This window comes from Pseudomonas sp. P867, assembly GCF_019891455.1.
GTDB classification, from domain to species: domain Bacteria; phylum Pseudomonadota; class Gammaproteobacteria; order Pseudomonadales; family Pseudomonadaceae; genus Aquipseudomonas; species Aquipseudomonas synxantha_A.
Genome location: NZ_JAFLXB010000008.1, coordinates 230,687 through 288,357, shown reverse-complemented (window position 1 = coordinate 288,357; position 57,671 = coordinate 230,687). Strand labels below are relative to the sequence as shown.

Annotated in this window: 54 protein-coding genes and 1 pseudogene (2 of these 55 running past the window's edge); 22 read left to right on the top strand and 33 right to left on the bottom strand. The window is 59.4% G+C overall.

Features of this window, described 5'->3' with window-relative positions; translation table 11 throughout:
* Both J1G33_RS17130 and J1G33_RS17125 read right to left on the bottom strand, forming a co-directional pair.
* On the bottom strand, position 1 holds a 1-nt sliver of the coding sequence (locus J1G33_RS17130; RefSeq protein WP_078820806.1) for an aminotransferase class V-fold PLP-dependent enzyme. It extends 1,160 nt beyond the left edge of the window; a 1-nt sliver of its 1,161-nt coding sequence is all that appears in the window; only part of the start codon is in view: it crosses the left edge, with 1 base visible at position 1; its stop codon lies beyond the left edge, outside the window.
* A gap of 233 nt (positions 2-234) precedes the next feature.
* Positions 235-504, bottom strand: a complete 270-nt coding sequence (locus J1G33_RS17125) for a hypothetical protein (RefSeq protein WP_032876941.1) — start codon at positions 502-504, stop codon at positions 235-237.
* 421 nt (positions 505-925) lie between these two features.
* Between J1G33_RS17125 and J1G33_RS17120 the strand changes: the two genes are divergently transcribed.
* Entirely contained in the window at positions 926-2,029 is a 1,104-nt protein-coding gene (locus J1G33_RS17120; protein WP_032876943.1) for a sigma-54 dependent transcriptional regulator, read from the top strand.
* Here J1G33_RS17120 and J1G33_RS17115 read toward each other — a convergent pair.
* The gene (locus J1G33_RS17115) at positions 2,018-2,383 is read right to left on the bottom strand and encodes an antibiotic biosynthesis monooxygenase (RefSeq protein ID WP_005786757.1); all 366 of its coding nucleotides are present in this window, start codon (positions 2,381-2,383) and stop codon (positions 2,018-2,020) included. The genes J1G33_RS17120 and J1G33_RS17115 overlap by 12 nt on opposite strands.
* A 100-nt stretch (positions 2,384-2,483) precedes the next feature.
* On the opposite strand from J1G33_RS17115, the gene soxR reads away from it, so the two are divergent.
* Entirely contained in the window at positions 2,484-2,939 is a 456-nt protein-coding gene (soxR, locus tag J1G33_RS17110) for a redox-sensitive transcriptional activator SoxR (protein WP_078820804.1), read from the top strand.
* A gap of 74 nt (positions 2,940-3,013) precedes the next feature.
* Positions 3,014-3,472, top strand: coding sequence for a VOC family protein (locus J1G33_RS17105; protein ID WP_078820803.1), 459 nt, complete (start codon positions 3,014-3,016; stop codon positions 3,470-3,472).
* 119 nt (positions 3,473-3,591) lie between these two features.
* Here J1G33_RS17105 and J1G33_RS17100 read toward each other — a convergent pair whose 3' ends face one another.
* Genes J1G33_RS17100 through J1G33_RS17085 form a run of 4 tightly spaced genes read right to left on the bottom strand, consistent with a single transcriptional unit; the run spans position 3,592 to position 8,042 of the window.
* The gene (locus J1G33_RS17100; protein ID WP_032876951.1) at positions 3,592-4,824 is read right to left on the bottom strand and encodes an MFS transporter; all 1,233 of its coding nucleotides are present in this window, start codon (positions 4,822-4,824) and stop codon (positions 3,592-3,594) included.
* Positions 4,821-5,537, bottom strand: coding sequence for a 2OG-Fe dioxygenase family protein (locus J1G33_RS17095; RefSeq protein ID WP_032876954.1), 717 nt, complete (start codon positions 5,535-5,537; stop codon positions 4,821-4,823). Before J1G33_RS17095 ends, J1G33_RS17100 begins: the two co-directional genes overlap by 4 nt.
* A 4-nt stretch (positions 5,538-5,541) precedes the next feature.
* A complete protein-coding gene (locus tag J1G33_RS17090; protein WP_148852232.1) occupies positions 5,542-6,909 on the bottom strand; it encodes an ATP-grasp domain-containing protein in 1,368 nt (455 codons plus the stop codon).
* Positions 6,906-8,042, bottom strand: a complete 1,137-nt coding sequence (locus J1G33_RS17085) for a radical SAM protein (protein ID WP_228309651.1) — start codon at positions 8,040-8,042, stop codon at positions 6,906-6,908. The genes J1G33_RS17090 and J1G33_RS17085 overlap by 4 nt, the downstream gene beginning before the upstream one ends.
* A gap of 782 nt (positions 8,043-8,824) precedes the next feature.
* Between J1G33_RS17085 and J1G33_RS17080 the strand changes: the two genes are divergently transcribed.
* From J1G33_RS17080 to J1G33_RS17045, 8 genes are read left to right on the top strand one after another with little or no spacing between them, the layout of a single operon-like run.
* Positions 8,825-10,027 carry a PepSY domain-containing protein gene (locus tag J1G33_RS17080; protein ID WP_032876963.1) on the top strand — a complete coding sequence of 401 codons (1,203 nt, stop codon included), beginning with the start codon at positions 8,825-8,827 and terminating at the stop codon, positions 10,025-10,027.
* A complete protein-coding gene (locus J1G33_RS17075; protein WP_032876967.1) occupies positions 10,024-10,560 on the top strand; it encodes a hypothetical protein in 537 nt (178 codons plus the stop codon). The genes J1G33_RS17080 and J1G33_RS17075 overlap by 4 nt, the downstream gene beginning before the upstream one ends.
* Positions 10,557-10,880: a hypothetical protein gene (locus J1G33_RS17070; RefSeq protein WP_005786738.1), complete on the top strand. Its 324-nt coding sequence runs from the start codon at positions 10,557-10,559 to the stop codon at positions 10,878-10,880. Before J1G33_RS17075 ends, J1G33_RS17070 begins: the two co-directional genes overlap by 4 nt.
* Positions 10,877-11,437 carry a DUF6162 family protein gene (locus J1G33_RS17065; RefSeq protein WP_148852234.1) on the top strand — a complete coding sequence of 187 codons (561 nt, stop codon included), beginning with the start codon at positions 10,877-10,879 and terminating at the stop codon, positions 11,435-11,437. The genes J1G33_RS17070 and J1G33_RS17065 overlap by 4 nt, the downstream gene beginning before the upstream one ends.
* 19 nt (positions 11,438-11,456) lie before the next feature.
* Positions 11,457-12,377, top strand: a complete 921-nt coding sequence (locus J1G33_RS17060) for a metal ABC transporter substrate-binding protein (protein WP_032876974.1) — start codon at positions 11,457-11,459, stop codon at positions 12,375-12,377.
* The gene (locus J1G33_RS17055) at positions 12,374-13,120 is read left to right on the top strand and encodes a metal ABC transporter ATP-binding protein (protein ID WP_005786733.1); all 747 of its coding nucleotides are present in this window, start codon (positions 12,374-12,376) and stop codon (positions 13,118-13,120) included. The genes J1G33_RS17060 and J1G33_RS17055 overlap by 4 nt, the downstream gene beginning before the upstream one ends.
* Complete coding sequence (locus tag J1G33_RS17050) at positions 13,117-14,016, top strand: metal ABC transporter permease (RefSeq protein WP_005786732.1); 900 nt, start codon at positions 13,117-13,119, stop codon at positions 14,014-14,016. The genes J1G33_RS17055 and J1G33_RS17050 overlap by 4 nt, the downstream gene beginning before the upstream one ends.
* The gene (locus J1G33_RS17045; RefSeq protein WP_223018446.1) at positions 14,016-14,978 is read left to right on the top strand and encodes a zinc ABC transporter substrate-binding protein; all 963 of its coding nucleotides are present in this window, start codon (positions 14,016-14,018) and stop codon (positions 14,976-14,978) included. Before J1G33_RS17050 ends, J1G33_RS17045 begins: the two co-directional genes overlap by 1 nt.
* Here J1G33_RS17045 and J1G33_RS17040 read toward each other — a convergent pair.
* Positions 14,959-15,684, bottom strand: a complete 726-nt coding sequence (locus J1G33_RS17040) for a UTRA domain-containing protein (RefSeq protein WP_223018445.1) — start codon at positions 15,682-15,684, stop codon at positions 14,959-14,961. The genes J1G33_RS17045 and J1G33_RS17040 overlap by 20 nt on opposite strands.
* A gap of 351 nt (positions 15,685-16,035) precedes the next feature.
* Between J1G33_RS17040 and J1G33_RS17035 the strand changes: the two genes are divergently transcribed.
* The 8 genes and pseudogenes from J1G33_RS17035 to J1G33_RS17000 form a co-directional block, all read left to right on the top strand.
* Positions 16,036-17,112 carry an ABC transporter substrate-binding protein gene (locus J1G33_RS17035; protein ID WP_005786727.1) on the top strand — a complete coding sequence of 359 codons (1,077 nt, stop codon included), beginning with the start codon at positions 16,036-16,038 and terminating at the stop codon, positions 17,110-17,112.
* A gap of 179 nt (positions 17,113-17,291) precedes the next feature.
* Positions 17,292-18,098 (top strand): alkaline phosphatase family protein, encoded by an 807-nt coding sequence (locus tag J1G33_RS17030; protein ID WP_032876984.1) that lies wholly within the window; start codon positions 17,292-17,294, stop codon positions 18,096-18,098.
* Positions 18,099-18,103: 5 nt separating this feature from the next.
* Positions 18,104-18,940, top strand: coding sequence for an ABC transporter permease subunit (locus tag J1G33_RS17025; RefSeq protein ID WP_164699551.1), 837 nt, complete (start codon positions 18,104-18,106; stop codon positions 18,938-18,940).
* Positions 18,927-19,727 (top strand): ABC transporter permease, encoded by an 801-nt coding sequence (locus tag J1G33_RS17020; protein WP_032876990.1) that lies wholly within the window; start codon positions 18,927-18,929, stop codon positions 19,725-19,727. Before J1G33_RS17025 ends, J1G33_RS17020 begins: the two co-directional genes overlap by 14 nt.
* Positions 19,724-20,713 carry an ABC transporter ATP-binding protein gene (locus tag J1G33_RS17015; protein ID WP_032876992.1) on the top strand — a complete coding sequence of 330 codons (990 nt, stop codon included), beginning with the start codon at positions 19,724-19,726 and terminating at the stop codon, positions 20,711-20,713. The genes J1G33_RS17020 and J1G33_RS17015 overlap by 4 nt, the downstream gene beginning before the upstream one ends.
* Positions 20,714-20,746: 33 nt before the next feature.
* Positions 20,747-21,400: an HAD family hydrolase gene (locus tag J1G33_RS17010; protein ID WP_032876994.1), complete on the top strand. Its 654-nt coding sequence runs from the start codon at positions 20,747-20,749 to the stop codon at positions 21,398-21,400.
* A gap of 360 nt (positions 21,401-21,760) precedes the next feature.
* Entirely contained in the window at positions 21,761-23,842 is a 2,082-nt protein-coding gene (locus tag J1G33_RS17005; RefSeq protein ID WP_228309648.1) for a carboxy terminal-processing peptidase, read from the top strand.
* A gap of 180 nt (positions 23,843-24,022) precedes the next feature.
* A pseudogene (locus J1G33_RS17000) lies at positions 24,023-25,063 on the top strand (GGDEF domain-containing protein); the annotation flags it as partial.
* Here J1G33_RS17000 and J1G33_RS16995 read toward each other — a convergent pair.
* From J1G33_RS16995 to J1G33_RS16980, 4 genes are all read right to left on the bottom strand, one after another.
* A complete protein-coding gene (locus J1G33_RS16995; protein WP_005786715.1) occupies positions 25,060-25,431 on the bottom strand; it encodes a hypothetical protein in 372 nt (123 codons plus the stop codon). The pseudogene J1G33_RS17000 and the gene J1G33_RS16995 sit on opposite strands and share 4 nt — an antisense overlap.
* Entirely contained in the window at positions 25,428-25,766 is a 339-nt protein-coding gene (locus J1G33_RS16990; protein WP_005786712.1) for a helix-turn-helix transcriptional regulator, read from the bottom strand. Before J1G33_RS16990 ends, J1G33_RS16995 begins: the two co-directional genes overlap by 4 nt.
* A gap of 97 nt (positions 25,767-25,863) precedes the next feature.
* Entirely contained in the window at positions 25,864-26,319 is a 456-nt protein-coding gene (locus J1G33_RS16985) for a DUF1232 domain-containing protein (RefSeq protein WP_005786711.1), read from the bottom strand.
* A 291-nt stretch (positions 26,320-26,610) separates the two neighbouring features.
* Complete coding sequence (locus J1G33_RS16980; RefSeq protein ID WP_005786709.1) at positions 26,611-27,351, bottom strand: FKBP-type peptidyl-prolyl cis-trans isomerase; 741 nt, start codon at positions 27,349-27,351, stop codon at positions 26,611-26,613.
* A 247-nt stretch (positions 27,352-27,598) separates the two neighbouring features.
* On the opposite strand from J1G33_RS16980, the gene J1G33_RS16975 reads away from it, so the two are divergent.
* Both J1G33_RS16975 and J1G33_RS16970 read left to right on the top strand, forming a co-directional pair.
* Positions 27,599-29,407 carry a di-heme-cytochrome C peroxidase gene (locus tag J1G33_RS16975; protein ID WP_223018444.1) on the top strand — a complete coding sequence of 603 codons (1,809 nt, stop codon included), beginning with the start codon at positions 27,599-27,601 and terminating at the stop codon, positions 29,405-29,407.
* Positions 29,404-30,570, top strand: a complete 1,167-nt coding sequence (locus J1G33_RS16970) for a catalase family protein (protein ID WP_223018443.1) — start codon at positions 29,404-29,406, stop codon at positions 30,568-30,570. The genes J1G33_RS16975 and J1G33_RS16970 overlap by 4 nt, the downstream gene beginning before the upstream one ends.
* 270 nt (positions 30,571-30,840) lie before the next feature.
* Here the strand turns inward: J1G33_RS16970 and J1G33_RS16965 are convergent, their stop codons facing one another.
* The gene (locus J1G33_RS16965) at positions 30,841-31,032 is read right to left on the bottom strand and encodes a hypothetical protein (protein WP_050549313.1); all 192 of its coding nucleotides are present in this window, start codon (positions 31,030-31,032) and stop codon (positions 30,841-30,843) included.
* A 189-nt stretch (positions 31,033-31,221) separates the two neighbouring features.
* Here J1G33_RS16965 and J1G33_RS16960 point away from each other — a divergent pair, with 189 nt between their 5' ends.
* Entirely contained in the window at positions 31,222-31,797 is a 576-nt protein-coding gene (locus tag J1G33_RS16960; RefSeq protein ID WP_050549314.1) for an acyl-homoserine-lactone synthase, read from the top strand.
* On the opposite strand, the gene J1G33_RS16955 is transcribed toward J1G33_RS16960, so the two are convergent.
* The 20 genes from J1G33_RS16955 to J1G33_RS16860 all read right to left on the bottom strand — a co-directional run.
* Positions 31,790-33,328, bottom strand: a complete 1,539-nt coding sequence (locus J1G33_RS16955) for an amidase (RefSeq protein ID WP_078820789.1) — start codon at positions 33,326-33,328, stop codon at positions 31,790-31,792. The genes J1G33_RS16960 and J1G33_RS16955 overlap by 8 nt on opposite strands.
* 37 nt (positions 33,329-33,365) lie before the next feature.
* Positions 33,366-34,070 carry a LuxR family transcriptional regulator gene (locus tag J1G33_RS16950; protein WP_050549315.1) on the bottom strand — a complete coding sequence of 235 codons (705 nt, stop codon included), beginning with the start codon at positions 34,068-34,070 and terminating at the stop codon, positions 33,366-33,368.
* A gap of 191 nt (positions 34,071-34,261) precedes the next feature.
* Positions 34,262-35,653, bottom strand: a complete 1,392-nt coding sequence (locus tag J1G33_RS16945; protein WP_032877002.1) for an aromatic ring-hydroxylating dioxygenase subunit alpha — start codon at positions 35,651-35,653, stop codon at positions 34,262-34,264.
* Between the two features lie 39 nt (positions 35,654-35,692).
* A complete protein-coding gene (locus J1G33_RS16940) occupies positions 35,693-37,681 on the bottom strand; it encodes an alpha/beta fold hydrolase (protein ID WP_223018442.1) in 1,989 nt (662 codons plus the stop codon).
* Between the two features lie 34 nt (positions 37,682-37,715).
* Complete coding sequence (locus tag J1G33_RS16935) at positions 37,716-39,293, bottom strand: class I adenylate-forming enzyme family protein (RefSeq protein WP_223018441.1); 1,578 nt, start codon at positions 39,291-39,293, stop codon at positions 37,716-37,718.
* A gap of 69 nt (positions 39,294-39,362) precedes the next feature.
* Positions 39,363-39,746 carry a Rieske (2Fe-2S) protein gene (locus tag J1G33_RS16930; RefSeq protein WP_050549317.1) on the bottom strand — a complete coding sequence of 128 codons (384 nt, stop codon included), beginning with the start codon at positions 39,744-39,746 and terminating at the stop codon, positions 39,363-39,365.
* Positions 39,736-39,978, bottom strand: coding sequence for a hypothetical protein (locus tag J1G33_RS16925; RefSeq protein WP_032877005.1), 243 nt, complete (start codon positions 39,976-39,978; stop codon positions 39,736-39,738). Before J1G33_RS16925 ends, J1G33_RS16930 begins: the two co-directional genes overlap by 11 nt.
* A 144-nt stretch (positions 39,979-40,122) precedes the next feature.
* Entirely contained in the window at positions 40,123-42,360 is a 2,238-nt protein-coding gene (locus J1G33_RS16920; RefSeq protein ID WP_223018440.1) for a polyketide synthase, read from the bottom strand.
* Positions 42,357-42,677 carry an acyl carrier protein gene (locus tag J1G33_RS16915; RefSeq protein WP_032877008.1) on the bottom strand — a complete coding sequence of 107 codons (321 nt, stop codon included), beginning with the start codon at positions 42,675-42,677 and terminating at the stop codon, positions 42,357-42,359. The genes J1G33_RS16920 and J1G33_RS16915 overlap by 4 nt, the downstream gene beginning before the upstream one ends.
* Entirely contained in the window at positions 42,671-43,444 is a 774-nt protein-coding gene (locus J1G33_RS16910; RefSeq protein WP_078820783.1) for an SDR family oxidoreductase, read from the bottom strand. The genes J1G33_RS16915 and J1G33_RS16910 overlap by 7 nt, the downstream gene beginning before the upstream one ends.
* Positions 43,441-44,796, bottom strand: coding sequence for a fatty acid--CoA ligase family protein (locus J1G33_RS16905; RefSeq protein WP_223018439.1), 1,356 nt, complete (start codon positions 44,794-44,796; stop codon positions 43,441-43,443). Before J1G33_RS16905 ends, J1G33_RS16910 begins: the two co-directional genes overlap by 4 nt.
* Before the next feature lie 47 nt (positions 44,797-44,843).
* Positions 44,844-45,773: a VOC family protein gene (locus J1G33_RS16900; protein ID WP_032877010.1), complete on the bottom strand. Its 930-nt coding sequence runs from the start codon at positions 45,771-45,773 to the stop codon at positions 44,844-44,846.
* Complete coding sequence (locus tag J1G33_RS16895) at positions 45,770-47,134, bottom strand: cytochrome P450 (RefSeq protein WP_032877012.1); 1,365 nt, start codon at positions 47,132-47,134, stop codon at positions 45,770-45,772. The genes J1G33_RS16900 and J1G33_RS16895 overlap by 4 nt, the downstream gene beginning before the upstream one ends.
* Before the next feature lie 125 nt (positions 47,135-47,259).
* Positions 47,260-48,111, bottom strand: a complete 852-nt coding sequence (locus J1G33_RS16890) for a 4'-phosphopantetheinyl transferase superfamily protein (protein ID WP_223018438.1) — start codon at positions 48,109-48,111, stop codon at positions 47,260-47,262.
* Positions 48,112-48,171: 60 nt separating this feature from the next.
* Complete coding sequence (ileS, locus tag J1G33_RS16885; RefSeq protein ID WP_032877014.1) at positions 48,172-51,264, bottom strand: isoleucine--tRNA ligase; 3,093 nt, start codon at positions 51,262-51,264, stop codon at positions 48,172-48,174.
* A gap of 82 nt (positions 51,265-51,346) precedes the next feature.
* Positions 51,347-52,285, bottom strand: coding sequence for an alpha/beta hydrolase (locus tag J1G33_RS16880; RefSeq protein ID WP_103735466.1), 939 nt, complete (start codon positions 52,283-52,285; stop codon positions 51,347-51,349).
* Between the two features lie 45 nt (positions 52,286-52,330).
* Positions 52,331-55,906 carry a beta-ketoacyl synthase N-terminal-like domain-containing protein gene (locus J1G33_RS16875; protein WP_148852244.1) on the bottom strand — a complete coding sequence of 1,192 codons (3,576 nt, stop codon included), beginning with the start codon at positions 55,904-55,906 and terminating at the stop codon, positions 52,331-52,333.
* A gap of 11 nt (positions 55,907-55,917) precedes the next feature.
* Positions 55,918-56,661, bottom strand: a complete 744-nt coding sequence (locus J1G33_RS16870) for a polyketide synthase (RefSeq protein ID WP_223018437.1) — start codon at positions 56,659-56,661, stop codon at positions 55,918-55,920.
* Positions 56,662-56,714: 53 nt separating this feature from the next.
* Positions 56,715-57,482: an enoyl-CoA hydratase/isomerase gene (locus J1G33_RS16865; RefSeq protein ID WP_032877018.1), complete on the bottom strand. Its 768-nt coding sequence runs from the start codon at positions 57,480-57,482 to the stop codon at positions 56,715-56,717.
* Positions 57,479-57,671: the 3' end of a hydroxymethylglutaryl-CoA synthase gene (locus J1G33_RS16860; protein ID WP_032877019.1), read on the bottom strand. It continues 1,073 nt past the right edge of the window; only the last 193 of its 1,266 coding nucleotides appear in the window; its start codon lies beyond the right edge, outside the window — the gene reads right to left on this strand; its stop codon occupies positions 57,479-57,481. The genes J1G33_RS16865 and J1G33_RS16860 overlap by 4 nt, the downstream gene beginning before the upstream one ends.

The following is a 57,671-nucleotide window of genomic DNA, read 5'->3' as shown; positions in this document are numbered from 1 at the left end:
TGACGTTAGAACTCGCAGAGCGTGCTCCCGAAAGCAGCGTCTCGGGGGGGCATCGACCGGAACAGAGGTCGTCAGGTTTAACCGATCGAATGCCATTAAAGAAGGTAACTTTATTTAAATGTGCGTAGGAACGCTCCTGGAATTGAGCTTAACAGGCTGAAGTAGCTCCATGGCAAACAAAAAGCCCGAGGTTCCTTAAGGGAATCCTCGGGCTTTTTATCGTAAGAGGCCGGCTCAACTGGGGCGACCATGCAGGACTACGCTGCGCTCGGCGTTCATTTCACCCTGGCGATCAAAAGAGAAAGGCTTCTGTGGCTGGCCAAGCAACGCAGCGCGCTGCTGCTGATATTCGTCAAACGACAAGCCGCGACGGCTCAGCGCCTCCAGGGCCAATTGCCTGGTCTCTTCGGCGGTGTATGGACGCAATTCCGGGGCTGGATGGGACGCACATCCGGCAAGGACAGAGGTAACAAGTAGCAGCGAAACAGCGAGGAAACGGTTCATGGCGGCGGCTCTGCGAGAGGGGGTTCAAGTCAATGAACACAGGCTACTCCCGGTCCTTCTCGGTGAAAAATCATCGCCCGTGATAGTCGCTATCAACCGGCACGCCACCTTCAACAATCAGCTGCTAATATTCCTTAAAGATCTATAAATATGCAAACACATCCATTTACGGAATAAATCATTTTCTCTATAAATAGCTTCACACGTCAGCAACTGTGCAGTGGCAACAGCCAACCCCAAAACTGGGGTCAGACAACAACTCCCTTTCTCGGCAGCGAGCGCCATACCCATACAGATCAAAGCCTGAACCCGTTGGTACAGCCCTTGTTCAACCTACTTCACCTCTGTTGCTCAGTACCCCGCCGTTAAAATTGAGCCAGTCCCTGCCGATCCCGACGTTCTACTCCTGAGAGAGGTGCCCATGCAGCTTTTGACCCTACCGCCCTCGCCCGCCCTTGCGACCTCGATCCGCGCCACGGCCCAGGTCTTCGAAGACCCCAAATCCCAAGCACTGCTCGACCATATCCAACAAGTGGCGCCCAGCGAAGCCAGCGTGCTGATCATCGGCGAGACCGGCACCGGCAAAGAGCTGGTGGCGCGGCATATCCACAACCTCAGCGCTCGGCGCAACCGGCCGTTCGTAGCGGTGAACTGCGGGGCGTTCTCTGAATCCCTGGTGGAAGCCGAGTTGTTCGGCCACGAGAAAGGCGCGTTTACCGGCGCCCTCAGCGCCAAGGCCGGCTGGTTCGAAGAGGCAGACGGCGGCACCTTGTTTCTCGATGAGATCGGCGACCTGCCGATGGCCATCCAGGTCAAACTGCTGCGGGTGTTGCAGGAGCGCGAAGTGGTGCGCCTGGGCTCACGCAAAAGCATACCTATTGATGTAAGAGTCCTGGCCGCCACCAACGTACAACTGGAAAAGGCCATCAACGCCGGGCATTTTCGCGAAGATCTGTACTACCGCCTCGATGTGGTCAGCCTGGAGCTGAGCCCGCTGCGCGAGCGCCCCGGCGATATCCTGCCGCTGACCCGCCACTTTATCCAAGCCTACAGCCAGCGCCTGGGCTACGGCCCGATCACCATCAGCAGCGAGGCCGAGCACAAACTCAAGCGCTACAGTTGGCCGGGCAATATTCGCGAGCTGGAAAACGTGATTCACCACACCTTGCTGATCTGCCGCAACGGCGTGATCGAGCGCGACGATCTGCGCCTGTCGAATATGCGCATCGAGCGCCAGGACGACAGCCAGCACGCCACCGACAACAGCGCCGAAGCCTTGCTTGCGCGGGCGTTTCAAAAGCTCTTCGAGGAACAGGCCGGCGCCCTGCATGAAAAAGTCGAGGACGCTTTATTACGCGCCGCTTACCGCTTCAGCCATTACAACCAAGTACACACCGCCAACCTGCTGGGCCTGAGCCGCAACGTTACGCGCACGCGCCTGATCAAGATCGGCGAGCTGGCGGTAAACAAACGCCGGCCCGGGCAAACGCTGCTGGGCGAACGGATGCTGCATTTATCCATTTAAGCGGCAGTGCAAAGCATCGTCCTGACTGCGCTCAAAACTGCGCAACACCTGGAATGATCCGAAGGTTACAGCCGTCGCTTGATGCGCGCGGATCAGTGTCCAGAAATCTTCGTCGCCGTGCTCGAAACGCTTGAAGGCTGCTTCTCCGTCCTCGCGGGATTGCCATTGCAGGTAATTGAGCACCCGCCGCCCATCATCGCTGACCTGCACACTGGCACTCAGAAAGCCACCATGGCTTGCCGCGAGGCGCTCGCTCTGGGTGGTCAAGGCCGCCACCAGGGCTGATTGCTGGCGGGGCTCGATCTGAAATTCGATCAATTGAGTGAAGCTGCGATTTTTCTCTGATACCTGCATGAGCACTCCCCTTTCTCTGTAGGCAGAATCTTGCGATTCGATGTCACGCAGGGTAAAACCTCTAGTTAAGTCGAGGTCAAGCACTGTTTGGGAGTCTTACATGCTCAGCAACGAACTCAGCGTCGGTCAGTTGGCCGCCCGCAGCGGCGTAGCGGTCACCGCCCTGCACTTCTACGAATCTAAAGGGCTGATCAAGAGCAATCGCAATGCCGGCAATCAACGGCGATATCCACGGGACGTACTGCGCCGGGTGGTGCTGATCAAAATTGCCCAACGCCTGGGCATTCCGCTGGCGACCATTGGCGAGGCATTGCGGGCCCTGCCCGATGGGCGCACACCGAACGCTCACGACTGGGAACGGCTGTCGGCCTTGTGGCGTCAAGATCTGGATGAGCGCATCAACAAGCTGACGCTGCTGCGCGACAAGCTCAATGGTTGTATCGGGTGCGGGTGCCTGTCGATGGAGGCGTGCCCGTTGCGCAATCACGATGACCAGTTGGGTGAGCGTGGCCCTGGTGCGCAACTGCTGGAGCCCACGCTTGATTCCGATCGGTAAAGCCGGTTGCGCAATGCAACGTGACCTATAGTGAAAAGGCTGTAACTCCATAACCACAATCAAAGGAGAACGTTATGAGCGTTAAACCTATTCCCGAGGGTTACCACGGCATTACTCCCTACCTGGGCATCAACGAGGCCGCAAAGGCGATAGAGTTCTACAAAAAGGCCTTTGGCGCCTCGGTGTTCATGCGCCTGGACATGCCCGACGGCAGGGTCGGCCATGCGGAGCTGCGTATTGACGAAGCGGTGATCATGCTAGGCACGCCCTGTGACGAAACGGCCCTGCGCAATCCCGACTCACATCCCAGTGTCGGTTTGCACCTGTATGTGAATGACGTGGACGCACAATTCAAACAGGCGGTTGATGCCGGCGCCAGCGTAGTGTCCGAGCCGCAGGATCAGTTCTATGGGGATCGCTCGGCGAGTGTGAAGGATCCGTTCGGTCACCTCTGGTTCCTGGCCACCCATAAGGAGGACCTGACCGAGGAGCAAATCCGCCAGCGTGCCATGCAGATGTTCAAGCAAAATTAACCCTGTGGGCGTGAGCTTGCTCGCGCCTGCAACACGCCACGCCTTGCCCCAGGTTCCAGCCGGCCAACACGCGTGGCCTGCTCCGGCAAGCTAAAGGCCTGTGTGGAGTCTGGAACACTTCAAGGGTTTGTCGATCTGACACCCCGGTACGCATTGCGCCCCAGCCATACCGTCATGACCAACAAGGCGGTCAATGGCAGCCCATGGAACAACACGATCACCTGGGCCGGCGTCCACGTCACATAGAACGGCCCGACCACCAGCATGCCCACGCCAAAACCGGCCATCTGGATCAGGGTCAAGAGGCTGAACAGCGGCAAGCGCAAGCTATCGGGCTCGCTTTGCGCACGGGAGATCAACGCCACCTCGGACAATCCATCGCCCAGCCCTGCCCACACCACCAGCAACAGCGCCAGCCACAGTTCGGTCTGCTGGAATGTCAGGATAAAGCCGCTGGACATCAACGCCACACCGAGCATGAACAAGCGCTCCATGCCTTGAGTGCCACGACCTTTCAACACTGCACTGGCGATGCGCGCGCCAACAAACTTGCCACAGGCCCACACGGCCAGCAGATAGCCCATGACCGTCTTGGCCGTGTCCGGTGAAATGTACTGCGACAGCACTGGCCAGCCGACGTTATGGGCCGCGCTGCCAAGGGTGTCGAGCATGCTGATCAGCAACATCGCAGCCAGCACCGGCGCACCGCGCAACCCCTTGGTCAGCTCGTGCCATTCGGCGGCCAGCCCGCGATGCGCGGCAACGGCAACGCTAAACAACGCGCGCAAGGGCAAGACCAGGCAAGCGGCAATCACATAGGTGCCGATGTTGACGGCAAACACCGCTTCAAATCCGCCCGTGGCGATCAGCAAGCCGGAGAGCAAACTTCCGAAGACCGCGCCGGTGGCGGCCGCCGAGGTGATCCATGCATTGGTATTCACCCGCTGCTCCAGCGCGACCCAGGTGGGCAACTGACTGTTGAGGCCAATGGCAAACAGCGAATTGCACAGGCCGATACCGAAGGCGATAAAGGGAAGAAGGGTGAGTTGATGGGCCGGTAACAACACCAGCAGCGGCGTCAGCAACAGCGCCCGGGCCAGGTCCAACCCCGCCAACGTCCCACGCCCGGCAAACCGCCGAAAAAACGGGATGCCAAACAGGCTGGCGACAATCCCGCCGGTGACCCGGCACGCCAGGAAAATGCTGACAAACACTACGCTCTGGCTGAGCCAGTACACATAAGTGGACAACGCCACCATGTTGAGGAACGCGCCAAAATCCGACACACCGCGAGCAAAGATGATCAGGCGAGCGTTGCGGGTCGACAGATTCAGTTGTTGATGGTGGCTCATGCAGGCTGTGCCTCCTCGACACTGCGCAGGCTTACCAAGAGCACATCGCGCCAGGCCGGTGCCGTCTCCACCCGCGGTCGCACCTCCCCGGCCCGATGGTAGAACCCACGGTCGTTGATCACGATAGTCTCCAGAAATTTCTCCATCGGCAGTTGCAGCAGCCGGCTGTGCTCCGTTTCGTCGGCAAACACCTCCGACACCACCGGCACCGTGTTGCATTCGCCAATAAAGTGCATGAACACCCAATCCAGGCCGTCCTGGTGAATCCCCGAAGTGGTCGGGCTGCTCGATGGCCCATCCGCCCGCACCCGGAACTGATGGATATCGATCGTATAGGTCTGTTCGCCCAGGTGCGGGGTAATCACTGCAAGGTCCGTCGCCAGCAGCTTCTGCATGAGTGGGTGCTCGATAAAGCCCTCCTCGCTATAGCTCAGGTGGTTCACGCCCTGGCGATAGTTCACCGCGTAGGTGACCGGCGATTTGAACGCCGTATTCCTGTCGATCTGCAATTGCCGTGACGGTAACAGACGATAGCGCAAGATGCGCCGTTCGCGGTGGGTGTAAGTCCTGAACGCCTCGTCGCGCACCAGGTTATCCCAATACGCGCGAAAGCTTTGCTCCTCACCCGGTTCAACTTTGACCAGTTCGCGAAAGTCCGGGCGATGACAGAAGTGATGTTCGCGCAAAAGCGCCGAAATCTGAGGGATGTCCATATCGCTATCCTGCAACCGGTGGATCGATGAGGATGCGCAGGTGTTGCTGCAACGCATCGTGCAAGGCATGGGCGTCGGCGGCATTGCCAACCTGGGCCCAGCATTTGAGCAAATAATGCTCCTCGATATCCGCGTCAATGTAGTGGCCGGGGTCCTGCGGGGCGTATTCCAGCACCGAGCGGTGTTGGTCCAGGAACTGCAGGCCGTCAATGCCCCTGAAAAAGCCACTGTGCTGCGGATAAATCGCCAGCATCGCGTAGTGTTGCCGCGCATCGGCGATCTTATGTGCACCGGCCTCCAACTGTGCATTGATGCCCTTCTCGCCCAACAACAATCCCATGTACAACTGATAAGGATCGACACCGGCCACGTCGCGGAACGCCGAGTTCACATACAGTCCGCCCAGGCGTGGGTTGATCTCGATGACCACCGGCCCTGCGTCCGTCATGCGAAACTCGAAATGCACCACAGCGTTGGTCAGGCCCACCGCGTGCAGGCAGTCCACCGCGTACTGGCGGATCTGCTCACACTGGGCCTGGCTGAACGACGTCGGCGGGGAAATCAGCAGGTTCTCAAGGACGGTGCCGCTGCGCTCGGTCAGCAGCAGTTTTTCATTGATCAGCAGCGGATGGACACGCTCGCCGGCAATCACACATTCCACACTGCCTTCGATGCCAGGAATATAACCTTCCAACAGAATGCTGCGCCCTGGCAGGTATTCACGCCGCAGCCCACCCTCAGGCGGCAGGGCGTGCGCACAGCCGTAGAAGTCCGCATAAGCGGCGGCGCCATGATCACTCACGAAATGCCGATAGTGGCTACGTAGCTCCTCCCAGTTCGAGCATTTTTTGATAAACGCCGAAGCCCCGCCAAAGGGCGGTTTGGCGATCAGTGGATAACCCACGCGCTCGGCGCCTTGCTGGAGTTCCTGTTCGTTGTTGCACAGCACGAACGGTACCGAACGCAACTCATGCTGTTTCAACACGCGGCGCATCAAGAACTTGTTATTGCACGCCGCAATCGCCTCTGGGTGGCTGTAGACCAAGCCCAACCGCTGACACGCCTGCGCAACGATACAGCCCACCTCCCCTTGTGCGGACGGGTGCCCGGCCTGGCAGAAAATCCCCCGCACCTGATAACGCCCGTCCAACTGTCCGACCAACTCCAGGATGGACTGCTCACTGAGCGTTTCGAGCAGGAACACTTCGTCACTGTCGTCCCTGAGTCGTTGCAGGTGCTTGCGCCCCGCCACGGCGGCCGTCAAACACGCCAAGCCGTGGGCGCGGGCCACCGTGAAATGCGGTTCCCGGTAGCGGTAGCGAGCGCAAGCGCTGTCATCCACATCAATAAACAGAATCGCACCCTGTTTCATACCGCATCCTGCCAACTGCACCATTGGCCCTCCCAGTTGCGAAAACGGTAAGTACGCTGCCCATCGCGAACTTCAAAATGCGGTAAGTCTTCAGGTTTTTCAAAGTCCAACAACGGCACGGTGAACTTGCCTTGTGCGTGAGGTAGTACATATTCGGGCAGGGCAATATTCGATACGCGGCGTTTGAGCCGATCCATTATGACGATGGCTTGGCTGATCGAGGCCTTATACTCTGAAGCACCGGGTGAAAACGGCATGAAGTGATATAAGTAATAGGGCTTTACGCCCAGACGATAAAGATCAATGAATAATTTATGCAACGTCGCTTCATCATCATTCACGCCACGCAACAGCGGCATGTTAGAGAATACTATCGGCACCACGCCCTGAATCCGTTTAACCGCGACGGCAAAATCAGCACTGAGTTCGAGCGGGTGGCAGACATGCACACCAAATGCATTGACTTTGTACTTGTGCAGCATCGCCACCAACTCATCGGTCACGCGAAACGGGTTGAAACTCAACGCCCGCGAATGAATGCGTATCAGCAGGTCATCACGAATGCCGCGCAATGCGGCCAGCATCTCCTCAAGCTTGCGGTCGGCCAGCATCAGTGGGTCACCGCCACTGAGAATCACCTCTTCAATCGCCGGGTTAGCGCGAATGTACTCCACCGAATCCTTGAACGAGTCGGTGTTGGCGTTAGCTTTGTCGGTGCCCACCTGCAGCGTGCGCAGCGCCTCGAAACAGAACTGGCAATAGGCATTGCAGGTGTTGGTGGTGCGCAGGATCACGCGGTTGTCGTACTTGTGCTGGCAGATGGGCGTCTTCATCTCATGATTGAGTTCCCAATTTTCGGAACTGCCGTCGTAGTCGCCCTGCACCTGTTCGCTCCAATACGGTACTACCTGGCGCCACAGTGGGTGGTCCATCACCTCGCCGGTGGTGAGTGAACGCTTGATCAAATCAATGTAGTAAGGCGTGATCTGCATCTTGCGATCTTGCAAGTTGTGCTCGATATGCGCCGTTGTGGCCTCGCCCCATCCACCGCAGGCATTGCGCAGTGCAGGTTCATCGCGGATGGCATTCTTCTGCTGCCAACGCCAGTCTTGCCACTGAACTGAACGATGCATGGCTTGATCAAAAATCGACATGAGTTTGAACTCTCTGTTAAGGCATAGGGACGCGTACTTTTCCAGCGCAGGAAAAGTATTATTCGCAACAATGACAACCGACGGGCAGGCGACAGACCACGATCAAGTAACTAATTTGATCACCGGCACCAGAGAGATATAACAGTTCGCCACTTGAGGGCGCGAATAAACGACTAGCACGGTCATGCAATCAACTTCCTTTTTATAATATTTCGACTTCCAAGTCCGCACCCACTAAAGCCGATACCCGCCAATGTGTCAATACAATAAACTTGTAATTTGTCTGGAATTAACCTGCCCCAGCGCCAACACCCTTTAATGACAAGGGGGGGCTTTCGTTCAAGCCAAGCTATTTGAAAAACAAATAATACTGAAAGCAACGCGCGCCGCTGTTATAGAGAGCGTTATTTCTACTTATATAACTACGTAGCCGCACTTCCGCTGAGCCAGGGGCTGGGCGCGAGGCAGTGGCGCTCAAATGCATGGCTGATGACGAAATCACCCAGCGGCATGATCACGTCCCTGGAGGTCAGGCCCGGCCGCACGCAAGCCGCTGAACGCCTGCGGGCTGGTGTATTGCGTGTTCGATCAGCTCTCAAATGCGGCCTGAATGTGAACCTGAAACATTTTCTTTCATATGCGCCTTAGGGATTTCTCATTCTCATTCGTCTTAATTTAGATACAGCCCGTCGCGTCAGCAAAAGCTACGACTGGCCTTTTCCGGGCTTTCATTGCCCCCTTCGCTCAAGACCCTCATTCATATGTCGAAGAAGTCACGCTCCAAACTCTGGTTTCTCGTACATAGCTGGCTGGCGTTGCCCATCTGGTTCTTTGTACTGATCGTCTGTGTCACCGGCACCCTGGCCGTGGTGAGCCAGGAAATCGTGTGGCTGGCCAACCCGGATATCCGTGCGAGCAAGCCGTCGGATGACGCCCAGCCACTGAGCTTTGACCAGGTGATCGCGGCCATCAAGCGCGATGAGCCCAAGGCAATCGTCCAGTCCATCATTCGCCCGGATGAGTCGCACTTCGCCCTGAGCGTCGGCCTCAGCTACCCGGATGGGCGCTCGGTGGACGTCTACGCCAACCCCTATACCGGAGCGATCCAGGGCATCAGCCCCTCGTTCAACTTCCAGCAATTTACCCGCGCGCTGCATGGCTGGTGGCTGGTGCCGTTCACCAATGGGTACAGCTGGGGCTGGTACCTGGTATCCGCGCTGGGCTTGCCACTGCTTGCCTCGCTGATCACCGGGCTGGTGGTGTACAAACGCTTCTGGAAAGGTTTCCTGCGCCCTACCCTGCGTATCCGACACGGTGCGCGGATCTTCTGGGGCGACTTTCACCGCCTGAGCGGCATCTGGTCCATCTGGTTTATCGCGGTCATTTCAATCACCGGCACCTGGTTCCTGATCGAGGCGGCCTTGAGCGACAACCAGATATCCATTTCCAGTGAGCCCATCGTGCCGGTGATTGCCCGTGAAAAGGTGCCATTGTCGGCGTCGGGCGTCCCGGCACCGATGATCCCTATCGATAAGGCCATCGACATCGCCGCCGAAAAAATCCCGGGGCTGGACGCCAGCTTTGTGTTCATGCCAAGCAACGCGTACAGCCACCTCCAAATCGGCGGGCGCGGCTGGTACCCGTTGATGTTCCAGACCGCGCAACTGAACCCCTATGACGGTGAAATTGCTGTCTCGAACCTGTTGTCCGACCGCACCCCCCTGGAGTTCGTCACCGAGTCGATGCGCCCGTTGCATACCGGTGACTTCGGCGGTTTGTGGATCAAGTTGATCTGGGCCTTCTTCGGCCTGGTGCTGAGCATGATGGTATTGAGCGGCTTGCTGATCTGGACCAAGCGCACGGCCCTGGCCACCCTCAATGCCCTCAAGCGCGAAGCCAAGACGCAACGTCAACCCGCTTCTATCCCGGCCATGCACGCCAAAACCTCGGAGGCACAGCGATGAGCAAGGTCGCGACCGTACCGCCATCCCCCCTGCGCGCCTTCTGGCTGAAATGGCGTTTTCACATCAATGTTCTGCTGTTGCTGATACCGCTGGGGTTCATGCCCAAGTACTTCGCCGACGCCGCACTGTTTCGCGGGGATACCGGCATCGGCGAGCGCGTAGCCGGGCAAGTGCAAGTCGGCCCCTGGAGCCTGACCCTGGCCGAGTTCCGCAATGAAGGCCCGAGCCCGAACCCGGCCGGGCCGATGAAATTCTTCAACGCCGCCCTGTGTGACACCTGCGCCAACGAAGTCAAGGCCACCTACCTGCGTATCGGTAAACCCCGCAGCCTGCGGGCCGCCGGGGTGATCTTCTTCGGTACGCCATACCGTATGGGCGCCGCCCTGCCGGTGCCGGAACGCACACCAGTGGACGCCGAAGTCTGGGTGACCATGGAAGGCTGGGACGGCAGCATGCACCAGGGTTCCATCCCGCTGAACCAGGCTTCGCCTGCCACCATTGCCTGGCTGAACAAGCAAGGAGTCAAACCATGACGTTCAAGCGCCTGACCCGCGCCGCACTGTTACTGTGCGCCGGCTTGAGTACCACCGCCTTTGCCCACAACCCGATGTGCGAATGCAAGGAAATCCCCGGCGAGCAGATCCAGTGCAAAGGCGGTTTTTCCGACGGCAGTGGCGCACCCGGCGTGACGCTGGATGTGATCGGCTACGACGAAACCATCCTGGTGCCCGGCAAGCTCGGTGAAGATTCGACCCTGACCTTCAAGAAGCCCGCAGCCGAGTTCTATGTGCTGTTTGATGCAGGCCCCGGCCACGTGGTGGAAATCGACCAAGCGGATATCCAGGCGCAATGAGTACTACACAGGTTGTACGCCCCGCCGGTGCCGGCCATGAAACGCTCTATGTGCTGCTGCTGTGCCTGATCATCCTGGCGGTGGCGGGCACGGTCGTGGCGCTGCACGGTGAAACCCAGGAAATTGCGGCGGTGCCAAGCCACCAGTTGGACGCCCGCCGTGACCTGAGCGCCGCCGAGCAAGGCATCTACGCCGACCTGCGGGTGACTCTGGATGAAATCCACTTGTTGCAGCAGGAGCAAAGCGCCCTGCCGACACCTGAGCAACTGGCCGACGAAGGCTTCGCCCCCTTTGCCCAGGATGCCAGCTCGGTCAGCCGTGGTGGCCATCGCTGGCAGTTACTCCCCTCGGCCGCCTACCTGGGCTTGAGCCAGGCACCGGTCACCAGCGGCTCGCTGCTGATGCGCGTGCAGGGCGACGAGCCGGATATCTGGCTCAACCGCAGCGTCAATCTTGCCGCCCCCTCCGACCTCACTGACCAGGCACTGATCGCAGCCGGCTGGCAGCAAGTGGTTGCACAATTCGATGCCGGCGTGACCCGCCAGCATCGTCACTGAACGAGAAGACCGATTGCCCATGTCTATTTCATCGCCCCTGTTGCGCCTGTTGCTGGTCAGCTTTCTCAGCCTGCTGCTCGCTCCCCTGGCGAATGCCGAAGCAGCTAAACGCCTGCGTATCGGTATCACCCTCCACCCCTACTACAGCTACGTGGCCAATATCGTAGGCGACAAGGCTGAAGTGGTACCGCTGATCCCGGCCGGCTTCAATCCACACGCCTACGAGCCCCGCGCCGACGACATCAAGCGCATCGGCACCCTGGACGTGATCGTGCTCAACGGGGTTGGCCATGACGACTTCGCCGACCGCATGATCGCCACCAGCGAGCGCCCGGACATCAAGGTGATCGAGGCCAACGCCAACGTGCCGCTGCTGGCGGCCACCGGCAATGCCGCGCGCGGTGCGGGCAAGGTGGTCAACCCGCACACCTTCCTGTCGATCAGTGCATCGATTGCCCAGGTCAACAACATCGCCCGCGAGTTGGGCAAGCTCGACCCGGACAACGCCAAAACCTACACCCAGAACGCCCGCACCTATGGCAAGCGCCTGCGCCAGATGCGCGCCGACGCCCTGGCCAAGTTGACCAGCGCCCCCAACCCGGACCTGCGCGTTGCCACGGTGCACGCAGCCTACGACTATCTGTTGCGCGAGTTCGGCCTGGAAGTCACCGCAGTGGTAGAACCGGCCCACGGTATCGAGCCAAGCCCCAGCCAGTTGAAGAAAACCATCGATGAACTGCGCGCCCTGGATGTGAAGGTGATCTTTTCGGAGATGGATTTCCCGTCCACCTACGTCGAGACCATCCAGCGTGAATCCGGGGTCAAGCTGTACCCGCTGTCGCATATTTCCTATGGCGACTACAGCGCTGAAAAATACGAAGTGGAAATGACCGGTAACCTCAACACCGTGGTCCGCGCAATCCAGGAGTCAGGGGCATGACCGCCGCCCAACAACTGAACGCCGTCAGCGTCGGCCCGACCCTGAACTTCGACCAGGTCTCGCTGACCCTGGGGCGCACCGTGATCCTCGACGACGTGAGTTTCCAGGTACAGCCAGGCAGCATCCATGCGCTGGTCGGTCCGAATGGCGGCGGCAAAAGCTCGCTGATCAAGACCCTGCTCGGCCAAACGCCCCACCAGGGCCGTTTAAGCCTGGAGTGGCCGGCCGCGCCCGGCACCATTGGCTACGTGCCTCAGGCGCTGGAGTTCGACCGCGGCCTGCCGATGACCGTCGACGATTTCATGGCTGCCATGTGCCAACGGCGGCCTGCGTTCCTTGGCCTGTCCCGGCATTACGCAGCGGCGATCGGTGACGCACTTGAGCGCGTCGGCATGCACGACAAACGCAAGCGTCGCATGGGCGCGTTGTCCGGCGGTGAACGCCAGCGCGTGCTGCTGGCCCAGGGCCTGATCCCTGCACCGCAATTGCTGGTGCTGGACGAACCCATGTCGGCCCTTGATGAAGCCGGCATCCAGGTGTTCGAACGGCTGCTCAATGATTGGCGCCTGGCCGGGATCACCGTGCTGTGGATCGAGCACGACCTGGAAGCCGTCGGCCGCCTGGCTGACCGTGTCACCGGCCTGAACCGTCGCGTGCTGTTCGACGCCACGCCAAAAGAGGCGCTGACCCCGGACCGCCTGCTGACCCTGTTCTCCACTCACCCGCGGAGCCCGGCACAATGAGTTATGAAGCCTTTCGCTTGATGGTCCAGGGCTGGGCGTCTTCCGGCTACCTGCCGGAAGCCCTGGCCTACGGGTTTGTGGTCAACGCCCTGCTCGCTGGCTTGCTGATCGGCCCGGTGCTGGGCGGCCTGGGCACTCTGGTGGTGGTCAAGCGCTTTGCGTTTTTCTCCGAAGCGGTCGGCCATGCTGCGCTGACCGGCGTGGCTGTAGGCATCCTGCTGGGCGAACCCTACACCGGGCCCTATGGCAGCCTGTTCGGCTACTGCCTGCTGTTCGGCATCCTGCTCAACTATCTGCGCAATCGTACCGGCCTGGCGCCGGATACCTTGATCGGCGTGTTCCTGTCGGTGTCGCTGGCGCTGGGCGCCAGCCTGCTGCTGATCCTGGCCGGCAAGATCAACGTGCATATCCTCGAAAACGTTTTGTTTGGCTCGGTACTGACGGTCAACGGCAATGACTTGCTGGTACTGGCAATCGTCGGTTCGCTGGTCATGGCCCTGGCATTGCCGCTGTACAACCGCATCATGCTCGCCAGCTTCAACCCGCAACTGGCGGCGGTGCGCGGTGTGGCGGTGAAGACGTTGGACTACCTGTTCGTAATCCTGGTAACGCTGATCACCGTGGCTGCGGTCAAGGTGATCGGCGCGATCCTGGTCGGTGCGCTGCTGGTGATCCCTGCCGCCGCGGCGCGCCTCTTGAGTCAATCGCTCAAGGGCTTTTTCTGGGTCTCGGTGCTGATCGCCACTGTGAGTACCCTGTGCGGCATCCTGCTGCCGATCATCTTCGACCTGCCGATCCCGTCCGGCGCTGCAATCATTCTGGTTGCCGGTATCGCCTTCGCCTTCGCCGCCATCGCTCGCGGCACCGTGCCCAGCCTCAAAGGGAATCTTGGATAATGCGCCCTGTCTTTCGCCCAATGGCCCTGGCCATCGCTTGCTTGATCAGTACATCGGCACTGGCTGCCGTTGATGGTTTTGACCCGAAGGAATTCAAGGCCAATCACGGCCTCGGCCATGCCGCGCTGACCAAGGCCAAGTCGGTAAAACCGGTCAAGGTGCTGGCCTCGCTGCCCATTACCTACGGTTTGGCCGAAGTGCTGCTCAAGGATACCGACGTGCAACTTGAACGCGCCGCGCCAGCCAACCTACCTGGCTCGCGGCAGGTGTCCTACTTCACCGGCCGCGGCGCGGCGGCACTCAACACCTTGGCGCAGGACGCCGACGCCGCCATCGGCTTGCGCTCGCTGTGGGCCGATGATCCGCTGTACCCCGTGGCACGGCGCAGCAATATCCGCATCGTTGAAGTGGACGCTGCACGCCCGGTGGACGGTGGCTTGCCGGGCATTGCGGTACAACCGGGCGTCACCGATGGCCTCAACAGCCAACCCTGGCAATCGAGCAACAATCTGGGCCGTATGGCCGATGTATTGGCCGCCGACCTGAGCCGTCTCGCCCCAGGCGCCAAACCAAAGATCGATACCAACCTGGCGGCACTCAAGCAACGCCTGCTCAAGCTCACCGCCGACAGCGAGGCGCGCCTGGCCAAGGCCGATAACCTGAGTGTGGTCAGCTTGAGCGATCACTTTGCCTATTTGATCAGCAGCTTGAACCTGGAACTGGTCAGCACCGATGCTCGCCCAGACGCAGACTGGACGCCTGAAGCGCTGCAAAAACTCAGTGCGCAGCTCAAGGACAACGAAGTGGCGGTGGTGTTGCACCATCGTCAGCCGAGTGAAGTGGTAAAAGCAGCTGTCACTGCAGGTGGCTCCACACTGCTGGTGTTGAATGTGGACGGCGCCGAACCGGTGACAGAGTTGCAAACCAATGTGGATCAGGTGATCAAGGCGCTGACGCCATAACGTCTACCCCCACATGAATCGCATCATGGCGCCAGAACTCCAGGTCGCAGTCGATCAAACGCTGGTGCTGGTCATAGTTGACCCGGGCGATGCGCAAGCCCGGGCTGCCCACCGAGACGCGCAGCGCAGCGGCCGCTTCCACCGGCAGTGAGGTCGGCACAATCTCGAAACGCACCCGCCCGTAGTGCAAGTCATATTTGCTGGCATACAGCTCAGTCATCGACTGATTCAAATCACACGCCAGGATCCCCGGAAAATACTGCGGGTTCAGGTAGTGCTCCACGTACAACACCAAGCGTCCGTCAATCCTGCGGCCCCGGCAAATCTGGATCACGCTCGACAACGCCGGCAACTGCAACCACGCGCACACCGCCGCCGACGCCGGTTGCAAGCGTGCGGAAATGACCTGCGTGGAAGCCTCACGCCCCTGGTCGCTGACCATCGCGTGAAAGTGGCTGCGCTGCATCAGGTTATAGGCCAGCCGCGGTGGCGAGATGAACCAGCCCCGGCGCTCTTCGCGATAAATCTGCCCTTGGGCCTCCAGTTGTAACAAGGCTTCCCGCACGGTAATGCGGGTGGTACCAAACAACTCGCTGAGCTTGCGCTCGGCGGGCAATTTGCTGGCTGGCGGCAACAGGCCGTGGTCAATCTGCTCCTGCAGAGCCAGGCCGATGGAAGTTACCGCCTTGATTGCCTCATCCCGCATCAACGTTACCTATCTGGACTAGACCAGCACCGTTCAGGTGCACAAATCGCGCTCTATCTGGGCTTTTGCTGCTGCGAGCCAGCCTAGGCATTACAGATGACCGACAGATGACAGCCGGCATCCGCCGCCTGCACCACACCCTGCAATACATCGGCCAAGTCCAGGGACTGCGGGCTGTTGGGCATGGTCTACGCTAAGTCTGAGCTGAGCGACACCCGTGCTTCAAAAACGACATCGACATGAAACTGTCATCCATCGGGCCTAAATTGGCTCAGGTATTGCTGACCTAGACCACACCCTCGCCAACGTTCGTATAAAACGCCGCGTGTAAAACGCCCAAAGGAGCTTCGGATGAAACAGCTTTTCCTGGCATCACTGTTAGGCTCGACCATTGCCATGTGCACCGCCGCCATGGCCGCTGATACCGATCTAAAAACCCTGGAAGCCGCCGCCAAGGCGGAAGGCGCCGTCAACAGCGTCGGCATGCCCGATGATTGGGCCAACTGGAAAGGCACCTGGGAAGACCTGGCCAAGACCTACGGCCTCAAGCACATCGACACCGACATGAGTTCGGCCCAGGAAATCGCCAAGTTCAAAGCCGAAAAAGACAACGCCAGTGCCGATATCGGTGACGTGGGCGCAGCCTTCGGCCCGATCGCGGTGAAGCAGGAAGTCACCCAGCCATACAAACCCTCCACCTGGGCGCAGGTTCCGGATTGGGCAAAAGACAAGGACGGTCACTGGGCCCTGGCCTATACCGGCACCATCGCGTTTATCGTCAACAAAAAACTGCTGCACGGCTCCGAAGTCCCGACCAGTTGGGCCGACCTGCAAACCGGCAAATACAAGGTGTCGGTGGGTGATGTAAGCACCGCAGCCCAAGCCTCCAATGCGGTACTCGCCGCCGCTATCGCCAACAAGGGCGACGAGAAAAACATCGCACCGGGCCTGCAGTTTTTCACCAGGATCGCCCAGCAAGGTCGCCTCTCACTGTCCAACCCGACCATCGCCACCATGGAAAAAGGCGAAGTCGAAGTTGGCATTGTCTGGGACTTCAACGGCCTGAGCTACAAAGCCAAGATGGCCAACCCGGATGACTACGTGGTGCTGATTCCATCGGATGGCTCGGTGAAATCGGGCTACACCACCATCATCAACAAATACGCCAAGCACCCGAACGCCGCCAAGCTGACCCGCGAATACATCTTCAGCGATGCAGGCCAACTCAACCTGGCCAAAGGCAATGCGCGTCCGATCCGTGCAGAAACCGACCTGAAGCTGCCGGCCGATATCGCCAAGAACCTGATCCCGGGCGAGCAATACACCAAGGCCAACCCGCAGCCGATCAAAGATGCCGATGCCTGGGAAGCGACGTCCAAGAAGCTTCCGCAGATGTGGAACGAGCAGGTCATCGTAGAGATGAAGTAATCGGTCTCTCTGATCGAAGTGCGGTCAGTGTGGGAGCTGGCTTGCCTGCGATAGCGGTCTGACATTCAACATTTGTGTCCACTGATACACCGCCATCGCAGGCAAGCCAGCTCCCACATTTGATCCGGTTTCAACCGAAAAAACGATATCTGCCCATCTGTCGCGGAGCCCCAGCCCCCATGAAGCACACTGTCATCCTTGTCGTGCTCGACGGCCTGAACTTCGAGGTCGCCCAGCACGCCATGGGACACTTGCAGGCCTACGTCGGCGCAGGACGCGCAGCCCTCTACAAACTGGAATGCGAACTGCCCGCCCTGTCCCGCCCGTTGTATGAATGCATCCTCACCGGCGTGCCACCGATTGACAGCGGCATTGTCCATAACAACGTCTCGCGCCTGTCCAACCAGCGCAGCATTTTCCACTACGCTACCGATGCTGGCTTGGCCACAGCAGCGGCGGCTTACCATTGGGTCAGCGAGTTATATAACCGCACGCCCTTTGTCGCCGCGCGTGATCGCCACACCGACAACAAGGCACTGGCGATCCAGCACGGGCATTTCTACTGGACTGACCACTATCCGGACTCCCACCTGTTCGCAGATGCCGAGAGCCTGCGGCTCAAGCACGCGCCCAACTTTTTGCTGGTGCATCCGATGAATATCGACGATGCCGGCCACAAGCATGGCCTCGACACCGCGCAATACCGCAACAGCGCCCGTTCGGCCGACATTATCCTGGCCGACTACCTGCAAGGCTGGCTCGACGCCGGCTACCAGGTGCTGGTCACGGCCGACCACGGCATGAACAACGACCGCTCTCACAACGGCCTATTGCCGCAAGAGCGCGAAGTGCCGCTGTTTGTCCTCGGTGACGCCTTCAGCCTGGATGCTGACGCCGCGCCGAAACAAACCGATCTGTGCGGTACCGTCTGCGAGCTGCTTGGCGTGCCGCACGACAAACCGGTGTGCCGGGAGTTGCTCAAGTGAATTCGATGACCCGCGGCAAATGGCTGGCCCTGCTGTGCCTGGTGCCCTTCGCACTGTTCTTTATCGTGTTCGAGATCGCGCCGCTGGTATGGGTGCTGATCAACAGCCTGCAAACCGAAGAGGCCGGTTGGGGCCTGGAAAACTTCACACGGATCTTCAGTTCGAAGTTCTACCGGCAGGCGATTCAGCTCAGCCTGGAGATCAGTTTCTACTCCAGCATCTTCGGCATCATCATCGCAACCCTGGGCAGCTACTCACTGCGACGGGTGGATTCGCCGCTGCGCAACTTCGTCACAGCGTTTGCCAACATGACCAGCAACTTCGCCGGCGTGCCCCTGGCCTTCGCGTTCATCATCCTGCTGGGCTTCAACGGCAGCATCACCATCATGCTCAAGCAGGCCGGGATCATTCAGGACTTCAACCTGTACTCCAAGACCGGCTTGATCATCCTCTACACCTACTTCCAGATTCCTCTTGGTGTGCTGTTGCTCTACCCGGCCTTTGATGCATTGCGCGAAGACTGGCGTGAGTCGGCTGCGCTGCTCGGCGCCAATGGCTGGCAGTTCTGGCGACATATCGGCTTGCCGGTGCTCACCCCTGCCCTGCTTGGCACTTTCGTAATCCTGTTGGCCAACGCCCTTGGCGCCTACGCCACGGTCTACGCCCTGACCACCGGCAACTTCAACGTGCTGCCGATCCGCATCGCGGGGCTGGTCTCTGGTGATGTGTCGCTGGACCCGAACATGGCCAGCGCCCTGGCCGTGGTACTGGTGGCGCTGATGACGGTGGTCACCGTGGTCCATCAACTGCTGCTCAAGAGGAGCTACCATGTCTCGCGCTGATGCCGGCCCGGCCTCCCTCTACCATCGGGTAGTGGTGTACCTGCTGTTCCTTATTCTGGTACTGCCGCTGATCGGCACCTTTGTCTACTCGATCTCCAGCAGTTGGTCGGCGACTATCCTGCCCGCCGGATTCAGCGTGAAATGGTACGTACAGCTGTGGAGCGACCCGCGCTTTCTGATGGCGTTCGGGCAATCGTTGCTGGTGTGTGTGGGCGCGTTGATCCTTTCGGTGGTATTGATTTTGCCGCTGCTGTTCGTGGTGCATTACCACTTTCCCAAGCTTGATGCGCTGATGAACATTCTGATTCTGCTGCCCTTCGCGGTGCCGCCGGTGGTGTCTTCAGTCGGTTTGCTGCAACTGTACGGTTCCGGGCCGTTGGCGATGGTGGGTACGCCGTGGATTCTGATCGGCTGCTACTTCACCGTGGCACTGCCGTTCATGTACCGGGCGATCACCAACAACCTGCAAGCCATCAACCTGCGCGACCTGATGGACGCCTCGCAACTGCTCGGCGCCAGCACCTGGCAAGCGGCGATCCTGGTGGTGCTGCCTAACCTGCGCAAAGGCCTGATGGTGGCATTGCTGTTGTCGTTCTCGTTCCTGTTCGGTGAGTTCGTGTTCGCCAACATCCTCGTCGGCACGCGCTACGAGACCCTGCAGGTGTACCTCAACAACATGCGCAACAGCAGCGGCCACTTCACCAGTGCCGTTGTGATCTCCTATTTCTTCTTTGTGCTGGTGCTGACCTGGGCCGCCAATATCTTGAACAAGGACAAAAGCCAATGAGCTTCGTCAGCGTCCAACATCTGCAAAAAAGCTACACCGGCACGCCAGTGTTCAGCGATATCAACTGTGAAATCGCCAAGGGCGAGTTCGTCACCCTGCTCGGCCCGTCCGGTTGCGGCAAGTCCACCCTGCTGCGTTGCATCGCGGGGTTAACCTCGGTAGACAGCGGCACAATCCTGCTGGATGGGCAGGACATCGTGCCCCTGAGCCCGCAGAAACGTCAGATCGGCATGGTGTTCCAGAGCTACGCGCTGTTCCCCAACATGACCGTGGAGCAGAACGTCGCGTTCGGCCTGCGCATGCAAAAGGTCAACGCCGACGACAGCCACAAGCGCGTGCAGGAAGTGCTGCAATTGGTTGAGCTAACGGAACTGGCCGGCCGCTATCCGCACCAGATGTCCGGCGGCCAGTGCCAGCGCGTCGCCCTCGCCCGCTCCCTGGTGACCCGCCCGCGCCTGCTGTTGCTCGATGAACCGCTGTCGGCATTGGATGCACGTATTCGCAAGCACTTGCGCGAACAGATCCGCCAGATCCAGCGCGAACTGGGGCTGACCACGATTTTCGTGACCCATGACCAGGAAGAAGCCCTGACCATGTCCGACCGCATCTTTTTGATGAACCAGGGCAAGATCGTGCAGAGCGGCGATGCCGAAACCCTCTATACCGCCCCGGTGGATGTGTTTGCCGCCGGTTTTATCGGCAACTACAACCTGCTCGATGCCGACAAGGCCAGCCAGTTGTTGCAACGGCCAATCAAGGGGCGCATTGCCATTCGCCCCGAGGCCATCGAGTTGAGCCGCAGCGGCGAGCTCGATGCGCTGGTGCGCAGCCACAGCTTGCTGGGTAACGTGATTCGCTACCGCATCGAAGCCCGTGGCGTGGAATTGGTGGTCGACGTACTCAATCGCTCGGCCGACGACCTGCACCCGGACGGCCAGCGCCTGGCACTTTCCATCGACCCCAGCGCCCTGTGTGAAGTAGCCTGACAGGCAGCGACCTATTGAGAGAGAACATGACGGATGGCATTGGTAATTTTTGATCTGGACGACACCCTGATCCACGGCGACTGCGCCACCCTGTGGAGCGAACAGATGGGCCGCCTGGGCTGGGTAGACCCTGAGTCGTTCATGCGCAGGAACAACGAATTGATGGACGCCTACAGCCGAGGCGAGTTGCGCATGGAAGACTTCATGGACTTCAGCCTGGAGCCGATGATCGGCCGCACCCCGGAAGAAATCGAGCATCTGGTGGAGCCGTGGGTTGAGGACGTGATCGAGCCGCTGATCTATAGCGACGCCACCAAGACCATCGCCCGCCACCGTGCGAATGGCGACCGGATCCTGGTGATTTCCGCCTCGGGCACTCACCTGGTCACGCCGATTGCGGCGCGTATCGGTATTGAAGAAGTGTTGGGGATTAACCTGGACGTCGGCCACGGCGTGTACAGCGGCAGCACCGTAGGCGTGCTGACCTATCGTGAAGGCAAGATCACGCGCCTGCTGGAATGGCTGGAGCAGGAAGGAGAAACGCTGGAGGGGGCGTATTTCTACTCGGATTCGCGCAATGACTTGCCGCTGCTGCTCAAGGTCGACCACCCGCAGGTGGTGAACCCGGACCCGGTGTTGCGCGCCCACGCCGAACAGGCCGGCTGGCCGATCCACCACTGGACCTGAATCAATAGAGATCAACCTGTGGGAGCTGGCCTGCCTGCGATAGCGGTGCAACAGTGAAGAATTCTTCATCTGGTGCACCGCTATCGCAGGCAAGCCAGCTCCACACTGACTGCATTTCAATCCAGGATTCGGTCAGGCTGTTGGCAATATGGACTACATCGAATGTAGGACTGGGTTCTTCTAACCCTCCACATGCCCCTCAACGCCTTGCAATGCTTTCACAGTGCCTCCATAGTGAGTCTGGACTGAGCCCGTAGCAGTAGCGTCGGGCTTTTTGCATTATGCGACCGGACCATATGGAACCGGCTCCCTCAAAGACGGCCTAATATGCGTTATCAATTGCCCCCGCGTCGAATCAGCATGAAGCATCTGTTCCCCAGCACCGCCCTCGCTTTTTTCATTGGTCTCGGCTTCGCGTCGATGTCGACCAATACGTTCGCAGCCAATAGCTGGGACAACCTTCAGCCTGATCGCGATGAGGTGATTGCCAGCCTTAACGTTGTCGAGTTGCTCAAGCGCCATCACTACAGCAAGCCGCCGCTGGACGACGCTCGCTCGGTGATCATCTACGACAGCTACCTCAAGCTGCTGGATCCGTCGCGCAGCTACTTCCTGGCCAGCGATATCGCTGAGTTCGACAAGTGGAAGACGCAGTTCGACGACTTCCTCAAAGGCGGCGACCTGCAGCCCGGCTTCACCATCTACAAGCGTTACCTGGACCGCGTCAAAGCGCGTCTGGACTTCGCTCTGGGTGAGCTGAACAAAGGCATCGACAAGCTCGACTTCACCCAGAAGGAAACCCTTCTGGTGGATCGCAAGGATGCCCCTTGGCTGACCAGCACGGCAGCGCTGGACGACCTGTGGCGCAAACGCGTCAAGGACGAAGTGCTGCGCTTGAAGATCGCCGGCAAAGAGCCCAAGGCCATTCAGGAACTATTGACCAAGCGCTACAAGAATCAGTTGGCGCGCCTGGACCAGACCCGTGCCGAAGATATCTTCCAGGCCTACATCAACACCTTCGCGATGTCCTACGACCCGCACACCAATTATCTGTCGCCGGATAACGCGGAAAACTTTGATATCAACATGAGTCTGTCCCTGGAAGGCATTGGTGCCGTCCTGCAAAGCGACAATGACCAGGTCAAGATCGTACGTTTGGTACCGGCAGGTCCGGCGGACAAGACCAAGCAGGTCGCCCCGGCAGACAAGATCATTGGCGTGGCCCAGGCCGACAAAGAGATGGTCGATGTGGTCGGCTGGCGCCTGGACGAAGTGGTCAAGCTGATCCGTGGCCCCAAAGGCAGCGTGGTGCGCCTGGAAGTGATTCCGCACACCAACGCACCGAACGACCAGACCAGCAAGATCGTGTCAATCACCCGTGAAGCGGTGAAGCTCGAAGACCAGGCGGTGCAGAAGAAAGTCCTCAACCTCAAGCAGGATGGCAAGGACTACAAGCTGGGCGTGATTGAGATCCCGGCCTTCTACCTGGACTTCAAGGCGTTCCGTGCCGGTGACCCGGACTACAAGTCCACCACCCGCGACGTGAAGAAGATCCTGACGGAACTGCAGAAAGAAAAAGTCGACGGCGTGGTCATCGACCTGCGCAACAACGGCGGCGGCTCCCTGCAAGAAGCCACCGAGCTGACCAGCCTGTTTATCGACAAAGGCCCAACCGTGTTGGTCCGCAATGCTGATGGGCGTGTCGACGTGTTGGAAGACGAGAACCCGGGCGCCTTCTACAAGGGGCCGATGGCGTTGCTGGTCAACCGTCTCTCGGCCTCGGCTTCAGAGATTTTCGCCGGCGCCATGCAGGACTATCACCGTGCGCTGATCATCGGCGGCCAGACTTTCGGCAAGGGCACCGTGCAGACCATTCAGCCGCTGAACCATGGCGAGCTGAAACTGACGCTGGCCAAGTTCTACCGGGTTTCCGGGCAGAGCACCCAGCATCAGGGCGTGCTGCCGGATATCGATTTCCCGTCGATTATCGACACCAAGGAAATCGGCGAAAGCGCACTGCCTGAAGCCATGCCATGGGACACCATCCGCCCTGCGATCAAGCCGGCGTCGGATCCGTTCAAGCCGTTCCTGACGCAGTTGAAGGCAGACCACGACACCCGCTCTGCCAAGGATGCCGAGTTCGTGTTTATCCGCGACAAGCTGGCCCTGGCCAAGAAGCTGATGGAAGAGAAAACCGTCAGCCTCAACGAAGCGGATCGCCGTGCACAGCACTCCAGCATCGAGAATCAGCAATTGGTGCTGGAAAACACTCGCCGCAAAGCCAAGGGTGAAGATCCGCTCAAAGAGCTGAAGAAAGAAGATGAAGATGCCTTGCCGACCGAAGCGGATAAAACCAAACCGGAAGATGATGCCTACTTGGCCGAGACTGGCCGGATCCTCCTCGACTACCTGAAGATCACCAAGCAGGTGGCCAAGCAGTAAATGATGGCAATTTAATGTGACCGCTCCACGCAGTGTCATCATATAGACATCATTCTGTCGTGAAATGAAAGGACCGCAGGCTTAACGCCTGCGGTCCTTTTTTTTCGATCGAGATCGCCATGACCGTGACCGAACCGCTGAATGCATTGGGCTCAATCCTGGCTCAAGGCAGTTTGCACACCGCAGGAAGCGCGCCTGATGTTGCCCAAGCCGGATAACACCACGACTGCCCTCAGCGATGAAGGCAGTGACCTCAGCGCCCTGCTGAACGAACAGCCAGCGGTGGATCAAGACACCGCCACGGCTCAAGTGCTGGAAGCGTTCCATCACCAGGCCAATCTCAATTCACTGGCGGTGCTGGATGGCGGCGGTCGCCCGATTGGAATTGTGCACCGACACTCGCTGTCGGACGCGCTGCTCAAGCCGTTCGCGACCGACTTGTTTGCGCGCAAACCGATCAGCCGATTGATGAGCGATGATTTCCTGGCGGTGGAGTTGAGCCAGTCCTTGCAACAGGTCAGCCGTTTATTGACCAGCCGCGCACGGCAGCGCATCGAAGAAGATTTCATCATCACGTTGAACGGTGACTATCTGGGCCTGGGCCGGGTGATCGACGTGCTCAAGCTGATCACCGAACTGAAAATCCAGCAGGCGCGCTACGCCAACCCGCTGACTTTGCTGCCAGGCAACGTACCGATCCAGCAATGCCTGGCTCGGCTGTTGCAGCAACAGCGCGAGTCGCTGATCTGTTATGTGGATATCGACAGTTTCAAGCCGTTCAACGATATCTACGGCTACGGGCGTGGGGATGAAGTGCTGCTGTGCCTGGCGCAATGCCTGAACGACCAGGTAGACCCCAGCCGCGACTTTGTCGGGCATATTGGCGGCGATGACTTTTTGCTGGTGCTGGGCCCGCAGGATTGGCGCAAGCGGCTCAACCAGTTGCTGGACGACTTCCATACCCAATGCCGACGCTTTTACCGCGCCGAGCACGTGGATGCTGGTTGCTTCGTGTCACTCAACCGTCAGGGCGTGCGCCAGGAGTTCGCCTTGCTATCGCTGTCTATCGGTGTGGTGCATCTGTATCCACAGGCCTGTGCGCAACTCGATGCCAGCCAGTTGGCAGAACTGGCCTCGCAAGCCAAGCACCATGCCAAGGACGTGGCCGGCTACAGCATCCATGTGATCGACAGCCTGGACATGTACTCAGCAGCGCTTTAAGCCTCGGCGGACTCCGGGTATTCGTACTCGAACACCCGCACCACTTCCGAAGCGTGCCAGGACGCAGCCGCCACGCCATCGGAGGGTCCACTGAAGCGCCCTAGACGCTCCACACACTCAAAGAACCCGGTACGTGGCAGGCGGCTGGCACCCTGGCTGATCACCAGGGAACTGCGCAGCGGCTGCTCGGCCTTGGCATCCAGCGCCGCCAGGTGCTCCAGGGCAGCCGCCAGGGTCTGCATGGCTGGCGTCGGAAATTGCAGGCGCTCAAGCAGCGCCCGGTACGTCAACAAATGGCGCTGGCGACGCGCCTGATCCAATTCGTTGAGCAACCCATCCCAGTGTTGACGGCTGATACGTAGGCTCAAGACTCATCCCTCCAACCTGCCACGCCCAATTCCCAGGCCAGGCTGCGGCGAATGGCGGCATCCGGCTGGCGTTCACCACTTTCAATCAAACCAAGGTACGAGGGGCTGATCCCCACCGTGCGTGCCAGGGTCTCGATAGCCAGGCCCTTGGCTTCACGCAGGCCGCGCAGGTCTGCGAGCGGTCGCAGGTCCTGGTCGATGGCGGCAGAGGCGGCAGGAGAAGAAGCGGGTGTAGGTGGCTGCTGACCGGCAGCTTTTAGCAGCGCCTGGTACTGGTCCCATGGCAACACCGCATATTCGGGTGCGCCATCGCGTGAAATGATCTGAATATCCATGACTGCCCCGTAGGATAAAAACACTTACTAAGTAAGTTCTTTCCTTAGAAGTGTAATCCTAACAGCCACGAAGGTCGCTGGGGGATCCCCGGCATCATTAGTTTTTTTGTGGGTTTTCCTGGGCCAGCAGCTCAGGCGTTGCAGGGAGGCGCTCAACCACCGCGAGTTTTTCCGGGCGTTGCGCATCCCGCCAGGCGCGAAAGGCGCTCAGTTCGCCGCTCAGGGTCTTCATGACCCATGCCAGAACCGCGATGTCGTCGAACATGCCGAACATCGGGATGAAGTCCGGGATCGCGTCAATCGGGCTCAGAAAGTACATCAACCCCGCCACCACCGAGATCAACGCCTTGGGGCTGATCGCTCGGTATTCGCCGCGCCAGTAAGCCAGGCAAAGGGCTTGGAGCAATTTGAGATCATCCTTGAGCTGGCCCAGGCGATTGCCCTGGCTTGAGCCTTTGGCCGCAACGGCAAACAGCAAGGTCGGCAAACGTCCACGGCCCAGCAGACGCGCGGCCATGGGCAGAAAACGGGTGAAGTTGAAGGGTGGTTTCATCAGGCACTCCAGTTCCAGGCGAGGTAAAAGGTTATCCACACAAATTGTGGATAACCTTGTGAACAGAGCCTGTTTTATCAGCTGAAAGCCACGGTCTATAAGGCTTACAGTCAGATCGGGCGTTTTTTGCGCACATAAAAAAAACCCAAGATTTCATTGACTTGGCCTGTATGTGCGGCTACCCGTGCTCGAGTCTTACATCAGACTGCGCGCAATGCTGCGGGTTCTATCGGATTTACCCAGAAACAACAACGCCCCGTCGAGACGGGGCGTTGTGTGTTCAGGCGCCGATTACTTCTTGGCGGCTGGTGCAGCAGGTGCGTCAGCAGCTTCTGCCTTGGCTGGGTCCTTGATGCCCAGCAGTTCCAGGTCGAATACCAGCACGGAGTTGGCTGGAATCGCCGGGCTCGGGCTCTGGGCGCCGTAGGCCAGGTCGGACGGGATGTACAGCTCGACCTTCTCGCCAACGTGCATCAGTTGCAGGCCTTCGACCCAACCCGGGATCACGCCGCTGACCGGCAGGTCAATCGGGCTGCCGCGATCCACGGAGCTGTCAAAGGTGGTGCCGTTGGTGAGCTTGCCGGTGTAGTGCACAGTCACCACGTCGGTTGGCTTGGGCTGTGCGCCGTCGGCCTTCTTCACGATCTTGTACTGCAGACCGGAAGCGGTGGTGACGACGCCGTCTTTCTTGGCGTTGTCTTCGAGGAATTTCTTGCCGGCAGCTGCCGACTCTTCGCTCATTTTGGTCATGCGCTCTTCGGCACGCTTTTGCAGCGCGGCGAAGGCTTCAACCAGCTCGTCATCTTTGAGCTTCTGCTCTTTCTTGCCGACAGCATCTTCGATGCCTTGGGCTACCGCTTTGGAGTCCAGGTCATCCATGCCTTCTTGGGCAAGGCTCTTGCCCATGTTCAGGCCGATGCCGTAGGAAGCTTTTTGCGCCGGGGTTTTCAGCTCTACGCTGGTCTGCGAATCACAACCCGCAAGTACCAGGCTAACCAGGGCCACCGCCGCCGCCAACCGATGCTGTTTCATGCTATTTCCTTGTTCATGCGCCAAAAGGGCATTCGAATAAAGTCGCGAGCTTATCAGGCGGCCACGACCAATGGCTACCGGCATGTGAGCAGGAAACTTCTGATAAGTTCACGTGTTTAAAAGCATTTCCATTTATCATGGGGCACCGCGACGGATCGCGGGACCGCCTGCCAGCAGGCTCATCGCTACTTGCCGCACCTGTGGCGCAGTGGCATAACAACGCGACAATTCGACAAGGATAGTTATCTTGCGCACTTTTTCCCGTGTTTTACTCCTGATACTGATCGCCCTGGGCCTGATTCTGGCCGTGGTGCTCTATTACACCCTCAACCCCAAGCTACCGGACTACGTGCCAGTAAAGCAGGTGCACTACCAGGATCAATGGAGTGCCGCTGACCGTCAGACCTACTACTTCACGCCCCAGGGCACCCAGGTAAAGGGCCTGCACTACGATTGGTTCACGGCCCTGGAGCTGCCGTTCTCCGAGCAACGCTTTGCCGCGCCGGAGTACCTGGCGCGCTTTGGTTTTCTGGTCGACCCCAAGCAAGTGCCCACCCCGCAAAACCCTGGCAACCTGCCGGTAGGTTTTGCCCGACACCAGAACGCCGACAGCCAGGTTCAATACCTGGATATCACCTGTGCGGCCTGCCACACCGGTCAATTGCACTTCAAGGGCCAGGCCCTGCGTATCGACGGTGGCTCGGCGCAACACGTGCTGCCCTCCAGCGTACCCACCTTGCGGGGCGGCAGTTTTGGCCAAGCCCTGGTCGCCAGCCTTGCCGCTACGTATTACAACCCGTGGAAGTTCGAGCGCTTCGCCCGCAAAGTCCTGGGTGATCAGTACGATACCCAGCACCATCAGCTGCGCCAGGACTTCAAACAATCGCTGAACCAGTTCCTCAAAGTCGCCTGGAATGATACCCATCGCGGCCTCTATCCCACCGAAGAAGGCCCCGGTCGTACTGACGCCTTCGGGCGCATCGCCAATGCCAGCTTTGGCGACGCTATTTCCCCCGACAATTATCGTGTCGCCAATGCCCCAGTGGACTACCCGCAGTTGTGGGATATCTGGACATTCGACTGGGTGCAGTGGAATGGCTCGGCTCAGCAGCCCATGGCGCGCAATATCGGTGAAGCCCTTGGTGTAGGCGCAACCCTGGCCTTCTTCGACAGTGCCGGCCAACCGCTCCAGGGCGACGCTCGCTACCCGTCCAGCGTACGCGTGCGGGACCTGCACCTGATCGAAGAAACCCTGCAACGCCTCAAGCCGCCAACCTGGCCGGAGGACTTGTTCGGCGCCATCGACAAACCCCTCGCCGCCCAAGGCCGCGCACTCTTCGCCGAAAACTGTGCTGGCTGCCATATACCCGCGGTCACCGAGGAAAATGGCCGCCCGGTGCAGCAGTTGAAAATGCTGCCGGTGGACTACATCGGCACCGACCCCGGCACCGCCAGCAACATTGCCGACCAGCGTTATGACCTCAGCGCCCTGCAATGGGACCCGGCCGAACTGGCCCAACTCAATGTTGAACTACACCCTGCGCCCACCGCGCCACTGGATCTGAAAAAAATGTCCGTGGCCCAGGGGCTGGCCTACGTCACCGCCTTTGTCGAAGAACATGCCTACCGCGCTGCCGGCGTGACCCCGGCCGAGCGCCCGAGCCTGGACGGGTTCGGCCTGCCGATTGGCGTGCGCGAATTGCGTGCCTATAAAGCGCGACCACTGGCAGGCGTATGGGCTACCCCGCCGTTCCTGCACAACGGTTCGGTGCCGACGATCTACCAACTGCTTTCGCCCCAGGACGAACGCAGCACCACCTTCTATAAAGGCACGTTCAACTACGATCCACGCCATCTGGGTTTTGAAACCGCCTCGTTCAAGAATGCCTTCCTGTTCGATACCCGAATCACCGGCAATCACAACAGCGGCCACGAATTCCGCGCAGGCGCGCGGGGCAATGGCGTCATTGGCCGTGGCTTGCTGCCCCAGGAGCGCTGGGCGCTGCTCGAGTACCTCAAAGTACTGGGCGGCCCGCTGGAGCACCAACTGCCATGATTATTCGATCACAAAACAAGGAACGTTCCATGCTCGCTCGTCTCTGGTTGCGTCTCGGCGCTTTTCTCGGCAAGACCCTGTTGTGGCTGGTGGGCGTTGGGCTGTTGGGGTGGCTACTGGCGACCGTATGGTTCGCCTGGCAGCACAGTGGCCCGGTGTCAGCGGATGAACAGATCCCGCCGGGTGAAGCAGCGATGACCCAAGGCATCATCCAGACCGCCGTACGCATCGTTGACCAGCACCGCGAAGGCACTCGCTACCTGCGCGATGCCCATGCCAAGGCCCATGGTTGCGTGAAAGCCGAGGTCAGCGTTCTGGCGGATCTCGACCCGGCCTTGCGCCAGGGCGTGTTCGCAGAGCCGGGCAAGGTCTGGCAGGCGACGATGCGCCTGTCCAACGGCAACGCCTACCCGCAATTCGACAGCATCCGCGATGCCCGCGGCATGGCGATCAAGCTATTGGATGTGCCGGGCAAGCAACTGATGGCCGACCAGCAAGCCCGCACCGAGCAGGATTTCGTGATGTTCAGCCACCCGAATTTCTTTGTCAGCGATGTCGCCGAATACGCGCAGAACATCGGCGCGCAAGCGGATGGCAAGAAGGTCCTGGCGTTCTTTCCCAAGCTCGACCCGCGCAGTTGGCAAATACGTCACCTGTTTATCGCCCTGGCAACGCTGGCGCCCGCACCGGCCAGCCCGACGCAGACGACTTACTTTTCAGTGTCGCCCTACAAGTTTGGCGCGGCCAACGCCAAGTTTCGCGTCGCGCCCGACCCGCAAAGCTGCCCGGAATACGTACTGCCTAAACAGAACCAGGCCCTGCCGAACTTCCTGCGCAGCGCCCTCAATCAGCAACTGTCCACCGACCGCGTAGCGGCCTGTTTCGTGCTGCAGATCCAACGGCAGAACCCGCAAAAGTTCATGCCCATCGAAGACACCAGCATCGAATGGAAAGAAAGCGATGCGCCGTATGAAACCGTGGCCAAGGTCAGGATTCCTGCCCAGGATTTCGACACGCCGGCGCAGAACCTGGCCTGTGACAACCAGTCGTTCAACCCTTGGTTCGGTGTGGAAGCACACCGCCCCATCGGCGGCATCAACCGGTTGCGAAAGGCGGTGTATGAAGCGGTCAGCGACTACCGTCACAGCCGCAATGCGCCGTAGCGGCCGTTGCGCGTAAAGAGCGCGTAACAATGGGCCCGGCGCCGTAAGGTTTGCGTCGGGTCTATTGAAGCCAGGAAGCCGAGGCCCTAGCGTGATCGTCAACTCAAATCTACGCAGGAAATCACCGTGGAAAGCTCAACTCTCGGCATGCTCGTGCTTTCAATAATTGCAGTGTTCGGCACTGCGTCGTTTATTTTCGAACACTTGGCCGTTCGCCAGACACGCAAGAAAAAACTCAAATAACCCAGCAGTACTCGCCTGGCTTGGGAGTCAGCCGAACCTGTCCGAGGCAGACTTGCCCATACGCTCGAACTCCAACTCAAGATCATCGTCTGCAATAACCCCTGCGCAGTACAAGCGCAGCAGCATGTACAACGGAACAAGCATCCGCCCCGTCTTTTCAATTCGACTTCCTGAACTCTGGGTGACACCAAATTTCGCCCAGAAATCCGCTTGGGTCATCCCTTTTTTCGTTCGAAAAAAAATGACCTCATTCACAAACTTTGAACATCTATACATACACGCCCAACTCCCGCTCAGAAGAAGGGGATCTTCACATACTCCTTGATATCAGGATACCTATCAACACTTATAGTTTAACGCTTATGCAATCTGCATAAAGCTATGCACTTCGAAGCCGAGGAAGCCAGCATGAAATATCTAATAGACAAACGCGAGAACATATCACCACGTTATCTGGAGGGCATGCATAAACTTCGGGCTTCAATCTTCAAGGATAAAAAAGGCTGGGATGTGTCGATAATTGCCGACATGGAGATAGATGGTTACGACGCCTTGGCCCCCACTTATATGCTGCTGATCGATGATATCAACGAAAACAAAGTGGCGGGCTGCTGGCGTATATTGCCAACCACAGGTCCCTATATGCTCAAAGACACGTTCCCCAACCTGTTGACCACTAAAAAACCTCCGCGTGCCGCCAACATCTGGGAGCTTAGCCGATTTGCCATAAGTGCCAGTGAGCGCGGCGGCTTCGGCTTTTCCAATACCGCCATGAAGGCCATTGGTCACCTCATCAGGCATGCGCACTCGCAGCACGTTGAAAAGCTCATCACCGTTACTTCCGTGGGTGTCGAAAAGATGCTGATGAAAGCGGGGCTGGAGTTGGTCAGGCTAGGCCCGCCCCTGACTATCGGCGTAGAACGAGCCATCGCTGTTGAAGTTAACTTGAGCAACAAGACCCTGGACGCAGTCAATGCTATTTGATCTGAGTACTTGACGCCGCTGAAGAGTGAGGCGGGCTACGATGTCGCCAGGGCCGTGCAACTTCAAGCGAACGTGCAAGTTGCAGCAGCAAGGCCTCATTGCCCATCTTTGCGATGAACTGTGTGCCGATGGGAAGTCCTGTTTCGTTCCAGTACAGAGGCACACTCATCGCCGGTTGCCCGCTCATATTGAACGGTGTCGACCACCCCATATATTCCATGACAGTGCGCGAATGTTCTGCAAGGCGATTGCCCAGTCGCAGGGGCCAGTCCATTCCCCATTTACCTAATACTCTACGCGATAGGCGATCCTCCAACGGACTCAAGCGAAACGCTCCCACCTTCGATGCCAACTGGTTGGCTACCGGCGTCACCAGCACATCGTAGTGTTCATGAAAGGCGCTCATGATGCGCCCCTGATGAAGCGCCAACTCTCTCGCCCTGGCGAGATCGACCGCTTTGAGGATATGGCCCTGCCGGGCCAGGGCCCAGGTCCCGCTCTCGAAATCCGCGTAAGTCGCCACGCGATCAAGCATGCGCCCCGCGTTCTGCACCAGGCTCGCCATTTCCCCGCACACCAGGGTCAGCATGGCTTCGCATAATTGATCCGGGGATGCCAAGGGTGGATGGGCTTCAACCACCTCGTGCCCAAGGTCCGTCAACAGCTTCAAACTGCTTTCCAACGCGGCGCGACAGTCGGGACTCAAATCCCCACCCAGAAAAGGCTTGAAGGTATAAGCAATGCGCAGCCTGCCAGGCGCATCGCCGATACCCGCAAGAAACGATTGAGCCGGTGCGGGCCAACGGTAAGCATCAGCATCATCACTCCCCGCAATCAGGATATCGAGCATGGCAGCACTGTCGCGCACGCTTTTTGAGACCGCGTGTTCAACTACCAGACCCTGCCATAACTCTGAAAAATGCGGCCCGCAGGGAGACCGACCACGTGTTGGCTTGAGGCCGAAAACCCCGCAATGGGAAGCGGGTAGCCGAATTGAGCCACCTCCATCGCTGCCGTGGGCAATCGGGGTCATGCCCGCCGCGACCGCTGCACAGGCACCGCCGCTGGAGCCGCCCGGCGACAGTTCCAAGTTCCAGGGGTTACGTGTGGCACCGGTTGCATCAGACTCGGTATAGGGATGCAAGCCCAACTCCGGCGTCGCGGTTTTACCGACAAAGATCAACCCCGCCTGTCGATAACGCTTGATCGTCTGCGAGTCCTCCCTGGCAACATAGTGCGCGAACAGCCGGGAGCCGTTACGTGTGGGGCAGCCCTGAATCTCCGCAAGCAGGTCCTTGACCAATAGGGGGACGCCGGACAACGGGCCGTCTGCCAATGGCACCTCGCATTGTGCCTTGGCCTCGCGCTCAAGAAGATGCACCACCGCGTTGATCGCGCCATTTCCTGCGTCGATCCGCTGAACGGCGGCGCTCACAAGCTCCAGAGGGGTTACTTCTTTAAGGCGCACCATCTCAGCCAGCGCAATGCCGTCCAACTGGTCGTATTCAGGAAAGTGGAACGCGCTGACCATAAGAACCCTTAATTGAAGGCGTTATCGATAATCCGCATCAGGGCGTGACCAGGCCGGAACGGATGCCGCTGATCACGGCGTGCTGGCGTGATTCAGCATTGAACTTACGCATAAAGTTGGTGACATGGTAATTAACTGTAACTTCTGCACAGGACAGAATTCGCGAAATTTCCCAAGAGGTTTTACCGGCTGCCACCCACTTCAGACATTCCAGCTCACGAGCGGTCAACTTCGGTGGTTTTTCGACCTCCTTTTCAGCAGCACTCTGTATTTTCTGGAACGATTCGATCAGATAATCACGCATCAAGGCAAATTGTGGCAGCCCCTTGGAACGAATGACGTCGGCCGGTGACTTCTCATCCGTAATAAAGTTCAACATTCCGAACTCTCCGCGCGGCCCATGGATGGGCATACACAGCCCCGAACAAACACCACTGGCACTCGCAGCCTCATACAATTGCTGTTCGGGCTTGTTAATAAAATTTTCCTTTGTCCAGACCAACGGCAATGAACTGTTCAAGCAATGAAACACAACAGGGTCGACTTCGTAATAGGCATTCGCGTCATAGATACTGCGCCATGACCTGGAATAATTACTGATGATGGTCGAAGAGCTGAAAGGCGTACTGATCGTGGGCTTAACCCCAAACAGCACCGAAGAAAATCCATACTCTTTCGCCAAGGCAAACAGCACTTTACTCCAGGCCTCCAGCGTCTCACACATCAGAATGTCTTCAAGCATCTTAACCTCCTTGTTATATGGGGACTATTAGTGGCCGCCCCACATTGAATGGCCACTATTCGAAGAGCAACGCTCACCTTGCCAGGCAGGTTGGATCCAATCCACTTCAAGAAGTAAGTTAACGAAAAAACATAGATTGTCAAATTAAACAAAAGTCATAATGGCGCGCATTAAGTCCCGTGACGAATGGTTCAATCGCGCCTGTCAAGATAGTGCATAAGTGTGTTATGGAAGTGCCGTATCCTGGATTCATGAAGATCGCTCAATACCAGCGGGTCATTGCTCAAGGCTTGCAGGCCCGCACGCATATTCTTGATATTGTCCATGTCCTGATCGTATACATAGCCTAACCAGTCAGGCAGTACACCGGCGTGCTCATAGGTGTCGTCCGGCCCCATTTCCACGGTCGCTGCAGGCTCGGGTCGCTGCGCGCCCTTGGGTATGTCGACCAAGTAGAAAAGATCGAAGATGCAGCTATTATGGTCGTTTTGGTTGGGGCGAAAACGCAGCACGGGCGGCAGAGAAATGCCGCGAAAGAAGATCATATTCGGGAACAGCGAATACTGCAGTACATCGACGGCTTCAGCGTCAGACAACCCACTGACATCCCTGCCACTGGCCAACCCGTATTGCAAACGCATCACACTGGCCATGTAGCGCCTTGCTGTCATGCCGGCCTGAAGGTGAGGGGCGTAGGGGCCGCTTTTCCCATTGAGTACGTTGCGATGAAATTGATCCATGATCGCCTGTTCGGACAGCGGCTCATGATCCTCGCAGACCGATAGCCCGACCGCGTGAAAACTGCGGCTCACATGACGCTCATCGGGTCGAACATCGTATTGCAGGGTATCGCTCAGATGGGCCCATGTATGCCCGTGCGTCTCGGGGGCATGCAACCCTTCCATGAAGGACTCCATGACGTTTTTCCAGTTCGCCGGGAGTATGTGCCGGCTGTGCCCCGCAATGTACTTGCCCTCATACTGATTGATGGCCAACTCACCGGGCAGGCTCTCCATATAATCGGCCAAAGGCTCGCAGGCAGGATCCATATTGATGAAAATGAAACCGCCCCAGGTGTCTGTCTTGACCTCCAGCAAACGGCGACCTTCCCAGTCGAGGTGGGCAAAATCCCATGCCGCCGGTATGCGCTTGAGGGTGCCATCCAGGTCCCAGGCAAATCCGTGATAGGGGCAACGCAGTTCTCGCACGCTCGAATCGCCCGAGCACAGGCGCCGGCCACGATGACGACAACTGTTGTAGTAGGCCTTGATTTCCAGTGCTTCGTTACGAACGAGGATGAAGGATAACTCGCCGATCTCGTAGAGCGTCAAATCCCCCGCCTCTGGAATTTGCTCCTCCCGCGCAGCCATCTGCCAAACTCGAGACCACATCCGATCCATTTCCAGTTGATGAAAACCGGCAGACAGATAGGCGTCGCGATCAACCTCCATCCTGTACCGGCCTGCGGGAAAATGCTCCCGCATATCGGCCGGGACACTGCTCTGATCGTCGCGTGCCAGGACCTCTTGATAATCGATGGGCATGGACAAGTCCGCGACGTGCTCGATCAATTTGCTTTTCATCTTCCCTCCTTTGATGCCGTGTGGATGAGCAGGCTGGACTTATGCATCCGCCTGGGAACCCGGCATCACCGGGCTGAGGTTCTTGATATACGCCGTCACCACCCCCAACAACCCCAGGTGGTTATACAAACCAAAATGATCCATGCCAGCGATTTCCGAATAGTCAGCACCCTCATGCAGTTCGATAAAGCGCTTTGACTCATGGGGGCTCACAGCTTCATCACAGGTGCCGGCGATGACATGGCACGGCACCCCGAGTTGCTCATCCTGCAGCGGGTACTCGCCGACTTGCAGCGCGGTAATAGCCCGGCTATAGCAATACAGCGACTCCGCGGATTCAAAGGGCAGGCTCGTCAGGTGGATAAGGTTCGGATCCGTCGCGTCGAGGATCTCGCTGGATTGGCGGCTCTGTGTCGCACTCTCGGTATTCTCACTGCCGGAGCGCGCAAAAAACGACGCGTGAAAGCGCTCTGCCTGGCTACGCGACTGTGAAATAAGCGGCAACACCTGCCGCAGGTTGCGCATGAAAGCGGTCTCCTCTTCCTCTGCGCTCACCAGGCCATACGCGCCACTGATGAGCGTCAGGCTCGCGACTTCTTTCAACTTGCGGGCGTGATAGGCGATGTAGGCCCCCGAACACCAGCCGATCAGATGTGCTTTTTCTATATTGAAGTAATCAAAAATCCGCTGCAGGTCGCCGATATGCGCCGCAACACTGACGTCAATGGTGTCGATATCATCCACGGGGCTGGGGATACCGCGGCTTTCCCAGGTAACAAAGCGGAAGTCATCTTCCAGGGCCTCCCTGAGGCGGTTGGCCAGTTCCAAAGGCATGCCGACTGCGTTGATGAAGACGACGGTTTCCTTGCGCTTGTCCGCCGAGGCATAGACATTGAGGGGCACCCGGTCTTGTGTATCGATCACGTATTGACGCAAGAGGTCAGGTTTGCGTCGGCTCAGCGCCACCACCCCACCCTTGATGTAGCCCTCGACGTCTGCAATCGTCAGCGCACAGCCGCCTCCATCGGCCCGAAGAAAGGTCTTGGTGTTGTGGATGTAGGGGTTGTAAAACACGGTTTTACGGGCCAGCAGTTTCTCGATGGCCGAGGGGTTTTCCAGCCCGCTTTCATCGATCTGCAAACCACTGAGCTCAATGGCCCGGGAAATAATATCGAGCAACACGCGCACTTCGATATTGGTCGACGACGTGGCGTGGAAGATGCCCCGCGGGCAACTCGCCAGATTGTCGTACACCCGCATGATGTCCTGGCACACCTGATCTACTGGCACCAGGTTGACCCTGGCGTGGGGCTTACCCGACAGGCGCACGGTTTGTTCAGTGTTGCGCATGGCGCGCTTGAGGCGGTTGACCTCCCTCAGGAACCCATACAGGCCAGTGGTGCTGCCACCTGCGGATTGAGTGGCCTGCGGACCGATAACAATCGACGGTCGGATAATCACCAACTCAATTCCACTGGCAGTGCACAGGCGGTCAATCAAGTGCTCGGCCGCACATTTGGTTTCTTCGTAATAGTTATTGAATTCAGTGCTCTGGTGCAGGCATTCCTCCACCTCACCCGAACCAACGCCTGCGGTATAAGCAGTCGAGATATAGAAAAACGTCTGGCAGCCCAACGCCTGTGCTGCATGGAACGCATGGGTCAGGCCGTTGATATTGTGCTCATAGATAATGTCGCGGTTCTTTTCTTCGAAATTGAGCGATGAAGCAAAGTGCAGGAAGACCGCCTGCTCCGAGGCCTGCGCCCGGGACTGAGCGATATCCATCCCCGCCAACGGCTGGGTGATATCGGCGCGCCGGGCTTTCAAGCCGGCAAAAGAGAGTCGCGCGTCAGTGGCAGGATAATGCTGGCCCGCCGAGAGCACCGCATCGCGGATACGATGTCGGCACTCATTGTCGTCGCGCCCCCTGACCAGGCAGGTCACATCGAACTCACCGGTGAGCAAATGCCGATAGATAAAATGGCTTCCCAGAAAACCAGTGCCGCCGGTCACATAGAGCTTTTTCATGTCGCCTTCCTCAAACGGTAAATGACGGGCCTGCTCAGGCCGGTTCATGGGCCTGTTGCAAAGCCATCTGGCGCAATTGATTTTTGGCAATCTTGCGCAAGCCGGCACGGGGAAAATCTTCCAGGAAAATAATTTCGCGAGGCCGCTTGAAGTCGGCCAGGCGCTCGCGGCAGGCCTGTTCGATATGCCGCCTGGCGAGCGCCTGGTCCTCACGACCGCTAGCGTTGAGCACGGCAAACAACACCGGTGTTTCCGTCAACAAGGGATCGGGGCGCGACACTACCGCCACTTCGCTGATCATGGCGCTGGCGTACGCAGCGAACTCAATCTCCGAAGCCGATACGTTTTCCCCGCCCACCTTGATGATGTCTTTCAAGCGCACATCAAAAAACAGCACGCCCTCGGTAGTCTCGAAAAAGCGGTCGCCAGTGATGTACCAACCGTCCTCTGTGAAGGCGTCGCGGGTTTCGCCAGGCTTGTTGAGATAGCCCAGAAACAGATTCTTGCCGGGTTGCGCGTTGAACTGCAGATCGGCACTGATTCGCGCATTGAACGGCCCGGCATTCGTGACGGGATCGGTCAACCGATAGCGGTAGCCACTCACTGGCTTGCCAATCGAATAATTGAGGTCCGCGCTGTGCTGCTCGCTCGTCACACTGCCAATGGCAAACAGCTCAGTCATGCCCCACCACCCTACGGTCTTCACACCAAACAGCGCCTCCACGTCGGTGTTGCGGCTGGGAAAGCCCCAAAACCTGAAGCTGTGTCGAACCGGTTTCTCCAGGGCTGCCAGGGCATGACAAACGAACGGCAGGATCGCGGCCCATGTGCATTCAAAGTGTGCCGCATCGCTCCAGAAGCGTTGGGGGTTGAACACCCGCCGCAGCACCATGGCGGCTCCCGAAAACAATGAGGTGAGCACTTGATAGGAAAAAGCCATGGTGTGGCAGAGCGGAAAAAACACCAGCGTCACATCGTTTTCGGTGACCTGCAGGTGCTCGATATTGGACTGCGCTGACCACACCAGGTGCGCGTGGGAGATGACGACGCCCTTGGGCTGGCTGGTAGTGCCCGACGTATAGAGGATCAGCGCTGGATGATCGCCTGCGACGCACGCCATGCCGACGCAGGCCCCCCGCATGGAGACGAGCTCATCGATGCCAGGAAAAACGGAGCACTCGCCGGTGTCCTCGTCCGAGGCTGCCACCACTACCATGGAAGTATGCAGGTCGCCGGCAAACAACCCCAGGTCATTGAGTGAGGTGACGACCATCTTCGGCGCAGCATCGCTGACGATGTAGCGCATTTCTTCCTGACTGAGGCGATTACCCACTACTACAGCGGTCGCTCCGAGATAGGCGCAGGCGAATACCAGGATCAACGCATGGGCTTCGACATCGAGGCACAGCACGATTCGATCGTCACGCTTGATACCCAGCCCGGCCAAGGCCACCGCTGCGTTGCTGATAGCTTGATGAAGCTGGGCATAGGACAGCTTCGCGGCACTGCCCAGATCCGGTAAGTGCAGCGCAGTACGCTGGGCATGCCGATCGCACACCTGCGCTAATGCCAGGCATACATTTGCACCGACGCCAGGGGTCAACTGTTCCATCTCACATTCCCTTGCCATACCAAAAATAGAAGACGCACATTGCCAGCCGCGGTGCCAGGCGAAGCAGGCTCACGTACCGCACTCCGGCCTGGCCTGTGCGCGTTGCTCGATCATCACGTCGCTGTCGATCAGATGCACCTTGTAGGTCGTCAGTGCGCAGCGGGTATGCGGCCCCAACGCCTCGCCCGTCTCCAGATCGAACCTGGCGCCGTGGTGCGGGCAAATCAGTTGGCCGCGCCGGATCAAGGCGCCGTCCATCGTCTTACCCTGATGCGGGCAGCGGTTTTCCACGGCATAGACCGCCTGCCTGGCCTGGCAAAGCAATATCGCCTGCCCTTCTACTTGAACAGCCAGCGTGCCGCCTTCCTCCAGCGCATCCCGCTTCGCGGCGAACTGACAAGCGGGCGGATGCTCTACCAACGGCGACGACGCCTTCACGACCTCACTGCTCACGTTGGGCGAACCACTGGACGATCTGGTCGATACTGCAACCGTAGAGGCCAACTGCATCCTTTTGCGCAACGGTGACCTGGCTGACACGCTCAAGCTGCGCGAACAGTGCCATCATGGTCAGCGAGTTGATTTTCAATCGAGTCTCGATCAGTGGCACATGTGGCTCGACCGTCACGGCTCGGCCCAGGGTGGCCTGCAACGCGTCCTGGACGGTCTGGCGAGTGATCTGCATCTACGCCTCCTGTGGATGCCGGCGACCCGGGCATCGGTGCGGATTGGATTTTTATATTCCCCATCTTCCTGGCGGCCATCAACCTATAAGCCTTATGGGGAGACATCTTCCCGCGCCCATGAAAAACTTACCGCACGCGGGCTTTCAGTCTTCAACTGGCCAATAGCGTTGACGGGCGAACGGATACGTGGGCAATGACAGTTTCTGTGCCTTTACCAAGCGGTAATAATCCAGCCAATCAAAGCTGACTCCGGCCTGCACAACGTCGCAGGCAAAGCGTTCCACGTCAGCGAACGTCAGCATTTCCTCGGCCAGATGCACGCAACGCCCGGACGATGGCACGGTTACAGCCCAGGCCTGGCGGCTGACGACGAGCACTGCAACCTGGGCCGAATCAGGCCAGCCAGGGGAAGCAAGCTGGGCGGCGCCCTGCCCCTCCTGCACAAACGCGCTCAACCACTCAGGGCTAGCGTCTAGTGCCGACGATGCGCCGCACCCGAGCTGCAGACAGCGGTTGATCCAGTGGCCGTAACCCCTGTCGATCACGGCCTCGAACACCATCCCCCAGCGCACCAACTGTTGATACAGCGCCACTTCGAACGCCAGTTCGGCGCAGCGAGCCGCCGCTTCAACGGTCTGTGGCGTACTGGAGAGACGGCCCAGGCACTCTGCGTAATCATCGGCCATGCGCTGGTATCTCGGCGCCGCCAGCCATGCCTGCCGACTGGCATCGTCAAGGTGCTGCGGCTGCTCGCACAGGTAATACACCAGGCGCGGCGTGAACGTCGCCGGCGCATCCAGCACGCTGTGTGCGGCCTCTTCAAAAAACCTGTCCACGTCTATGCCTGCTTTCAACACACCAGCGAACCGCTCGCGATGTGCGCTGCGGCTGATGTTTATGGTATGCGCCAGCGCCAGACGATCAATTGGCCCGCTGTCACGGACGAAATGGGCGAACCGCAGCAGGTATTGGCGTAGTTGCTCTCGCGTTGCGGCAGACAGACAAATCGGCACGTCCACCGCTGCGTCGGTCCCGCGCACCAGAGCTGGCGCAACGGACTGCAGCACGCTGAACACATTGGTGCCGCCGATCCCCAGGCAATTGATCGCTGCCAACCGCGCAGTGTCGGCGGGTTGCTCCAGCGCCTGCGACCACACTCGGGTGTCCTGGCTGACCCGGAACGGCGAATGCTCGAAATCGATGCGCGGATTGGGCGTGGTGAAATTGAGTGAAGGCACCAGGGTGTCGTGCTTTAGCATCAACGCCACTTTGATCAGGCTGGCGATGCCGGCTGCCTGTTCAAGGTGACCAATATTGGATTTGACACTGCCTATCGCACAAAAACCGTGGTCCTGGGTATCCAGGCGGAAGGCTTTTTCAAGCGCCTTGATTTCCAGAGGGTCGCCCAGGCTGGTGGCGGTACCATGACACTCCACATAACTGATCTGCCGCGCATTGGCGCGCGCCAGCGTGATCGCCCGCACCATGGCTTTGGCCTGCCCTGGCACACTGGTGGCGGTGTAGCCGATTTTCATCGCCCCATCATTGTTGACATGGCTGGATTTGATCAGCGCATACACATGATCACCATCGCGTATCGCGTCGGCGTGGCGGCGCACGATGACGCTCGCCACGCCGCTGCCGAACAACGTGCCGCTGGCATCACTGGAAAACGGACAGCAACGACCGTCGCGAGACAATAACGGGCTCTGTCCGAGGGGATAACCGGTATGGTGCGGAATACGAATGGCGGCTGCCCCCACCAGCGCAGTGTCGACCTCCCCCAGGCGCAGCGCGTTGCAGGCCAGGTGCAACGCCACCAGCGAACTTGAACACGCGGTCTGCACGGTCATGCTCGGGCCTGTCAGGTTGAGCTTGAAGGACAGGCGCGTGGCGAGAAAATCCTTGTCGTTACCCTGGTGAACCAGGCTGGCGGTTTCATGATGCAAGGGGTCGAGACGGTCACCAAACTGATGCAAATAGCTGGTGGTGATGCCCCCCATGCATGCATAGACACCCGTCACGCCGGCTTGAGCCGCCTTGACATGCCCGGCATCCTCAAGCGCCTCATACCCCACCTCCAGCAACAGTCGATGCTGCGGATCGAGCAATATGGCCTCGCGCGCGGAAACCCCGAAGAACCGCGCATCGAACCATTCGATGCCTTCAAGCACCGGGCTGCGCCGGATATAACCAGGCTCGCTCCATTGCTCGCGGGTGACACCCGCCGCGCTCAGTTGCTGATCGTCAAGGTCAACGATCGACTCGCGGCCCTGGCGCAGGTTCTCCCAGAACACTCGCTGGTCAGGTGCCCCCGGAAAGCGGCATGCCAACCCGACAACGGCCAGGTCGCCCAGATGGCTCTCTAGGGCCTGGCTCACAGTTGGCGCAGATCACGCAGTTGGGCGTCCAGCGGGTCCGGACTCGGCCCCGGCACACCCTGTTGCGCATACGCTCGACACAAGTCCGCCACGGTCACGATGCTGGTGATCGCCACGGCATCGGCGAAGGGGTCTGTTCCATAAACCGCTTCCAGGTTGCTGATCAGCGTCGCCAGATCCAGGGAGCTCAGGCCCAAGTCGCTGAAGCGGCTGTCAATTTCCACCGCCACCAAAGGCCCACCCTTCGCCCCCAGAACCTGAGCGATCTGGTGCTCTACTTGATCGAATACTTGATCCATGACTTGATGATTCAGCATGTGAAACCTCCATCGACTGCGATGTTTTGACCGGTGACAAAGGTGCCCCGGTCTACCAGGTACAGGATCAGATCCGCGACTTCCTGCTGGGTACCCAGACGCCCCAACGGTGTGCGGCGCTCGATCCTGCTGAGTGTCTGGGGGCTCAGGTCCTTGACCATGTCGCTGGAAAAGTAGCCAGGCGAAACTGAGTTGACGCGAATGCCCCGTGGGCCCAGCTCCTTGGCCAGGCTGCGGGTCAAGCCATCCATCGCGGCCTTGGTTGCGCTGTAAACCGTCAGGCCGGAATGACCCCGCAGGGCATTGATAGATGACACATTCACCACGCTGCCCGCGCCACGCTTGAGCAGCTTGGCCGTGACCAGCTTGGTCAGGTACAACTGGCCCTTGAGGTTGATATCAAGCGCACTGTCGATGTCCGCCACGCGCATCGTGCTGAGGATGCCTTCAACACCGGTGGCGGCATTGTTGACGAGCCCGTCGAGGCCACCGAAGCGCTTTTCCACCTGCTGGACGAAGGCGGTGAGCGCTGAGTAGTCGGTGCAGTCCAGTGCCTGCCAATGAAAGTCGGCACGCTCGCTCAACTCCGTGACAGCCGGGGACTCTCGACGACTGAAGGTCGCGACGTTATAGCCTGCCTCCAGGAAACATCGGACCGTCGTCAATCCCAGGCCCTGGCTACCGCCACTGACAATGATGGTGCCCTTTACCGCAGATGGAGCGCTGTCATGGCGAGTGTGTAAAGCGTCAGAAACTGCATCAGTCATTGCGAGGCCACCTTGATTTTCTTGAATCGATCGCTGTGCAGGCGCCCGGTCACAAATTCGATATGACGCGGCACCTTGAAATCTTCCAACCCTTGCTGGCAATGCAGCATGATCTGGCGCTTGGCGTCGTCGGTGTCCAACTCACCCTCCAGAACGACCGTGGCGGCCACGATCTGCCCGGTGACCGGACTCTTGCGCCCCCATACCACGGCATCCTTGACGAAGGGGAGGCTCAACAGCCGACTCTCGACTTCTACCGGCAGCACTTTGAGCCCTCCCACATTGATCAGGCTTTCTCCACGCCCGAGGATGCGGAAATAATCGCCACGGGTTTCAACCAGATCCCCCGTGCATAGCCAGCCCTCCTGATCGATCACCGACGGCGCGTTCAGATAGCCGAGCATCGCGGTGCGGGTCTTGATCCACAGAATCTGATCAACCACCTTCACCTGCACATCGTCAGTGGCAATTTGAATCCACAGCGAGTCACTCGACTCCGAGCGCGTGGAGAGGATGCCCAGCTCGCTCATGCCATAGGTCTGCTTGAAACGCACAGCCGGGAACACCTCGTTCAGCGCGGCCAGGGTCGATTCGGGCATGGTCTCGGTGCCGTAGGTCACCAGTTCCAGGCTGGAAAGATCGTAGGTCTCGTACGCCCGTCCCCATAGCAGCATGTTGAGAAATGTAGGGGTGGCGGGAAGGAGCTGGATCCGGTGTTCAGCAATCTGCCGGCAAATGCTCACGGCGTCGCGGGAATCGAGCTTGACCAGTGTCGAGCCGCTGAATAAACAGTGCAGCAACGTATTGAAACCGCCGATATGGTCCAGCAACAGGAATGCAGCCGTGGTACGAGGCCTTGAGCGCGGCGCATCGCGGTATTTGGCAAAAAGCCTTTCGAGGCTGAGCAGGATGGCCTTGGGCTCGCCGCTGCTGCCTGAACTGAGCAATATCAGACCGGCTTCTCGGCGATCGAACAGGCCTGCCACCAACTCGTGGGTGGGCAACTGTGTGGTTAACGCCTGCAGATCGCCGGGGTGATCGGCGTCGATGATCCAACTGGCCCCTGTCGTACGTGCCACCGCCGCGCAGCGTTCAGACGAACTGCGATTGAGTGGCACCACCACGCAATGCCGGGTGTACAAGGCCAGAATCGCCCCCACCATCGCGCAGCTATAATCACCATTGACGATTACCGTGCAGCACGCGATGTTCTGGTGCGCCAGAAGCGCCCGCCAGGACATCATCGCTTGCCCTATGGCGTTGAAGGAGGACTGCTGCCCATCGGCGATCAGCGCAATGCCGTCGCCGAACGAAGCCAGGCGGTCGCTGATCCAATTACGTTCCTCTCTCATGTCTGCCTGTGCTCCTGTTGCTGTTTGCCAAAACACCGCACGAACGCTCAAGGCGATGCGCGAGCCATCCTGGCCGACAACCCGACCAGCCCTCCAATCAGTAACCGCGCCAGCCTGGCCAACCTTCCGGGAGCGCGAAAGCCCCAGATGGCATCCATCCAGGCGGGCAATTGCAGCAACTCCACCGACAGCCCAGCGCGGCTGCGCAGGTACACCACGTGGGATAACCCACCGCCAACCGGCGGCGTGCTTGAGCTGAAGCCTTCACGCAGCACGCGTCGGTAAAGGGCATTGAAGTGGCTTGGGCGGCGTACGCCCAGGGCGACATTCATCAGTCCGGGTTCATTGAGTGGTCGTACGGCGCCCACGCCTTGGCGGTGCACCAGTTCGATCCAGTGCTCACCCGCATCCAGGGCGCAGCGCGGCGTGTCGCAGCTGACCGTGGCCGAGGGCTGGCACGCCGACAGCGGCAGCCCCAGCGCCCGATGAAAATAATCCACGGCGTCCTCCAGATCTTCGACCACCAGCCGTACGCCGATAATGCGCCCGACCGCGCCGCCAGCCTCAGCCTCCACCAGTTGCACCGGTACGCCATCGGGGTCGCGCAGCACTGTGCCGGTGAGGTCGACGGGTATACCGGCCGCCTGCAAGCGCGCCACGGCGGCGTCTATATCGGCTACCGCGACAAACAAGCGCTCGTAGCCGCTGCGTGTGCGCGTTGCCGCCGGCAACCGGCACGGTTGGCTGAACTCGAAGAATTCAAGCTGAAAAAATGCCTGTGCGTCAGCCATCCAGTAATTGACGCCCTGCACCGCCGTCATCTCGAACAGTCGGGCAGCCATGGGTCCGCGAACCTGAAAACTGCCGGTGGCACGCAAACCCAACAACGCGGCATAAAACTGCATGCTGGTGGCGGCGTCGGCGGAGCAGATTGCGACCTGGCACAATCGCGGCGGCGCAAGTTCGGACCTGCTCACGGGCGATTCCGTGGCGTAAAGGAAATGGCAAATCGCTCGCTCAAGCCTGCGGCGGGGTTGGAGAAATCCATCTTGATATCGCTGAGCTTGCACGCCGGGCGCAAATCGGTGTGATACAAAAACAGCGCCAGGTTCAACGACAACAGGATATTGGCCAGCCCCGCCCCGATGCAGGTGTGCGGCCCACGACCGAAGGGTGCCCAGGCGCCGCTGGCGCGGTGTTCAAGCCGCGGCTCTTCATAGCGAGTGATGTCGAAGACCTGAGGGTTCTTGAACCACGCAGGATCCGTGTGGTTGGCAGTGGTGAATAGAATGATGTCCTGCCCTTTGTCGATCGAGTAACCCTGGAACTCGAAGTCTTTCGCTGCCGTACGGCGCACGGCGTAGGCCGTTGGATAAAGACGCATCACCTCGCGGATGAAGTTCTTCAGGGTCTCCATGTTTTCCAGGCCATCAGCGTCCGGCAATCCCTGGCTGAAACAGGCATCCACTTCATCACGCAACGCCTGGTGCAAGTGCGGCTGCTTGAAAAGCTCCAGCAGCATGAAGCTCAAGGTGGCACCGACGGTGTCGATGCCTGCCAGGTAGGAGATGATGGCGTGGTTGCGCATATCTCCTGGGGTAAACCACTGGGGCTGGACCATCTGCCCTTTTTCCTTGAGCGTCTGGAAGTAACCCTGGGTTTGCTCCTGGGTCCGTTCCGACTCGATAATCCGGTCGGCCAGCGCCTGCACCTGCTTTTTCGCCGCCCGGTAACCCGGCAGGCGCAACGCCAGCCGCGGCCACTTTTTCAGGGCACAAACGTTCATGGCGGTATTCTGATACCGCATCAGCGCCTCGACTTCATCCGGCGTGGGTTGATAACCCTGCAGTGATCCACCAATCTGCTGCGACAGCACATGCCGAAACAGCGCCGACACCTTTTGATCAACGCCGTAGCGCGCTTGCAGGGTATCCGTGAAGATCTGCGCAAGCATGGGAATGCGCTCGTTGAACGCCGACTTGGAGAACAGCGGCTTCATCAGGTTGCGCTGGAAGCGATGGGCATCACCATCCACGCCGATGAACGAATGCGGGCATTGCATCTCTTGCAAGGTCGCTTCCCAGAACCCGCTTGAGACAAAGCAATCCTTGCCCTTGTCCGCCACGAATCGGTTCGCCTCCATGCCGGCCAATACCACGAAGTTCATATGCGCGGCCTTGACCCGGTAGACATCGCCATAGGTACTGCGCGTGGTTTGCAAGAAGCCCAGGGGGTTGCGGATCAAGGCAAGCGCACTGCCGAGCAGTGGCCAGCCCTTGACCACGGGAAGCTGGCGGTTGCCGGCCCCACTCGAGACCTCTCTTTCCCACGATGTCATCGTTGCTCTCCCGGATGGCGTTTGGTCTATGCATTGCCGCGCCCTGCCTGCGACACATCAGTGCCCAGCGAAAAAAGCATAACCAAAAGCGGCGCGATCCAAACCTATAAGCACTGATAGGTAAATTAGCCGAGGTCGATCTCGGGTGTGGCGCAGATGCCCGGCAGCCTCCATGGCGGCGTCACCGTGTGGGGGGCCGCTTGGCGCCGACACAGGCAGGCCAGGTCGAGGGTACGCACGCGGGGAATGACTTCCTGCACGCGCAGGCAAAACCTGGCCCGAGGCGATTCATGACAGGCAGCCACAGCCAGGCAGTAGCGCGCCAGCAGCAGTGTTGACCAGAATTGCCAATGCCGGGCGTCGGTTGTCGGTGGGTTGAATTGAAGGGAATGCCCGCAGCTTGGCCCCAGCCGGAAGGCAAAGCTGTCGAGCGGTACAGCAAGACCTTCGCCGCGGGCCTTTATGTAGGCTTCCTTGAGTGTCCATATCTCGAAAAATCGCTGCGCACGGTGCGCTGCGCCACACTGCTGCAGGTCGTGGCGCTCGGCGGCCGCAAAGAACGTATCGGCCACCGAAACGCCGTCGCCCTGGCGCTGCAGGTCTTCAACATCGATGCCGATTGCCTGTCGCGACACGGCCATGACGATCAAGCCATCGGTATGGGAAACATTGAAGTGCAGGGACTGCGAGGGGTCCAACACCGGATCGATACACGGCTTGCCGTGATCGTTGTAGGCAAAGCACCAGTGCTGCGGGGGAATACCGGGGTGATACATCGACAACACATGACGCACAAGCGCCCGGGTAACCAGGTACTGATGGCGATGTCGGGCAAAATGAAATTGCGCCATCCGCTGGCGCTCACTGTCACTGAGCACCGCGGCATATTCGGCCAACAGGTCAGCCGCGACGATCAACTCATCACGACAGACCCACAACTGGATATCGCCCGGTGGTAACGGCCACTCACGATCCATCGTGACTCCAGCGGCACCACCTGGTGCCGCTCGACAGCGCGGCACCAGGTCGGCATTGCCTCAGGCCAGTACGCTACGGCGCAGTTGAATACGCACAGGGTCGCCCTCGGGCAGCTCGACTTCGTCCACTGCCAGCGGCGCCTCAAGATCGCTGCGCAACAAGCTCTGGACCAGTAACTGGCTCTTGAGCCAGTCCTCGTGGTGCACCAGGATCTCATCGACATAGGCACCGCCGAGCACGGCGATGTCGACTTTTTCGGTGTAGCCCAGCTTGGCTTTCTTGCGCAGGTCTTGCAGCCTGCGGTTGAGCTCACGTACGGCGCCTTCGCGCTTGAGCGAGGCATCGATGTCCAAGTCCAGCCAGACCACCATGTTCTCGACAATCCCGACGTTATTGAGCGTGTCACGCACGGTCAGGCGACGCTCGAACTCGTGGGGCTGGATCGTCTGCCCTGCGGCAACCAGCACCCCCTGTTCATCGATTACATACTCTCCGGCCTTTACCGCTGTGGTGACCGCCTTCATCGCCGGGCCCAGTCGCTTGCCGAGCAAGGAGAAGATCAATACCACCACGGGCTGCGCCCACTCGTCGGCATCGGCGGCCCACTGGACCTGCTTGACGTTGAGTTCCTCCTCGAGGAACTGTGCATAGCGCTCCAGTACGGCCTGTTCGATACCCGCGACGCGAATGCTGCGCAACGGAAACTTCTGCGAAACCCCATTGGTTTCGCGCACATTGCGCACGCTGGCGATCAAGTTACGCAGGCTGCTCATCTCATCGGCCAGCTCGTACGACAGGTACTGGCGATCGATGCTCGGCCAGTCTTGCAGGTGCACAGAGTCGGCATACCCCAGTTCGGTGTAGACCGCCTCAGCCAGAAACGGCATGAAGGGCGCCAGCAGACGAGCAAAATTAGATAACGCGTAGTGCAGCACTTCATAGCACTGGCGCTTGTCGTCATCCAGGCCATCGCGCCAGATGCGTGCCTTGTTCAAGCGCAGGTACCAGGTACTCAAGACGTTGATGAACACTTCGATACGCGAATAGATCTTGGAAAAATCCAGAGACTCCATCCACATCTTGATATCCGATTCCAGCGCCGCCAACTCATGCAACAAGTAGTGGTCCAGGACATTGTCCAGGGGCTGGCCAAGGTCGCCGGAAGGACTGAACTGGTCGATTTCGGTGAACGTTTTATAGAACTGCAGGCAATTCCAGAACAGCAGATGGTAGCGGCGCACCACGTCGCGCACCGACTCTTCACTGAACTTGATGTCCTCTCCCTTGCAGACCGGCGATGCCAGCAAGGCCACGCGCAAGGCGTCCGAACCGTGGGTCTGCATGAGATCCATCGGGTTGGGGTAGTTCTTCAGGCGCTTGGACATCTTGCGACCGTCCTTGGCCAGAATCACCCCGTGGCACATGGCGTTCTTGAAGGGGTTCTGCTCGAAACAGCCGGTGGAGATGACCATCATCGTGTAGAACCAACCGCGGGTCTGCGCAAGGTACTCGACGATGAAGTCGGCAGGGAAAGTCTGTTCGAACTCCTGCTTGTTTTCGAACGGGTAGTGCCGACTGGCGAACGGCATTGCGCCCGATTCGAACCAGCAATCGAAGACACCGGTCACCCGACTCATGGTGCCCTCGCAGCACTGGCAGGCGAAACGATGCTCGTCGATATGAGGCACATGCAGGTCTTCGACCTTGCGCCCGGAACGCGCTTCGATCTGCGCGATGCTGCCCATCACCTCGACGGTGCCGCACTGGTCACAGCGCCATACCGGGATGGGCGCACCCCAGAAACGGTTGCGCGACACCGCCCAATCGCGGGCATTACGGATCCAGTCCCCGAAGCGCCCTTCCTTCACATGCTCGGGCACCCAGTTGACCTGGCTGTTGTTTTCCACCAACTGCTCGCGCAGCGCCGACGCGCGGATGAACCAGGACTCTACCGCGCGATAGATCAGAGGGTTATCGCAACGCCAGCAGTGTGGATAGTTGTGTTCGATCTGTTCTTGCTTGAACAGCAAGCCACTGCTCTTCAGATCTGCAAGGATGCGCGGCGTGGCCTCGAAAATATTCTGCCCGGCATACTGCGCCACCGCATCGGAAAAGGTACCGTCGTCGCGAACAGGGTTAGGTGCAGGCAACTCGTATTGCTGCCCGAGCAAGGCGTCGTCCTCACCGAACGCAGGGGCAATGTGGACAATGCCAGAGCCATCGCCCATCTGTACGAAGTCGGCGGTGACCACGCGATGGGCCGAGGCATCGATCACCTCGCCGACCACCGGCAGATAACGCAGCCCAGCCAGCTCTGCGCCGGTACAGCGTTCCAGGATCACCGGCTCATCGAACAAGCCGCCCAGGCAACCTTCGGCCAGCCATAGGCGCTCTTCGCCGTGCTCGATGCACACATAGTTTTCATCGGCGGCCACGGCCAGTGCGACGTTGGCAGGCAACGTCCAGGGTGTGGTGGTCCATGCCAGGAAGAAAGTGTCCGGGCGGTCTTGTTGCCTGAACTTGACATAGGCGGACATATCGCGGCGCGGGCGGAAGGCGTCGTCCAGGCGCGCCTCGAAATTCGACAACACCGTCTGGCAACGCACGCAGTAAGGCACGATCTTGCCGCCCTCGTAGACATGCCCCTTGTCATGCAAGGTTTTAAAGCCCCACAGCACCGACTCCATGTAGTCGTTATCCATGGTCTTGTAGGCGCCATCGAAATCGACCCAACGGCCCATCCGGTTGACAAAGCCACGCCAGTCATCGGCGTACTTGAGCACCAGCTCTCTGCACTCGTCGTTGAACTGCTCCACGCCAAACTCGAGAATATCGCGCTTGGACTTGAAGCCCATGGCCTTCTCGACTTCGAACTCCACCGGCAAGCCGTGGCAATCCCAGCCCCAGCGGCGTGGGACCTGTTTGCCGAGCATCGTCTGGTAACGCGGTATGACGTCTTTGATATAGGAAGTCAGAATATGGCCGTAGTGCGGCAGGCCGGTAGCAAACGGCGGGCCGTCATAAAATACGTACACCGGCTTACCCTCACGGGCGCTGATGGATTGCTCGAACGTCTTTTCTTTTTCCCACCGCTCGAGTACCGCATCTTCCATTGCCGGAAATCTAACCGGCCCACTTCCTTCCGTACTCATCAGTCACACCTGTCAGTAAAAACAAAAAAAGCACCCCCTCGGGGCTTTACCTTACCTGGCGGTCTGCCGCCGCCATCGCCCGTCAATCCACGTCTGCCTCACCCTGTCGACTGGCGGCCGATACAACTGACGGCGCACAAAAAGGGGTGAGAAAAGCAGGTGGCACGGTACGACAGTCAAACGCTTCCAGCGTTTGCAGAAACCCCAGCATAACCTTGGATACACTCTCTTGTGTATCAGAGAAAAGCGTGTAGTGCCCCCAATCGTCCATGATGCGCACCTGCGCATTGGGCAGAATCTCTCCCAGGCTCAGTGAGTCCTGGAACGACACCATGGTGTCTTGCCGCCCCCCTATCACCAGGACTGGCACGCTGATCGGGGCACACCACTGGCGATCCACTTCAGGCTCAGCGGCGCTTTGGATCAGGTACATATAGCGCAGCAATGCCTGGGGGCCGCTTTTGAAGGGAGCCTCCACCAAGCCGCGGATGCGCGCATCGGCCAGCCCTGTGAGGCGGGTGGCTGTCTGTTCCGTGTTATTGGCGAAGATGGTGTGGTACATGAAATCGAGCTTGGACTCATCTTCGACCAATATGCGACTGACCTTGCCAATGGCATCGCCAGCCACTGCGCTGTAGCGGCTATTGAAGAAATTCGGGCTGTTGAACAACAGCAGCGCCTCCAAGCGTGCGGGCCATCTGCGCGCGTAAGCCAACGCGGTATGAATGCCGGTGCACCAGGCGGCCAGTACCACCGGGCCAGGAGCGAGCATGGCCATCAGGTGTTCCAGGTCGCGCACCTGATCGTCCAGCGCATATTCGCGAAACCTATCGTCATACGCCCCCGGCAATCCGCGCCGTTCCCAGGTGACAAAGCCAATACCGGCCGCCTGCAGCGCCTGGGCCACGCCCTGCGTCACGGCGTTGCCGATGCCCAGGGCATTGACGAACACCACGGTGCCACCCGGCGCCTGCGTGTGTAGCACCTCCAGGCTCAAGCCATCGTGCGTGATCAGTTGCATGCTGTGTGTCCCTCTCTTCACTGTGCCTGCTTGCCCCAAGGTGCCTCATGTACCGGTTTGTCGCTGCCCCGCCACGCCTGCTGCCAGATTGTTGATCTCGTCCCAGATGTGCAGCGAACGGCTTTGCCATGCCAACGGATAGCGGCTGGCGGCGGCCTGATAGAAATCCGCCGCGGCCTCCCGATCCGTCGCAGCCCGCCGGCAATACTCGTTCAGGGCCCAGCCATAGGCCGAAATCGCCAGGCCCGAACCCAGGCCGGCGTTGGGCGAGCCGGTGCCGGCTGCATCTCCTACCAACAACAGGTTGCCATCAACTACCCGTTCGGCCCTGCTGTGATGCACCGCAATACGTTGCGTCAACCAGTTGATCCCCTGGTGCTCGACGCCCCAGCTTTTGGCGAAGAAGTCAGCTTTGTCCAAAAGCAGCTCGAGCGCCGGTGGCGTCGGTGTGCTGCTGTAGAACGCCACGCCAAACTCTTTGCGCACAGGGTAGGCCAGGCCAAAAGCGCAGTGATCGAGACGCCCGCGCGAATCGAAGGCGAACTCATAGCTCAAGCGTGACGTCGCAACCTCACTGGCGCAGTGAAACACATACCAGCTCTCACTGCCCTGAGGGGTCTGCAGCAGCGTGCACTCGATGCCCGCGGCCTGGGCCACGGCACTGCGCGCACCGTCAGCGACCACAACCAGATCGGCATCGAGGGGGAATGACGGCGCACCTGCCGTTGCACTCAGCAACACTTGCCAGGTAGCGGGCCTGCTGTCGTCGGCGACCACCGTCGCCTGATGGTCGGCGATAAAACGCACGCCCCGCGCGCAAGCCTGCTCCATCAACACCGCCTGCAAGTCGGCCAGGGAAATGGCCATCACCGACTCACCCACGAACAGCTCGGCGACTGTCTCGTCTCCATACGCCATGCTTGCATCGATACTGTCGAGAATGCCGGCCGGCAACTCGCGGGAGAAATACCGGGTGCGCTGCCCGGCGCTATTGAGGTAGAAATCGTGTCGCACGATCCGTGCGGCGCGCCGTGCAACGGCATCCAGCACCCCGATGCTTTTCAGGTAGGGCAAGGTGTGAGGGTAAAGCGTGACCATTTGCATACGGTTGATCGCGGTACGCTTTTCGACCACATACACCTGCTCGAAACCATTGGCCGCCAGGGTCAGGGCTGCCACCAGGCCAGCCGGCCCGGCCCCCAGCACCACACCGCGTTTGCCGGCCCATGCCCGCTCCGGCAGCGCGGCGGGTTGGTGGGCAAAATCGAAGGCGTAGCCGTTGCGGTGGTACACCTGCAATTGTTCCGGCGCAACGTAGTTACTCGCCGCAGGCACACTCGGCACGATCGGGGTAGCGGTCGACGGCATCGGCTCGCTGACCGGAGGCGGCATGGGAGCGAGCATTTGCTCAAGCTGTTCGATCAGCGCGCCGGCTGTCCTACACAGCACTAACTGCGGGCCGTCACGACTCTCATCCAGCCCCTCCAATGCCTGGCAAAGGCAAGCCGCCAGCACCAGCATGGTCACTGAATTCAAACCGTAATCAAGCAACGGCTTGCCCAATTGCAACGTGTGCGGATCGATTTGCGTCAGTGCGGCGATTTGCGCACGCACCACCTCATGCACATCCTCGGCGTTCGCCTCCAGCGCGATGGCTATCGCAGGCGCAGGCGTGGCGGATGTGTCAACGGTCGGCAGCCAACAGTGAACCTTGGCAAACGGATAAGTCGGCAGCTCGACGATGCGGCGGCCAGCACGCAGGCTGGCCTGGCGAGACACCTGTTGCAGGCTGATCTGTCCAACAACCCAGGCCCGGGCCTGCTCTTCCAGGCTCAACGTCTGGCGCTCAAGGGGCGCGGTATCCGGCACCTCGACCTCCTCAAGGTCACCATAGTGAATCACCACGCCGTCCACACTGCCCTGTTGCCGGTGAACACAGGCCAGCGCCGCATCCAGAGTGTCGAGCAAGGTGCCAGGTTGGCGCTGCACCCATGCCACCCGGCAGTTCATGGCTTCACGACCCTGACTGAGGGTAAACGCCAAGTCATCCAGGGTGAGCGAAGGGGTGGCAGCCAATGCTCGCCGAGCACTGCCAAGCACAGCCTGCAGGCGCTCGTTAGTCGCTGCGGAAAAAACCAATAGCCACGGGCCTGGCGTTGAGACCGGCTCAACGGCGGCGGGTGCAGCGTCGTACGCCTGCAACAGCAGGTGGGCATTCGCACCGCCAGCGGCGAATGTATGCACAGCGGCACGGCGCGGTGTCGGCCAGGGCATGCCGCCAGGTGCATCGCTGGGATGGTGCCAATGCTCCAGGCTGCGCTGGGCCCGCAGCGGCGCCTCATCAGCGCGGGTTTGTGGATTAAGCGGTTCGGTCAGAATCGACGGCACCAGCACCCGGTCACGCAGTTGCAACGCCACCTTGATCACCTGCGCCAGGCCAATCGCGGCTTCTGCATGGCCAATGTTCGACTTCACCGAACCCAGACGGCAGTGTGGCAAGTGCGTATTGCGCGGCCCATAGACGCTTCGCAACGCCTGGAACTCAGCGACATCGCCCAGGGTTGCACCTGAGGCCGAGGTCTCGACGTAATCGACACTCCGGGGGTCGATGCCCGAGCGCTGGAAATGCCGCGACAGCAGGGTCTCGAACGCAGCAGCACTCGGCACGCTGTAGCCGGGTGTATAGCCTTTGTGGCTGATAGCGGTGGACTTGATCACCGCAGTGACCGTGTCACCTTCTTCAATCGCCTGTTTGAGCGGCTTGAGCAGCACCGCAGCCACGGTTTCACCGGGCAGGAACCCGTCTGCCTGCCCGTAGGCTCGAACCCCCGGATGACTGGCGAGCAGTTGCCCCTGGCACAACGCAATATATTTGAACGGGTGGATAGACAGATTCGTCGCCCCCACCACCGCCAACCGGCAACTGCCGCTGCGCAGGCTTTCGCAGGCCAGATGCAGCGCCGTTGCCGCCGAGGAACACATGGTGTCGAGCGCCAGGCTGGGACCCTTGAGGTTGAAAAAATGCGAAATCCGGTTGGCCATGCTTGCGGTCGATGACAAGGCTACCGTGGCCTTGCGCGGCACATCGGCGTCGAACGCGTGGTACTGCTGATACATCGAACCGGTAAACACCCCGACCTCGCCGTCGCAGGACTCAGCCAGGTAATCGCGGGTGTAGCCGATGCGTTCGAACAAGGTCCAGACCTCCTGCAAAAGCAGGCGCTCCTGAGGGTCCATCAACTGGGCTTCGCGCGGAGAAATGCCGAAAAACAGTGAATCGAAACGGTCCACATCCTCGATGAACCCGCCCCATCGGCAATACGCCCTGCCCGGCTCACCCTTTTGTGCACTGAAATACGTGTCGGTATCCCAGCGGGTCGCCGGCACTTGCGTAATGCTGTCTACGCCAGCACGCAAATTGTCCCAGAACTGCTCCACCGACGCCGCACCAGGAAAGCGTCCCGCCATGCTGATGATGGCAATATCGCCAGCTTCCACCGCCACGGGATCAGGGGTTTGCGCCGTCGGCTGGGGTGCCGGCAGCATACGCAGGCGTGCCTTGGCCTGCTCGATGCTCAGCCGGCCCTCGCGCAGTTCGTCGAGGATGGTCTTCAGGGTCATAAGGGTCTCTCTCACCGGCCAAACAAGGTTGAGATTCGCTCGCCGACTTCCGGCTGATGCATTGTCAACGCGTGCATCGCCAGCTCACGCTCAATGACCGCGGGGAGGTCTTCGCGCAGCTTGCGATTTAGATGGTGCTTGAGCGTGACCAGCGACAACCGGGGCTTGTCGGCCAACTCCATCGCCAACTCCAGGGCGTGGGACAGCACCTGGGCACGCGGTAACACTGCAAACGGCGCGCCGCGTGCTTCAAGTAGCGCACCACTGTAGCTCTGCGCCGCCAGGAGCATTTCCTGGCCGAGGCTACCGAGCCGGGAGGGCAGGATATAGGTCGCGCCCATGCCGGGGGTAAAGCCGTACTTCATGAAGTTGGCGGTATACAGGCTCTCGCGGGACAACACCACGATGTCGCAGAACAAGCCCATTACCAGGCCGCCGCCGATAGCATGCCCCTGCATCGCGGCGATCACCGGGATCTTGCATTCAAATGCAAGGCTGTAGACATTGGCATCGGTAAAATCGCCACGCGTCTGGTTCAAGGCAAGCAGCCCTTCGCGGGTGCCGCCACTGCAAAAAAAACTGTCGTAGCCCGTGATCACCACTGCCTTGTAGGCGTCGCTGGCGTTGATTCGCGCATAGGCCTGTATCAATCCGTCGATCAACGCCGGCGTGAAGGTATTCTTATGCTCACGGTCCTGGAGCGTGAGCACCACTACCCCGTCGTCACGCGCCTGAAAATCGATGACACTGTCCATCGGCACTCCTCTTTGCAACGATTCGCCAGCCATGGGCGCGCCCGTCAGGCACATCAATCAGGCTCCCATGGGAACAGGCCGTGGCTGACATAGCGGTGGATGTTTTCGCGGGTGCGCGGGTTGCTGAATACCTGGTGATTTTGCTCGATGGCCATCTGTCGGGCGTCGAACGGTAACGTGGACAGCCTGTTCATATAGCCCTTGTATTGCTCGACGCCATGCTTGGACAGGCGCCGCAAGCGCAACAGGTGGCGGCGCAGCAACGCATCGCTATCGCTTGCCACGTCGTCCGCCAGCCCCCACTGGCTGGCCTGTGCCGCACTGACCGGCTGGGTCGACAGCGTCAGGTAATGCGCGCGCTGGAAGCCCACGCGACGAATCAGAAACGGCAACACACACGCCGGCATTACGTCAAAGATGAGTTCCGAGAGGCTGAACTGGGCATCGGTATGGCTGAGAACGATGTCACTCGCAGCCACGAAGCCCATGCCCCCGGCGTTGGCCTTGCCCCGTACATGACTCACCGTGATGAACGAACCGGTAACCATACGCTGCCAGATTTCATAGAGCCGCTCTGGTTGATGGCGTTCGCTGGCGCCGCGCACGGCGTCGTCATGCATGCCTTGGAAATCTGCGCCGAAACAAAAAACCTCGGGCCCGCCTTCAAGCACCAGCACGGTCGAATGCGCCTGGCAGTGTTCCAATACCCATAGGCATTCGTCGACCATTTGGCGGTTGATCGTATTGTTCGACTCAGGACGCGCAAAACGCAGGAATGCCAGGCTGCCTTCAGTGCGAAACTCGGTGGCCTGGAAGTTCATGGCTGGAAACTGTATTCGCGGTGGTAACCGTTGATCGCGCTTAACAGTAACTTGCCCGACAACCCTCCCGCCGCGATTACGCTGTCGGTGACTGGACAGGCGACGGTGTGGTCGCGGGTACCAAACCGCACGGCGTCATTGCCCAGCAGGATTGACTCGTACTCAGCCAGGCTCAGGCTATAGCGACTA

Coding starts and splice junctions, on each gene's coding strand:
- J1G33_RS17100 (WP_032876951.1), bottom strand. CDS start 4,824: ATGAGCCACCATCAACAACTGAATCTGTCGACCCGCAACGCTCGCCTG.
- J1G33_RS17010 (WP_032876994.1), top strand. CDS start 20,747: ATGGCATTGGTAATTTTTGATCTGGACGACACCCTGATCCACGGCGAC.
- J1G33_RS16935 (WP_223018441.1), bottom strand. CDS start 39,293: ATGGAACAGTTGACCCCTGGCGTCGGTGCAAATGTATGCCTGGCATTA.
- J1G33_RS17025 (WP_164699551.1), top strand. CDS start 18,104: ATGACCCGCGGCAAATGGCTGGCCCTGCTGTGCCTGGTGCCCTTCGCA.
- J1G33_RS17075 (WP_032876967.1), top strand. CDS start 10,024: ATGAGCAAGGTCGCGACCGTACCGCCATCCCCCCTGCGCGCCTTCTGG.
- J1G33_RS17035 (WP_005786727.1), top strand. CDS start 16,036: ATGAAACAGCTTTTCCTGGCATCACTGTTAGGCTCGACCATTGCCATG.
- J1G33_RS16915 (WP_032877008.1), bottom strand. CDS start 42,677: ATGCTGAATCATCAAGTCATGGATCAAGTATTCGATCAAGTAGAGCAC.
- J1G33_RS17125 (WP_032876941.1), bottom strand. CDS start 504: ATGAACCGTTTCCTCGCTGTTTCGCTGCTACTTGTTACCTCTGTCCTT.
- J1G33_RS16865 (WP_032877018.1), bottom strand. CDS start 57,482: ATGAACTTCCAGGCCACCGAGTTTCGCACTGAAGGCAGCCTGGCATTC.
- J1G33_RS17065 (WP_148852234.1), top strand. CDS start 10,877: ATGAGTACTACACAGGTTGTACGCCCCGCCGGTGCCGGCCATGAAACG.
- J1G33_RS16965 (WP_050549313.1), bottom strand. CDS start 31,032: ATGACCCAAGCGGATTTCTGGGCGAAATTTGGTGTCACCCAGAGTTCA.
- J1G33_RS17020 (WP_032876990.1), top strand. CDS start 18,927: ATGTCTCGCGCTGATGCCGGCCCGGCCTCCCTCTACCATCGGGTAGTG.
- J1G33_RS16960 (WP_050549314.1), top strand. CDS start 31,222: ATGAAATATCTAATAGACAAACGCGAGAACATATCACCACGTTATCTG.
- soxR (WP_078820804.1), top strand. CDS start 2,484: ATGCTCAGCAACGAACTCAGCGTCGGTCAGTTGGCCGCCCGCAGCGGC.
- J1G33_RS16990 (WP_005786712.1), bottom strand. CDS start 25,766: ATGGATATTCAGATCATTTCACGCGATGGCGCACCCGAATATGCGGTG.
- J1G33_RS17030 (WP_032876984.1), top strand. CDS start 17,292: ATGAAGCACACTGTCATCCTTGTCGTGCTCGACGGCCTGAACTTCGAG.
- J1G33_RS16905 (WP_223018439.1), bottom strand. CDS start 44,796: ATGAGAGAGGAACGTAATTGGATCAGCGACCGCCTGGCTTCGTTCGGC.
- J1G33_RS17080 (WP_032876963.1), top strand. CDS start 8,825: ATGTCGAAGAAGTCACGCTCCAAACTCTGGTTTCTCGTACATAGCTGG.
- J1G33_RS17055 (WP_005786733.1), top strand. CDS start 12,374: ATGACCGCCGCCCAACAACTGAACGCCGTCAGCGTCGGCCCGACCCTG.
- J1G33_RS17045 (WP_223018446.1), top strand. CDS start 14,016: ATGCGCCCTGTCTTTCGCCCAATGGCCCTGGCCATCGCTTGCTTGATC.
- J1G33_RS16940 (WP_223018442.1), bottom strand. CDS start 37,681: ATGAAAAAGCTCTATGTGACCGGCGGCACTGGTTTTCTGGGAAGCCAT.
- J1G33_RS17090 (WP_148852232.1), bottom strand. CDS start 6,909: ATGAAACAGGGTGCGATTCTGTTTATTGATGTGGATGACAGCGCTTGC.
- J1G33_RS17015 (WP_032876992.1), top strand. CDS start 19,724: ATGAGCTTCGTCAGCGTCCAACATCTGCAAAAAAGCTACACCGGCACG.
- J1G33_RS17005 (WP_228309648.1), top strand. CDS start 21,761: ATGAAGCATCTGTTCCCCAGCACCGCCCTCGCTTTTTTCATTGGTCTC.
- J1G33_RS17050 (WP_005786732.1), top strand. CDS start 13,117: ATGAGTTATGAAGCCTTTCGCTTGATGGTCCAGGGCTGGGCGTCTTCC.
- J1G33_RS16955 (WP_078820789.1), bottom strand. CDS start 33,328: ATGGTCAGCGCGTTCCACTTTCCTGAATACGACCAGTTGGACGGCATT.
- J1G33_RS16985 (WP_005786711.1), bottom strand. CDS start 26,319: ATGAAACCACCCTTCAACTTCACCCGTTTTCTGCCCATGGCCGCGCGT.
- J1G33_RS16980 (WP_005786709.1), bottom strand. CDS start 27,351: ATGAAACAGCATCGGTTGGCGGCGGCGGTGGCCCTGGTTAGCCTGGTA.
- J1G33_RS17040 (WP_223018445.1), bottom strand. CDS start 15,684: ATGCGGGATGAGGCAATCAAGGCGGTAACTTCCATCGGCCTGGCTCTG.
- J1G33_RS17105 (WP_078820803.1), top strand. CDS start 3,014: ATGAGCGTTAAACCTATTCCCGAGGGTTACCACGGCATTACTCCCTAC.
- J1G33_RS17115 (WP_005786757.1), bottom strand. CDS start 2,383: ATGCAGGTATCAGAGAAAAATCGCAGCTTCACTCAATTGATCGAATTT.
- J1G33_RS17060 (WP_032876974.1), top strand. CDS start 11,457: ATGTCTATTTCATCGCCCCTGTTGCGCCTGTTGCTGGTCAGCTTTCTC.
- ileS (WP_032877014.1), bottom strand. CDS start 51,264: ATGAGTACGGAAGGAAGTGGGCCGGTTAGATTTCCGGCAATGGAAGAT.
- J1G33_RS16875 (WP_148852244.1), bottom strand. CDS start 55,906: ATGACCCTGAAGACCATCCTCGACGAACTGCGCGAGGGCCGGCTGAGC.
- J1G33_RS17095 (WP_032876954.1), bottom strand. CDS start 5,537: ATGGACATCCCTCAGATTTCGGCGCTTTTGCGCGAACATCACTTCTGT.
- J1G33_RS16950 (WP_050549315.1), bottom strand. CDS start 34,070: ATGCTTGAAGACATTCTGATGTGTGAGACGCTGGAGGCCTGGAGTAAA.
- J1G33_RS17070 (WP_005786738.1), top strand. CDS start 10,557: ATGACGTTCAAGCGCCTGACCCGCGCCGCACTGTTACTGTGCGCCGGC.
- J1G33_RS17085 (WP_228309651.1), bottom strand. CDS start 8,042: ATGCATCGTTCAGTTCAGTGGCAAGACTGGCGTTGGCAGCAGAAGAAT.
- J1G33_RS16945 (WP_032877002.1), bottom strand. CDS start 35,653: ATGAAAAGCAAATTGATCGAGCACGTCGCGGACTTGTCCATGCCCATC.
- J1G33_RS16895 (WP_032877012.1), bottom strand. CDS start 47,134: ATGACATCGTGGGAAAGAGAGGTCTCGAGTGGGGCCGGCAACCGCCAG.
- J1G33_RS16910 (WP_078820783.1), bottom strand. CDS start 43,444: ATGACTGATGCAGTTTCTGACGCTTTACACACTCGCCATGACAGCGCT.
- J1G33_RS16925 (WP_032877005.1), bottom strand. CDS start 39,978: ATGCAGATCACTCGCCAGACCGTCCAGGACGCGTTGCAGGCCACCCTG.
- J1G33_RS16870 (WP_223018437.1), bottom strand. CDS start 56,661: ATGGACAGTGTCATCGATTTTCAGGCGCGTGACGACGGGGTAGTGGTG.
- J1G33_RS16970 (WP_223018443.1), top strand. CDS start 29,404: ATGATTATTCGATCACAAAACAAGGAACGTTCCATGCTCGCTCGTCTC.
- J1G33_RS17120 (WP_032876943.1), top strand. CDS start 926: ATGCAGCTTTTGACCCTACCGCCCTCGCCCGCCCTTGCGACCTCGATC.
- J1G33_RS16890 (WP_223018438.1), bottom strand. CDS start 48,111: ATGGATCGTGAGTGGCCGTTACCACCGGGCGATATCCAGTTGTGGGTC.
- J1G33_RS16880 (WP_103735466.1), bottom strand. CDS start 52,285: ATGCAACTGATCACGCACGATGGCTTGAGCCTGGAGGTGCTACACACG.